This window comes from Pseudomonas sp. M5A4_2d (assembly GCF_053345295.1).
Genome location: NZ_JBKEZW010000003.1, coordinates 517,602 through 562,983 on the forward strand (window position 1 = coordinate 517,602; position 45,382 = coordinate 562,983).

42 protein-coding genes and 1 tRNA gene are annotated in these 45,382 nt (G+C 59.3%); 12 read left to right on the forward strand and 31 right to left on the reverse strand.

The genetic code is table 11. The annotated features are described in order from the left end of the window. Positions 1-110: 110 nt before the first annotated feature. The 6 genes from ACLBW8_RS12830 to ACLBW8_RS12855 all read right to left on the reverse strand — a co-directional run bounded on the left by ACLBW8_RS12830 (position 111) and on the right by ACLBW8_RS12855 (position 5,001). Positions 111-1,034 (reverse strand): sigma 54-interacting transcriptional regulator, encoded by a 924-nt coding sequence (locus ACLBW8_RS12830; protein WP_407015964.1) that lies wholly within the window; start codon positions 1,032-1,034, stop codon positions 111-113. Positions 1,035-1,083: 49 nt separating this feature from the next. Next, entirely contained in the window at positions 1,084-1,665 is a 582-nt protein-coding gene (locus ACLBW8_RS12835) for an alpha/beta hydrolase (RefSeq protein WP_447805500.1), read from the reverse strand. 254 nt (positions 1,666-1,919) lie between these two features. Continuing rightward, the gene (locus tag ACLBW8_RS12840) at positions 1,920-2,321 is read right to left on the reverse strand and encodes an ExbD/TolR family protein (protein WP_060755558.1); all 402 of its coding nucleotides are present in this window, start codon (positions 2,319-2,321) and stop codon (positions 1,920-1,922) included. 1 nt (position 2,322) lies between these two features. Beyond that, on the reverse strand, positions 2,323-3,045 hold the full coding sequence (locus ACLBW8_RS12845) for a MotA/TolQ/ExbB proton channel family protein (protein WP_447805528.1): 723 nt from the start codon (positions 3,043-3,045) through the stop codon (positions 2,323-2,325). A 51-nt stretch (positions 3,046-3,096) separates the two neighbouring features. Then, on the reverse strand, positions 3,097-3,909 hold the full coding sequence (locus ACLBW8_RS12850; RefSeq protein WP_447805501.1) for an energy transducer TonB: 813 nt from the start codon (positions 3,907-3,909) through the stop codon (positions 3,097-3,099). 240 nt (positions 3,910-4,149) lie between these two features. Further along, positions 4,150-5,001, reverse strand: a complete 852-nt coding sequence (locus ACLBW8_RS12855) for a LysR family transcriptional regulator (RefSeq protein ID WP_262666751.1) — start codon at positions 4,999-5,001, stop codon at positions 4,150-4,152. Positions 5,002-5,108: 107 nt separating this feature from the next. Between ACLBW8_RS12855 and ACLBW8_RS12860 the strand changes: the two genes are divergently transcribed. From ACLBW8_RS12860 to ACLBW8_RS12870, 3 genes are all read left to right on the forward strand, one after another. Further along, positions 5,109-5,570, forward strand: a complete 462-nt coding sequence (locus ACLBW8_RS12860; RefSeq protein WP_447805502.1) for a nucleoside deaminase — start codon at positions 5,109-5,111, stop codon at positions 5,568-5,570. Further along, positions 5,557-6,726, forward strand: coding sequence for a CynX/NimT family MFS transporter (locus ACLBW8_RS12865; RefSeq protein ID WP_447805503.1), 1,170 nt, complete (start codon positions 5,557-5,559; stop codon positions 6,724-6,726). Before ACLBW8_RS12860 ends, ACLBW8_RS12865 begins: the two co-directional genes overlap by 14 nt. Positions 6,727-6,822: 96 nt before the next feature. Then, the gene (locus ACLBW8_RS12870) at positions 6,823-7,758 is read left to right on the forward strand and encodes a LysR family transcriptional regulator (RefSeq protein WP_082895807.1); all 936 of its coding nucleotides are present in this window, start codon (positions 6,823-6,825) and stop codon (positions 7,756-7,758) included. Here the strand turns inward: ACLBW8_RS12870 and ACLBW8_RS12875 are convergent. Further along, complete coding sequence (locus ACLBW8_RS12875) at positions 7,649-8,743, reverse strand: fatty acid desaturase (protein ID WP_447805504.1); 1,095 nt, start codon at positions 8,741-8,743, stop codon at positions 7,649-7,651. The two genes, ACLBW8_RS12870 and ACLBW8_RS12875, sit on opposite strands and share 110 nt — an antisense overlap. 101 nt (positions 8,744-8,844) lie before the next feature. On the opposite strand from ACLBW8_RS12875, the gene ACLBW8_RS12880 reads away from it, so the two are divergent. Further along, the gene (locus tag ACLBW8_RS12880) at positions 8,845-9,849 is read left to right on the forward strand and encodes an AraC family transcriptional regulator (protein ID WP_064450151.1); all 1,005 of its coding nucleotides are present in this window, start codon (positions 8,845-8,847) and stop codon (positions 9,847-9,849) included. A 657-nt stretch (positions 9,850-10,506) separates the two neighbouring features. Here ACLBW8_RS12880 and ACLBW8_RS12885 read toward each other — a convergent pair. Both ACLBW8_RS12885 and ACLBW8_RS12890 read right to left on the reverse strand, forming a co-directional pair. Continuing rightward, the gene (locus ACLBW8_RS12885; protein WP_064450150.1) at positions 10,507-10,872 is read right to left on the reverse strand and encodes a response regulator; all 366 of its coding nucleotides are present in this window, start codon (positions 10,870-10,872) and stop codon (positions 10,507-10,509) included. 29 nt (positions 10,873-10,901) lie between these two features. Then, positions 10,902-11,597, reverse strand: a complete 696-nt coding sequence (locus ACLBW8_RS12890; RefSeq protein ID WP_447805505.1) for a Crp/Fnr family transcriptional regulator — start codon at positions 11,595-11,597, stop codon at positions 10,902-10,904. Positions 11,598-11,680: 83 nt separating this feature from the next. On the opposite strand from ACLBW8_RS12890, the gene ACLBW8_RS12895 reads away from it, so the two are divergent. Beyond that, on the forward strand, positions 11,681-12,208 hold the full coding sequence (locus ACLBW8_RS12895; protein WP_447805506.1) for an Mpo1 family 2-hydroxy fatty acid dioxygenase: 528 nt from the start codon (positions 11,681-11,683) through the stop codon (positions 12,206-12,208). A 108-nt stretch (positions 12,209-12,316) separates the two neighbouring features. Here ACLBW8_RS12895 and ACLBW8_RS12900 read toward each other — a convergent pair whose 3' ends face one another. From ACLBW8_RS12900 to dibA, 6 genes are all read right to left on the reverse strand, one after another. Continuing rightward, positions 12,317-13,297 (reverse strand): sulfate/molybdate ABC transporter ATP-binding protein, encoded by a 981-nt coding sequence (locus ACLBW8_RS12900; RefSeq protein ID WP_034101869.1) that lies wholly within the window; start codon positions 13,295-13,297, stop codon positions 12,317-12,319. Between the two features lie 3 nt (positions 13,298-13,300). Continuing rightward, positions 13,301-14,173, reverse strand: a complete 873-nt coding sequence (gene cysW / locus ACLBW8_RS12905; RefSeq protein WP_003218139.1) for a sulfate ABC transporter permease subunit CysW — start codon at positions 14,171-14,173, stop codon at positions 13,301-13,303. Positions 14,174-14,186: 13 nt separating this feature from the next. Next, positions 14,187-15,005, reverse strand: coding sequence for a sulfate ABC transporter permease subunit CysT (gene cysT / locus ACLBW8_RS12910; protein WP_064450147.1), 819 nt, complete (start codon positions 15,003-15,005; stop codon positions 14,187-14,189). A 198-nt stretch (positions 15,006-15,203) separates the two neighbouring features. Further along, on the reverse strand, positions 15,204-16,214 hold the full coding sequence (locus tag ACLBW8_RS12915; protein WP_128589380.1) for a sulfate ABC transporter substrate-binding protein: 1,011 nt from the start codon (positions 16,212-16,214) through the stop codon (positions 15,204-15,206). 65 nt (positions 16,215-16,279) lie between these two features. Then, entirely contained in the window at positions 16,280-16,462 is a 183-nt protein-coding gene (oscA, locus tag ACLBW8_RS12920; protein ID WP_003170956.1) for a sulfur starvation response protein OscA, read from the reverse strand. A gap of 301 nt (positions 16,463-16,763) precedes the next feature. Then, the gene (gene dibA, locus ACLBW8_RS12925) at positions 16,764-18,677 is read right to left on the reverse strand and encodes a phosphodiesterase DibA (protein WP_447805507.1); all 1,914 of its coding nucleotides are present in this window, start codon (positions 18,675-18,677) and stop codon (positions 16,764-16,766) included. Between the two features lie 166 nt (positions 18,678-18,843). On the opposite strand from dibA, the gene desA reads away from it, so the two are divergent. Both desA and ACLBW8_RS12935 read left to right on the forward strand, forming a co-directional pair. Continuing rightward, positions 18,844-20,028, forward strand: coding sequence for a delta-9 fatty acid desaturase DesA (gene desA, locus ACLBW8_RS12930; protein WP_064450144.1), 1,185 nt, complete (start codon positions 18,844-18,846; stop codon positions 20,026-20,028). Positions 20,029-20,215: 187 nt separating this feature from the next. Beyond that, positions 20,216-21,217 carry a sensor domain-containing diguanylate cyclase gene (locus ACLBW8_RS12935; RefSeq protein ID WP_221293630.1) on the forward strand — a complete coding sequence of 334 codons (1,002 nt, stop codon included), beginning with the start codon at positions 20,216-20,218 and terminating at the stop codon, positions 21,215-21,217. 34 nt (positions 21,218-21,251) lie between these two features. Here the strand turns inward: ACLBW8_RS12935 and ACLBW8_RS12940 are convergent, their stop codons facing one another. The 3 genes from ACLBW8_RS12940 to gabD form a co-directional block, all read right to left on the reverse strand. Next, positions 21,252-22,460: an HDOD domain-containing protein gene (locus ACLBW8_RS12940; protein ID WP_447805508.1), complete on the reverse strand. Its 1,209-nt coding sequence runs from the start codon at positions 22,458-22,460 to the stop codon at positions 21,252-21,254. Between the two features lie 139 nt (positions 22,461-22,599). Then, the gene (gene gabT / locus ACLBW8_RS12945) at positions 22,600-23,877 is read right to left on the reverse strand and encodes a 4-aminobutyrate--2-oxoglutarate transaminase (RefSeq protein WP_064450141.1); all 1,278 of its coding nucleotides are present in this window, start codon (positions 23,875-23,877) and stop codon (positions 22,600-22,602) included. Between the two features lie 197 nt (positions 23,878-24,074). Then, positions 24,075-25,517 carry an NADP-dependent succinate-semialdehyde dehydrogenase gene (gene gabD / locus ACLBW8_RS12950; protein WP_064450140.1) on the reverse strand — a complete coding sequence of 481 codons (1,443 nt, stop codon included), beginning with the start codon at positions 25,515-25,517 and terminating at the stop codon, positions 24,075-24,077. Positions 25,518-25,888: 371 nt separating this feature from the next. Here gabD and ACLBW8_RS12955 point away from each other — a divergent pair. Then, positions 25,889-25,965 (forward strand) — tRNA-Arg (locus ACLBW8_RS12955). A 57-nt stretch (positions 25,966-26,022) separates the two neighbouring features. Here the strand turns inward: ACLBW8_RS12955 and ACLBW8_RS12960 are convergent. The 3 genes from ACLBW8_RS12960 to ACLBW8_RS12970 all read right to left on the reverse strand — a co-directional run bounded on the left by ACLBW8_RS12960 (position 26,023) and on the right by ACLBW8_RS12970 (position 28,902). Beyond that, positions 26,023-26,619, reverse strand: coding sequence for a hypothetical protein (locus tag ACLBW8_RS12960; RefSeq protein ID WP_447805509.1), 597 nt, complete (start codon positions 26,617-26,619; stop codon positions 26,023-26,025). After that, positions 26,616-27,188, reverse strand: coding sequence for an RNA polymerase sigma factor (locus ACLBW8_RS12965; protein ID WP_064450138.1), 573 nt, complete (start codon positions 27,186-27,188; stop codon positions 26,616-26,618). The genes ACLBW8_RS12960 and ACLBW8_RS12965 overlap by 4 nt, the downstream gene beginning before the upstream one ends. 85 nt (positions 27,189-27,273) lie before the next feature. Further along, positions 27,274-28,902 (reverse strand): vWA domain-containing protein, encoded by a 1,629-nt coding sequence (locus ACLBW8_RS12970; protein ID WP_447805510.1) that lies wholly within the window; start codon positions 28,900-28,902, stop codon positions 27,274-27,276. Positions 28,903-29,458: 556 nt separating this feature from the next. On the opposite strand from ACLBW8_RS12970, the gene ACLBW8_RS12975 reads away from it, so the two are divergent. From ACLBW8_RS12975 to ACLBW8_RS12985, 3 genes are all read left to right on the forward strand, one after another. Beyond that, the gene (locus ACLBW8_RS12975; protein WP_447805511.1) at positions 29,459-31,363 is read left to right on the forward strand and encodes a M10 family metallopeptidase C-terminal domain-containing protein; all 1,905 of its coding nucleotides are present in this window, start codon (positions 29,459-29,461) and stop codon (positions 31,361-31,363) included. 182 nt (positions 31,364-31,545) lie between these two features. After that, positions 31,546-32,832 (forward strand): M10 family metallopeptidase C-terminal domain-containing protein, encoded by a 1,287-nt coding sequence (locus ACLBW8_RS12980; protein ID WP_447805512.1) that lies wholly within the window; start codon positions 31,546-31,548, stop codon positions 32,830-32,832. Between the two features lie 92 nt (positions 32,833-32,924). Then, positions 32,925-35,138 carry a M10 family metallopeptidase C-terminal domain-containing protein gene (locus ACLBW8_RS12985; protein WP_447805513.1) on the forward strand — a complete coding sequence of 738 codons (2,214 nt, stop codon included), beginning with the start codon at positions 32,925-32,927 and terminating at the stop codon, positions 35,136-35,138. A 47-nt stretch (positions 35,139-35,185) separates the two neighbouring features. Here the strand turns inward: ACLBW8_RS12985 and ACLBW8_RS12990 are convergent, their stop codons facing one another. From ACLBW8_RS12990 to ACLBW8_RS13015, 6 genes are all read right to left on the reverse strand, one after another. Continuing rightward, complete coding sequence (locus tag ACLBW8_RS12990) at positions 35,186-35,836, reverse strand: DUF799 domain-containing protein (RefSeq protein WP_447805514.1); 651 nt, start codon at positions 35,834-35,836, stop codon at positions 35,186-35,188. Continuing rightward, on the reverse strand, positions 35,833-36,195 hold the full coding sequence (locus tag ACLBW8_RS12995; protein ID WP_447805515.1) for a DUF4810 domain-containing protein: 363 nt from the start codon (positions 36,193-36,195) through the stop codon (positions 35,833-35,835). Before ACLBW8_RS12995 ends, ACLBW8_RS12990 begins: the two co-directional genes overlap by 4 nt. A 29-nt stretch (positions 36,196-36,224) precedes the next feature. After that, positions 36,225-36,905 carry a CsgG/HfaB family protein gene (locus ACLBW8_RS13000; RefSeq protein ID WP_064450131.1) on the reverse strand — a complete coding sequence of 227 codons (681 nt, stop codon included), beginning with the start codon at positions 36,903-36,905 and terminating at the stop codon, positions 36,225-36,227. 89 nt (positions 36,906-36,994) lie between these two features. Further along, positions 36,995-37,159: a hypothetical protein gene (locus ACLBW8_RS13005; protein ID WP_156526242.1), complete on the reverse strand. Its 165-nt coding sequence runs from the start codon at positions 37,157-37,159 to the stop codon at positions 36,995-36,997. 1,224 nt (positions 37,160-38,383) lie between these two features. Then, entirely contained in the window at positions 38,384-38,782 is a 399-nt protein-coding gene (locus ACLBW8_RS13010; protein WP_447805516.1) for an RDD family protein, read from the reverse strand. A 105-nt stretch (positions 38,783-38,887) separates the two neighbouring features. Then, positions 38,888-41,458, reverse strand: coding sequence for an autotransporter domain-containing protein (locus ACLBW8_RS13015; RefSeq protein WP_447805517.1), 2,571 nt, complete (start codon positions 41,456-41,458; stop codon positions 38,888-38,890). A 683-nt stretch (positions 41,459-42,141) separates the two neighbouring features. Here ACLBW8_RS13015 and ACLBW8_RS13020 point away from each other — a divergent pair. Further along, the gene (locus tag ACLBW8_RS13020; protein WP_017136667.1) at positions 42,142-42,396 is read left to right on the forward strand and encodes a hypothetical protein; all 255 of its coding nucleotides are present in this window, start codon (positions 42,142-42,144) and stop codon (positions 42,394-42,396) included. Between the two features lie 153 nt (positions 42,397-42,549). Here the strand turns inward: ACLBW8_RS13020 and ACLBW8_RS13025 are convergent, their stop codons facing one another. From ACLBW8_RS13025 to ACLBW8_RS13040, 4 genes are all read right to left on the reverse strand, one after another. Then, entirely contained in the window at positions 42,550-43,086 is a 537-nt protein-coding gene (locus ACLBW8_RS13025; protein ID WP_169986737.1) for a hypothetical protein, read from the reverse strand. Between the two features lie 483 nt (positions 43,087-43,569). Continuing rightward, positions 43,570-43,830: a hypothetical protein gene (locus ACLBW8_RS13030; protein WP_064450128.1), complete on the reverse strand. Its 261-nt coding sequence runs from the start codon at positions 43,828-43,830 to the stop codon at positions 43,570-43,572. Positions 43,831-44,167: 337 nt separating this feature from the next. After that, positions 44,168-44,593: a hypothetical protein gene (locus ACLBW8_RS13035; protein ID WP_169986739.1), complete on the reverse strand. Its 426-nt coding sequence runs from the start codon at positions 44,591-44,593 to the stop codon at positions 44,168-44,170. A 303-nt stretch (positions 44,594-44,896) separates the two neighbouring features. Further along, the gene (locus ACLBW8_RS13040; RefSeq protein WP_237140873.1) at positions 44,897-45,337 is read right to left on the reverse strand and encodes a transposase; all 441 of its coding nucleotides are present in this window, start codon (positions 45,335-45,337) and stop codon (positions 44,897-44,899) included. Positions 45,338-45,382 lie beyond the last annotated feature (45 nt).

Below are 45,382 nucleotides of genomic sequence, written 5' to 3' on the forward strand. Positions count from 1 at the left end.
AATTCCGGGGCGTCTCTGACGACCGTTTTTTTGTGGTGTGCCAGCGAAGTGCTATCGCGGCGTGGGATGGACAATACCTAGATTTTTTATTCCCGAACAATATCTTTTATTCACGTTGATATTCCATTTTGTTCATGTAGGAATTTGAGCAAGGTTTGTTGCTCAGCGGGGCTGGCGCTGGCGAAAATTCGTTGCAACTGCTCCAACGGAGAGCCCGCCACCGGCAAATTCAGATGCTCGGGCAAAATTTCATCGCCACTGCTCACCAGCAGCGCGAAGTGAATAACGTTTTCCAGCTCGCGGGTGTTGCCCGGCCAACTGTGGTGTTCCAGCACGCGTTGGGCGGCGTCGCTGATCAGCGGCACCGGCAGGTCAAGGCGCTGGCTGTAGATGCCGAGGAAGTATTCGGCCAAGGACAGAATGTCGCCAACACGCTCGCGCAAAGCCGGCAGGTCGAGTTGGCCCTCGCTCAAGTAGTGGAACAAACGCTCATGAAATTTCCCGGCGGCCACGGCCTGGGCCAGGTCGATGCTGGTAGCTGCGACCAGCCGCACATCCACCGGGCTGGGCTGGTGGGCGCCGACACGGGTGACCTCATGGTTCTCCAGGGCAGCGAGCAATTTCACCTGGATCGGCAGCGGTAAGTCGCCGATCTCGTCCAGATACAAGGTGCCGCCGTTGGCCGAACCAAACCACCCCGCCCGACTGCTGGCCGCGCCGCTGTGGCTGCCGGCGGCATAGCCGAACAGTTCGGCGTCGGCATAGGTAGGGCTGATCGCGCCGCAATTGACCGAAACAAACAGCCCGGCGCGGTCGCTGCCCCGGTGGATATGCCGCGCCAACAGCTCTTTACCGCTACCGGTCTCGCCACGAATCAGTACGGGCAAGGCACGCGGCGCGAGGCTTTCCAACTCTTCGCGCAGTTGCCGCGAACGGGGGTCGACGAACACCAATGCCTTGGCGCGAATGCTCAGCGGGCTCTTTTCGGCGTCGGGGAAGGTCAGCAGTGGCTGGCCGAAGGTTTCATGACTCATGGCAGGCTCCCGCCCCAAATCCACTCAGGGACGGGGCGTTGAAAAAAGATCAGGCAGTGCGCCGGGCGTGATGCTCGAGGCGGCTCTGGAGGCGATACAAATAGGCGAAACCCTGCTCCCAACGCTGGTGGCCGGACTTCACATTGATATGCCCGGCACCGGACAGAATGCCGGCTTCGGCGCCCCAGTGACGTGCCAGCTCCAGAGCCCTGGGGGCGCTGACGGCACTGTCGTTGTCGGAACTGACCACCTGGCTGGGAAACGGCAACAGGTCGGTCGGGATCGGCGCGAAGTTGCGCAAGGCCGGTGAACAGGCCGGACGTTCGACATCCGCCGGGGCCACCAACAAGGCGCCACGCACCTGACGCAAAAAATGCACCGGCGCAGTGGCCGCCCAATGGGCGACGGTGATGCAGCCCAGGCTATGGGCGATCAGGATTACGGGGGTGCTGTCGGCGGCAATGGCCTCGGCCAGCGCGGCCACCCAGTCTTCGCGACGCGGCGTCAGCCAATCGGCCTGCTCCACACGCGCACTGTTGGGCAGGCTGTTTTGCCAATGACTTTGCCAATGATCTTCTGGCGATCCTTGCCAGCCCGGCACGATCAGATAACGAATCAACTCGCTGTGCATGGGTGTGCCCTCCTGCAGCGTTTAACGTTGCTGACCAGTATAGGGACGCGGTTTATATTCGTTAAGGAATAAGAAGCTATTTATTAATAACCAAAATATCAAATTCAAAAAGGATCGAAATGTGGGAGCTGGCTTGCCAGCTCCCACATTGATCGGGTTACTCAGTGAGACTTTCGGTGTTGGGTAAATTCCAGGCAAAAAAAAGGCCGCACCCTGCCAAGGAGACGGCCCAAAAATTGTCGAGACTTTTGAAACTAACGGGCGGTAATCACCGACAGCTTGGTAATCCCCGCGCGTTCGATAGACGCCATGGCTCGCGCCACTTCGCCATAGTTCACGCCATCGTCCGCCTGCAGTTGCACCCGCACATCGGGGTCCTTGGCCTTGGCCGCCTGCAGGTTGAATTCCAGCAGGTCCGGCTGGATTTCGTCCTTGTTGATAAACAGTTTGCCGGCGCCGTCGATGCTCACCACCAGCGGGTCTTTCTGCTCCACCGGGGCCACGGCCTGGGTCTTGGGCAGGTTGATCGGAATCGCATTGGTCAGCAGCGGCGCAGTGACGATAAACACCACCAGCAGCACCAGCATCACGTCCACCAGCGGCGTTACGTTGATTTCGCTCAGCACCTCATCACTGTCTTGCGTGGAGAAGGCCATCTCAGGACGCCTCCTTCACTTTTTGCGGGTTACCGGCCGCGCTTTTGGTCAGCGCAGGGTGCAACAGCACGCGGAAGGAGTTCTTCTGCGCCAGGCTGTAAAAGTCGTGGGCAAAGTCATCCAGGTCGGCCGCCGTCAGCTTCAGGCGGCGCAGGAAGTAGTTGTAGACCAACACTGCCGGCACGGCGACGGCGATACCGACGCCGGTGGCAACCAGCGCCGCACCAATCGGGCCGGCCACGGTTTCCAGGCTGGCGGAACCGGCGGCGCTGATCCCCTTCAGCGCTTCCATGATCCCCCACACAGTGCCGAACAGACCGATAAACGGCGAGGTGCTGCCGATACTCGCGACCACGGCCAGGCCGGTTTCCAGGGAGCGACGCTCCCGTACGATTTGCTGGCGCAGAGCACGCTCGAGACGGTCCTGGTGGTTGATGGCCTGGCTCAAGTCCGCAGCGTGTGGCGCGTCACCGACCTGGATCGCGGCATAACCGGCCTGGGCCACACGGGCCGCGGCGCCGGGTTGGATTTCGGCCAGTTCGGCGGCAGAGTCGAGACTCGACGCCGCCCAGAACTGATTATGGAATTTGCGATCCTGCGCCTTGAGGCGACCGAACTGCACGCCCTTGAGCAGGGCAAAGCCCCAGGTGGCGACCGAAAAGGCCACCAGCAGCCAGATCACCGCGCTTTCGATGGATTCAACGGGAGATGCCAATGCCATGATGTTTTCCCTCTGTGCAGGTCGCGACGTGTCCAACACACCGCAGCCGAATAGTTAGTGAATCTTGAAATCGATCGGCACGCTGACCCAGCCGTCCTGAGCCACATCGCCTTGCTTGGCCGGCACGAAGCTCCAACGCTTCACCGCCGTCAGGGCGGCGTCGTCGAGTGGTTGGCGACCGCTGCTTTTCTGGATCTGGATCTCGCCCGGCTTACCGCTGGCCAACACGTGCACCCGCAACAACACCGTGCCTTCCCAACCGCGACGCTGGGCCAGCGACGGATACTCCGGCGCCGGGTTCTTCAGGTACGCGGCGTTGGCCGAAGCGGGTGTCACCGGTGCCGGCGCAGCAGCCGGTGCGGGAGGCGCTGGAGGCGCGGGCGTCGGTGGCACGGCCGGCGGCTCAACCGCTTTGGGTACGGGCTTGGGCTCAGGCTTTGGCACTGGCTTGGGTTTCGGTTTAAGCACCGGTTTGGGCGGCGCCGGCTTGGCGGCCAGCTCATCCACTAACGGCGGCGGTGGCTCGACTAAGGGCGGTGGCGGTGGCGGCACAGGCGGTGGCGGTTCAACCACCGGCGGCGCCGGCTGGGAAAATTCGATGGTCATCGGCGGGATTTCCGGCGGCACAATCGGCAATACCGGCGTGGGCTTCTGGCTGACCCAATAGATCACCGCACCGTGCAGGGCCAACACCAGCAACCCGAGTAGAACCCCTTCGCGACGACTCGAGAAGCGCCTGGGGGTTTTCTGCAAGCGCAATTGCCCCAACGGCGCGCGGTGCGGTCGGCCAAGGTCGACCAACTCACCACCCGGTGCCTGGCGCCATTGCGCCTCACGTGCACTGGCGGCGGTCTGGACATTGCCCATTGATTCACTCCCTACGGTTTTCACACCAAAAAACCGACGGGCCTGCCAAAGCGGCCGTCGAGGGCTGAATCATCGGGGTTAGACGCTTATCTCTTAAAGTAATCTTTAAAGTTATAGATAGATCTAAATTGCATAAAAGCATCGTTTGGAAATGCCAGAACCCCGCCCCTCGCGGGCTGGCGCGAAGGGGCTGTTTTCCCATGCTTTTAAGGCATGCAAAATATTCAGTGAAGGCATGGTTCAGTGCGGGTTATTTGTACACAAATCGAGCAATTGGTCCTGCAATGCCTGCCCGGCCGCCCCCAAACCACTGCGGCCATACAGCGCCAGACGCACACCCTGCACCTTCGGCAAACCACTTTCATTGCCAAGTATTAAATGGCCAGGCTGCACCACCCGTTGCGGCAACAGGCTGATACCCAACCCCGCTGCCACGGCCGAACACACACTGGCCAGGCTGGCGCTGGAATAGCCGATGCGCCAACGCCAGCCGCCGACTTCCAGGTGGTGGAGCATTTCATTGCGGTACAAACCGCCCACTGGAAACGCCACCAGGGGCAGCGGGTCGCGCCCCAAGGACGGCGCGGTGCGGCTGTCCACCCAGCACAACGGTTCCGGCCATGAAGCCAGGCAGTCATCGCTGTCACCCATCTGCTTGACCAGCAACACGTCGAATTCACCCGCGCGGTACTGCCGTTGCAACTCCGGGCCCAGACCACTGGTCACCTCCAGGCGCACTCGCGGGAAGGCCACCACGAACGCCGACAGCAACGGCATCAGGCGCTCGGCGGCAAAGTCCTCCGGCACCCCGAGGCGCAACACCCCGTCGCTTTGCTGGCTGATCAACACGTCGGCAGCCTCTTCATGCAGTGCCAGAATGCGCCGCGCATAGGCCAGCAGGCGCTCGCCCTCGGCGGTGGCCACCACGCGGCGTTGGTCGCGGTCCAGCAACTGGCACGCCACGGCATCTTCCAGGCGACGGATCTGCTGGCTCACGGTGGATTGGGTCAAGTGCAGGCGCTCGGCAGCGCGGGTGAAGTTGCCGCAGTCCACCACGGCAACAAAACTGCGTAACAACACGGGGTCGAACATGGCGCGTCACCATTCCATTTGCCACTGGTTGGCATGGTTATATTTAATTTCAGAATACTCCGGCAGCTCACCATACTTCACCTTCCATTCTGCCCAGAGGGACCGCAATGACCGACGATCATCAGCACCTGCAACGCGCCATAGCCCTGGCCAGCGCCAACGTGGCCGAAGGTGGCCGACCGTTTGGCGCCGTGCTGACACTCAATGGCGAGGTGCTGGTGGAAGCCGTGAATGAGATCCACCTGACCCAGGACCCCACCGCCCACGCCGAGCTGCTGGCGATTCGCGCGGCCAGTCAACGCGTGGGCGCGCACCTGGACGGCTGTGTGATATACGCGAGCGGCCAGCCATGCCCGATGTGCTTGAGCGCCATGTACCTGTGCGGCGTAGAGCGCGTGGTGTTTGCTGCCAGCAACGCAATGGCCGAACCGTTCGGCCTGTCGACGGCGGTGATTGGGCAACAGGTCGGCCTGCCGTTGAGCGAACAGCGCCTGCCGATCCAACACCTGCCCGACGCCGCCATGACCGCGCTCTATCAGCGATGGAAAGCCCTGCATGACCCTGAATAAATCCTTTGCCGGCTGGGGCCTGCTGGTGGTGCTCGGGCTTAACCTGCGGCCAATCCTCAGTTCCATCAGCCCCTTGCTCGGCGAGATTCGCCAGGCCACCGGCCTGAGTTTCCAGAGCAGTGCGTTGCTCACCAGCCTGCCGGTGGTGTGCATGGGCCTGGTGGCGCTGGTCGGCGTGCGTGTGGAGGCACGACTCGGCGAACGGCGTGGCATTGCCCTGGGTTTAATGATGATTCTGCTGGCATGCCTGGCGCGTTGGCTGATGGGCCAGGCGTCGGCGTTGCTGGTCACGGCATTGCTCGGTGGCGCCGGTGTGGCGCTGATCCAGGCGTTGGTGCCGGCGATGATCAAGCGCGAATTTCACCACCGCGTGCCGGTGGCGATGGGCGTGTATTCCGCTTCGCTGATGGCCGGTGGCGGCCTGGCAGCGTTGCTCAGCCCGGTAGTGGCCACACATTTCCAGCAATGGCAGGCGGGGTTGGGTGTGTGGCTGTTGCCGGCGCTGGGGGCGTTATTGCTATGGGCGTGGTTGCCGTTGGGCGCGGCGAGAAACCCGCAGGCAGCACCCGCGTTCAAGGGCCTGCGCAACCGGCGGGCCTGGCTGTTGGCGCTGTACTTCGGTTTGGTCAATTGCGGCTATATGAGCATGGTGGCGTGGTTGCCTGCGTACTATCAGCAACTGGGCTGGGGCGTATTGCCGAGTGGCTCGTTGCTGGCCTTCATGACCATCTTCCAGGTGATCGCCGCGCTGCTGATGCCGGTGCTGGCGCAACGCGGTATCGACCGTCGGCCCTTGTTGGGCATCAGCCTTTTGGCGCAAACCATCGGCTACCTCGGCCTGATCATCGCGCCGCAGGAGTATCCCCACCTGTGGGTGGCCTTGTGCGGTTTCGGCCTGGGCGCGTGTTTTGCCCTGAGCCTGCTGCTGACCCTGGACCACCACCGCGACCCGCGCCAAGCCGGGCAACTGGCGGCTTTCGTGCAAGGCGTAGGTTTTTTGATCAACGCGATTTCGCCGTGGCTGACCGGCTGGCTGCGTGAACTTACCGGCAATTTTGTCAGCGCCTGGGTGGTGCTGACAGTGACGGTGGTGGCGATGTTGCTGGTGACGCGGGTGTTCAGCCCAGCCACCTATCGCACGGTGCCTGCTCTATAGATATGCATTTAAGGTCTAGATAAAACAAACACACTTCGTTGACGGAATAAGCGCGCCCCTTAAAATCCGGGTTCTCCTTTCGGACGCCGGGCCCCTATGGATCTCCGCCAACTGCGCTACTTCATTGCGCTGAACAAGTACCGCAGTTTCGTGCGCGCCGCCGACGCCATGGGCATTACCCAGCCAGCCTTCAGCCGCAGCATCCAGGGTTTGGAGCAGGAGTTCGGCTGCGTACTGGTGGACCGCGCCAATAAGGACCTGCGCCCTACCCCCGAAGGCCAGGTGGTGCTGCAGCACGCCCTGGGCCTGGTGCAAGGTGCGGCGTTGCTGAGCCATGAAGTCACGCGCATGACCAAGCTCGACGCTGGCGAGGTACGATTTGGCAGTGACGCCGTGGCGGCGGTCAACCTGGTGCCCCTGGCGATAGCCCGTTTTATTACGACCTACCCCAAGGTCCACACCGCCTTGCAGGTGGATAACTGGGAAAAACTGGGGCGCAGCCTGAGCCGGGAAGAGATCGAATTCTTTATCGCCGATGTGCGTCACTTTGAAGCCGATCCGAATTTTCAGACCCAGGCCCTTACCCCACGGCGCACGGTATTTTTCTGCCGCGCCGGGCACCCGCTGCTGGCCAAGGACAGCCTCTCCACCAATGACCTGTTCGGCTACCCGCTGGCCGCGCCATTGATGCCGCCCGGCATTCGAAAATTGCTGGCCAACCTCAGCGGGCGCATCGACTTTGCGCCCGCTGTCGAGCTTGAGCAGTTTCCCGCGCTGGCCACCATCGTGCGGCAGTCAGACGCCATTGGCTTGGGGGCTGAAGAAGCCTTCGTCGACGCGTTCCTCAGCGGTGAGCTAGTGGTGCTGCACTGGCGCAACCTACCTCACACCTTGGGCAGTTTGAACAACCACTGCGGCGTGGTCAGCCGCGCTGGGGTTCGTTTGTCGCCTGCGGCGAAGGCGCTGATCGAAACCCTGCTGGCGGTGGAAAGCCGAGCCGATTGGCCCGCAAAAACGTCCCAAAATCATTGAAGCGCACGCCCATGTCGGCCATGACCTTGTGCGCCACCTTGGCCGTCATCTGGCGGATGTAGAACGGTTCCTTCACCACAAAATGATGGATGCCATGGGTGCTGCCGAAGTTGAAACAAAACGCCTGCAGCGGCCACATCCACCACGGGTTCAATACCTGGGTCTGCTGGATCACATTGCCCAGCTCCACATCGCCGTAGTAGTGCATGTTGGAGCTGACAAAATGCAGGCAAAAGGTGCGCAGCACGTTGGGGCCGATGATCACCACGGCGGCGATGTCGATCACCTGCATCATCTGCAAGGTGTTGGCTGACCACTCGACCGGCACGCCCATCAGGCTGGTAACGCCATTGGCGGCATGGAAGCCGAGGAACACATACCACGCGCCCCAATGCAGCAGCGCCAATGGCGCGTACACCAGCAGCGAGCGCTTGAGGATCTTGAGTTTGTGGCTCCAGGTTTTCGCACGCAGCATGCGGATAAACGCCGACATCACGTTATCCCCCACCATCAGCAACCGCGCAAAACCCCACGGCTCGCCATTGGTGATGGCGCGCTCCTCCATATCGGTTTCGGTCCCGGAAACCTTGTGGTGATTAAGGTGCAGGTGGCGGCGTATCCACGGGTTGATCGTACTCGGCCGCGCCAGCCACACCAGGCCCATCATCAGGTTGTGCGGCAGGCGTTGCTTGCGAAAGTACATGCTGTGGATCAGGTCGTGTTCCAGTTCGTGGGTCAGCGAGGCGAGGAAGGCATTGAGCAGCAGGCATACCCACCAGGCCATATGCCCAGTGATATAGAGCGCCGCCGAGCCGAGCATGCCGAGCAAGGCGAAGGCCAGGATGCCCGCGCCCAGCGCGTCCTGATGCTGCAGCCAGGGGTGCTGCTGGCGCAATCTGGCGCCTTCGGCGAGCACCACTTCGCGAATATGCGCTGAACGCTGTTGCGCATTCATCTGCTGGGGACTTGCAGAAGTACCGTCCATGCTTCCATCCTCTTGTTTATTGATAGATGCATCCTGGCCCAAGCGGTGCGCCAGGGCATCAGCCCCACACGCCAACCTGTTGACCGCAAGCGCCAATCGCCATGACCGAACCCACTTCGCTCGCCAGCTGGACCCGCGCCCTGCGCAAACAGCTCGATGCCCTGGACCTCGACAGCGCCGCGCTGTGCGCCCAGGCCGGGCTCGACCCACAGCAGATGGACGACCCCAACGCGCGTTATCCGCTGTCGGCGACCACGCGCTTGTGGGAACTGGCAGTGCAGGCCAGCGGCGATCCCGCGATCGGGTTGCGGGTGTCGCGGTTTGTCAGCCCCACGACCTTTCATGCGCTGGGTTATGCCTTGGTGGCCAGCGGCAGCTTGCGCGAGGTGTTCGAGCGGATCGTGCGTTATCACCAGGTGGTCAGTGATGCCCTGACGCTGGAGCTTAGCCGAGAGGGCGAACGCTACCACTTTCGCCTGCTGCAGCCACCGGGCAGCCCGGCGCCGGCACTGGAAGCGATTGATGCATTTGCGGCGATCTATGTGCGCACCTGCCGTAATCGACTGGGCCGGGAGTATGCGCCGCTGGCGGTGCACCTGCGACGGCCGGAGCCGGCTGACGCCAAGCCGTGGCACACGGTCTTTCGCGCGCCGGTGTTTTTTGGCGCTGAGGAAGACCGCCTGGAGTTTGCCGCAAGGGACTTCGACAGCCATCTGGATGACGCCAACCCCGAGTTGGCCGAACACAATGAAACGGTGCTCAAACGCACGCTTGCCCAGTTACAACCGCTGACCTGGGAGCGCAAGGTGCGCGCGGCCATTGAGGCGCAATTGCCGGAGGGCGAGCCAAGTGCCGAGCGGATCGCCCAGGCGCTGCACCTGAGCCTGCGCAGTTTGCAGCGGCATCTGGCGGATGAAGGCTGTCGGTTTGATGCGCTGCTCAATGAGTGCCGCGAGAACCTGGCGCTGCTGCACCTGCGGGACCCGCAGTGTTCGTTGGCCGAGATCAGCCATTTGCTGGGTTTTGCCGATACCAGCAGTTTCAATCGGGCGTTCAAGCGCTGGACGGGGATGACACCGGGGCAGTTTCGCGATGGGTTGCGGTAGCGGAATGTGTAGCGGTTGTGAGGGCCTCATCGCGGGCAAGCCCGGCTCCCACAGGTTGACTGTGTTCACGCTGGCTTGCCTGCGATGGCGGCAGGGAGATTTTTGGTGACTGTGAGGGCCTCTTCGGGAGCAAGCCCCCTCCCACATTTTGATGTGTGAACCCAGTCAAATGTGTGAGCTGGCTTGCCTGCGATGGCGGCAGGGAGATTTTGGTGACTGTGAGGGCCCCTTCGGGAGCAAGCCCCCTCCCACATTTTGATGTGTGAACCCCGTCAAATGTGGGAGCTGGCTTGCCTGCGATGGCGGCAGGGAGATTTTGGTGACTGTGAGGGCCCCTTCGGGAGCAAGCCCCCTCCCACATTTTGATGTGTGAACCCAGTCAAATGTGGGAGCTGGCTTGCCTGTGATGGCGGTAGGGAGATTTTGGGTGACTGTGAGGGCCCCTTCGGGAGCAAGCCCCCTCCCACACTTTGATGTGTGAACCCAGTCAAATGTGGGAGCTGGCTTGCCTGCGATGGCGGCAGGGAGATTTTGGTGACTGTGAGGGCCCCTTCGGGAGCAAGCCCCCTCCCACATTTTGATGTGTGAACCCAGCCAAATGTGGGAGCGGGCTTGCCCGCGATGGCGATAGCCCCGGCAACCCATTAACTGGATCAGTCAGCGCCCACGATCACGGCGCAATAACTTCCTTACCCGCGCCACCAACGCCTTGGCATCGAACGGTTTGAGCAAATAATCATCTTCATGCAGTTCCAGGCCACGCAGTCGGTCTTCAATCCCGCCCGGCGTGGTCAAGAACAACATCGGCGTCTCGCCCTTCAACCGAATCGCCTGCTGCAACTTCCAGGCATTCAGGCCCGGCAGCATCACATCCAGAATGACCAGGTCGTACTCGGTGCTTTCCACGAAACGCAACGCCGCCATGCCATTGGCTGCGACCTCCACGGTGTAGCCCGCTTCGTTCAAGCCCTGGGCCATCCGCTGTGCTTCTTCGGATTCATGTTCCACTAACAGCACACGCATAACACACCTCGATTAATCAGGCTTGCAGGCTAACACCCTGGCGTGTGCGCCGCCTCACGCAGTCGCTGGGCATCAAGGATTTCGATCTCGCCATAGCCCAGGCGCACGATGCCCTGGGCTTGCAGGTCCTTGAGCAAAGCGTTGGTGGTCTGGCGCGACAGGCTCAACATCGCCGCCAGGTCTTCCTGGGGCAGTTGCACACTGCGTCTGGAGGGTTGGATATCACCGTAACCCTCAACAATCATCAATAAGCGGTGGGCCAATCGAACGGAAGCAGGCATCAGGCTGAGGTGTTCGAGGCCAATGAAACTCAGGCGCAGTTTCTGGCTCATCAGCAAGGCGAGGTCGCGCCAGTATTGCGGGGTTTCATCCAGGATGTTCAGCAGCGCCCGTTGCGGCACCTGCAACAGCGTGCACGGCCCGACCGCGCAGGCGTCATGGGTACGCGGCAGGCCGTCGAACAGGCAGATTTCGCCGAACCAGTAAGGCAGCTCGACCTGGCTCAATACCGCTTCCTTGCCGTGCTCATTCACGGCGCTGATGCGCAGCGTGCCGTCGAGCACCGCGTACAGGCCACACGGCGGGTCGCCGCGTTTGAACAGGTATTGCCCCGCCGCCAGCTGCCGCTGCCGGGCATGGGCTAGCAGGCTATGCTGAAAAGAACCCGGCAGGTGGCTGAACCAATGGCCCGTGGCCAACTGCGCGTGCCATTTCTCTGTGTCCATGACAACTCCGAAGATTGTCGCCCAGCTGACAGTCAGTCGCCGGCTGACAGGGCATGATCAAACATCCTACAGGAGGAACAATAATGAAAAGCCTCGTCGACCATCTCAGTCAATACGCCGCCTACCATCGCGACCCCCGCAATATCGCCAGCCACTTCATCGGCATTCCACTGATTGTCGTGGCGGTCGCCGTGCTGCTGTCACGCCCCGAAGGGTCAGTGGGCGGGCTCTGGCTCTCGCCTGCCGTCATGCTTGCGCTGTTTTCAGCGTGGTTTTACCTGCGTCTGGAGCTCGCGCTGGGCGTGCTGATGACGGTGTTGATGGGCTTGTCGGTGTGGGCCGGGCACGTGCTGGCCGCACAGAGCACGATGGTCTGGCTCAGCAGCGGCATCGGGATGTTTGTGGTGGGCTGGGTGATTCAGTTTGTCGGCCACTATTACGAAGGCAAGAAGCCGGCGTTTGTGGATGACGTGTCGGGGCTGATCGTCGGGCCATTGTTTGTGGTGGCGGAGCTGGCGTTTATGGTGGGGTTGCGGGATGAGCTGAAGCAGCAGATAGAGCAGCGGTCTGGGCCGGTGGAACGCCGTGATCTAAAGCCGAGCAAGGTCTAAATGTGGGAGCGGGCTTGCTCGCGAAAGCGGCGTATCAGTCGGTATATCTGTTGACTGACACTCTGCATTCGCGAGCAAGCCCGCTCCCACATGGGTATTGCAGTAGGCTTAGGCTTTTTGCCAGACCTTGGGTTTGAAGAACAGCGTCTCGCCACGGGCCAGGCCGGTGAGGCTGTCGTGGTCTTTCACCACTTCAGCTTCAATCAGCTCGCTCTGGCCTTCCACCTTCAACGTCACCCGTGTAGTCGCACCCAGCGGACGAATATCGCGCACTTCAGCCGCATGGTGGTCTTCCAGCTCATGGCGCGACAGCGACACTTCGTGCGGGCGGAACAGCACGTGCTTGTCCTCACCCAGGTGCAGGCGGTTGGAGTCGCCGAGGAAGTGGTACACAAAATCGCTGGCCGGGTTTTCGTAGACGTCGCCCGGTGAGCCGATCTGCTCGATCACGCCCTTGTTCATCACCACGATACGGTCGGCGACTTCCATCGCCTCTTCCTGGTCGTGCGTCACAAACACCGACGTCAGGTTGATGTCTTCGTGCAGGCGCGCCAGCCAGCGGCGCAGTTCTTTACGGACCTTGGCGTCGAGGGCGCCGAACGGTTCGTCCAGCAGCAAGACTTTGGGCTCCACCGCCAGCGCACGGGCCAGGGCGATACGCTGGCGCTGGCCACCGGAGAGTTGCTCCGGATAGCGATCAGACAACCAATCGAGCTGCACCATGTTCAGCAGTTCGTGAACCTTGACCGCGATCTGGCTTTCGCTCGGGCGCTGGTTTTTCGGCTTCATGCGCAGGCCGAAGGCGACGTTGTCGAACACTGTCATGTGGCGGAACAACGCGTAGTGCTGGAACACAAAACCGACGTTGCGATCCCGCACGTCATGGCCGGACACGTCTTCACCGTGGAACACAATGCTGCCGTCATCCGGGGTTTCCAGCCCGGCGATGATGCGCAGCAAGGTGGTCTTGCCGCAGCCGGACGGGCCCAGCAACGCCACCAGCTCGCCACTCTGGATGTCCAGATTGATGCTGTTCAGGGCCTTGAAGGCGTTGAAATTCTTGCTGACATTACGGACTTCAATCGACATGACTTATTCCTCACCGGCGCTTTTGCGCAGGCGGTTGATACGGTTCTCGCTCCACTGCTTGAGCAGCAGGATGAAGAGCGCCAGGATCAGCAACAGGCTCGCGACGGCAAACGCGGCGACATGGTTGTATTCGTTGTAGAGGATCTCGACGTGCAGCGGCAGGGTGTTGGTGACGCCGCGAATGTGGCCGGACACCACCGACACCGCGCCGAACTCACCCATGGCCCGCGCAGTACACAGCACCACGCCGTAGATCAGGCCCCATTTGATGTTCGGTACGGTCACATGCCAGAACATCTGCCAGCCATTCGCACCGAGCAGGCGCGCGGCCTCTTCTTCCTGGGTGCCCTGCTCCTGCATCAGCGGGATCAGTTCACGGGCCACGAACGGCACCGTCACGAAAATGGTCGCCAGCACAATGCCCGGCAAGGCGAACACGATCTGGATGTCATGATCCTGCAGCCACGGGCCGAAGAAGCCCTGGGCGCCGAACATCAGCACATAGACCAGGCCCGCAATCACCGGCGACACCGAGAACGGCAGGTCGATCAGCGTGACCAGGATGCTCTTGCCACGGAACGAGTACTTGCTCACGCACCAGGCGGCGCTGACCCCGAATACAACGTTGAGCGGCACCGAAATTACCACGGCGATCACCGTGAGCTTCAGCGCCGACAGCGCGTCGGGTTCAAGGATTGCGGTGAAGAATGCGCCGAGGCCGTTCTTCAAGCCCTGGGACACCACGATAAACAGCGGCAGCAGCAGGAACAGGAAGAACACCAGCCAGCCCAGGCTGATCAGGATGCGCCGGGACACCGCGCTGCCACGACGGGCAGCGTTGGCCGAGGACGCGGCGGAAATAGACGATTGGGACATGTTCCGCGCCTCCTTATGGACGTTCGATGCGCCGCTGCAACAAGTTGATCAGCAGCAGCAGGACAAAGGAAACCACCAGCATCAGCACGCCAATGGAGGTGGCGCCGCGGTAGTCGTATTGGTCGAGCTTGACCATGATCAGCAGCGGCAGGATCTCGGTTTTCATCGGCATGTTGCCGGCGATGAAGATCACCGAGCCGTACTCACCCACGCCACGGGCAAACGCCAGCGCGAAGCCGGTCAGCCAGGCGGGCAGCAATGCGGGCACGAGAATGTAGCGGAACACCTGCAATGGCTTGGCGCCCAGGCAGGCAGCGGCTTCTTCGATTTCCCGGGGGATATCGGCGAGCACCGGCTGCACCGTACGCACCACGAAGGGCAGCGTGACAAAGGTCAGCGCCAGGGTGATGCCCAAGGGGCTGTAGGCAATCTTGAAGCCCAGGTCGGCCGCGAACTGACCGACCAGGCCGGTCGGCGTGTACAGCGCGGTCAGCGCGATACCGGCCACGGCGGTGGGCAGGGCAAACGGCAGATCGATCATCGCATCGATGATCTTGCGGCCGGGGAAGGTGTAACGCACCAGCACCCAGGCCAGCAGCGTACCGATTACGCCGTTGATCAGCGCGGCGTACAACGCGGTGCTGAAGCTCAGTTTCAACGCCGCCAGCACGCGTGGTGCGGAAATAATGGCCCAGAACTGATCCCAGGTGAGTTGAGCGGCGTGCACAAACATCGCCGCAAGGGGGATGAGTACGATCAGGCTGAGGTACACCACGGTGTAGCCCAGCGTCAGCCCGAAGCCGGGTATGACGGGGGAAATACGACGCGACATAAGAGTCCTTGGTTAAAAGGTAGAAACCACTGTAGGAGCGCGCTCCTCTGTGGGAGCTGGTTTATGTGGGAGCCGGGCTTGCCCGCGATGCAGCCACCTCGGTGTGTCAGCCACACTGCGGTGATGCTATCGCGGGCAAGCCCGGCTCCCACACAAGCCAGCTCACAGAGAGAAGCGGGCTCCTACAGGTACTTTGGCTTACTGCGCCGTGTAAATCTGGTCGAACACGCCACCGTCATTGAAGAATTTCGGTTGGGCAGTTTTCCAGCCGCCGAAGTCTTTGTCGATAGTCACCAGGTCCAGTTTCGGGAACTGCTGGGCGTATTTGGCGGCGACTTTCTCATCGCGTGGGCGGTAGAAGTTCTTCGCCGCAATCTCCTGGCCAGCCGGGCTGTACAGGTGCTTGAGGTATTCAGTGGCAATCTCGGTATTGCCCTTTTTCTCGGCGTTCTTGTCAACCACGGCCACCGGCGGCTCCGCAAGAATCGACAGGGATGGCACGACGATGTCGAACTTGTCGGCGCCACCGTCTTCTTTCAGGGCCAGGAATGCCTCATTTTCCCAGGCCAGCAACACGTCGCCCTGACCGTTGTTGACGAAGGTAATGGTCGAGCCACGAGCGCCGGTGTCGAGGATCGGCACATGCTTGAACAGCGCTTGAACGTATTCCTGGGCCTTGGCTTCGCTACCGCCGGCTTTGAGGCCATAGGCCCAGGCGGCGAGGAAGTTCCAGCGGGCACCGCCGGAGGTTTTCGGGTTCGGGGTAATGACCGAAACGTCTTTCTTGATCAGGTCGCCCCAGTCCTTGATGCCTTTAGGGTTGCCCTTGCGCACCAGGAACACGATGGTCGAGGTGTACGGGGTGCTGGCGTCCGGCAAACGGGTTTGCCAGTTTTCCGGCAGGGTCTTGCCCAGCTTTGCGATTTCGTCGATGTCGCCGGCCAGGGCCAGGGTCACGACGTCGGCGCGCAGGCCGTCGATCACCGCACGGCCTTGTTTGCCGGAACCACCGTGGGATTGCTGGATCTTGACGTTGTCACCCGGGTGCTCTTTCTTCCAGAAGCTGGTGAATTCAGCGTTGTAGTCCTGGTACAGCTCACGGGTAGGGTCATACGAGACGTTCAGCAACTCGTAGTCCTTGGCAACAGCGGAACCGGCAAACACGGCACTGGCCAGTGCGGCCAGGGCATAACGGCGAATCGACGACATAGAAGGCTCCTGAAATTCTGGGTGTTGGCTTTTTCTTATAATTGCGGGTCTATCGCCGTTTTTGCTTAGCTCGGTTTGTTACCCGGGTTCTGCAAACGGAATTTTTCTTTGCGTTCGATCTGTACCACTTGGGCGTTATGCACAGTGATTTCCACCGCGCCAAACCGCAGGTCGCGCAAAGCGCTCTGGATCTCGCGCAAAATGGCTGCTTCGTCCTGGCCGTCGACGCTACGTAGAGATGCGCTCATGGTCTCGCTCCTGAAAAGAATAGTGCCTGGCAGTGGCGGCACTGCTTGCGGCGTGAGGGCGATAGTAGATAAGCGCGGATATTCTTAAAAATACTATTTAAGAATGTTTATATAACCAGAAAGAATTTTCTGGCAGGACGTGGGGTTGCGAGGTTTTTTATGCGTGCGACACTGAAAATAAGCCATGCCGAAATCCAAAGGTGGGAGCGGGCTTGCTCGCGAATGCGGAGAATCAGTTAATACACCTGTTTCTGACAGACCGCTTTCGCGAGCAAGCCCGCTCCCACATTTTGACTGTATTTCAAGTCCTGATAGCTGGCGCACGCTCCCAATCAATTTCATTTGCCGGCATCGGCCGCCCGAACCAATAACCCTGCCCCATATCGCACTCCTGCTCCGACAGAAACCGCGCCTGCTCAACCTGCTCGATGCCTTCGGCCTGCACCTGCATGCCCATGCTTTTCGCCAGGGCGATCACCACGCGCACGATGGCGGCGTCGTCTTCATCCCACGGCACACCGGCGACAAAACCCTGGTCGATCTTGAGCTTCTGCACCGGCAAGCGCTTGAGGCGCAGCAGCGATGAATAGCCGGTGCCGAAGTCATCAATGGCCAGGCGCAAGCCCAGTTCACGCAGGCGATGCAGTTGCTCAAGGGCCACTTCGGGGTCATCCATCACCGCGCTTTCGGTGACTTCCAGCTCCAGGAACGCCGGATCAAGGCCAGTGGCATGCAGCACTTGCGCGACCTGCTCGTACAGCTCGCGTCGGGCGAACAGACGGCTGGAAACATTCACCGCAATAAAGCTCAGCGGCGCGCCATTGGCCAACCACTGGCACATCTGGCGGCAGGCCTGGTCCATCACCCATGCGTCGATGTCGGCAATCAGCCCGGTGCGCTCGGCGATGGGGATAAATTCGCCCGGCGGCACCAGGCCGCGCTCCGGGTGTTGCCAGCGCACCAGCGCTTCAACGCCGATCAGGCGGCTGTCTTGCAGGTTATGCACAGGCTGGTAATACACACGCAGCTCTTGCTGCTCGAGGGCGCGGCGCAGTTCGCTGGCGACTTCCACGCGATTCTGCGCGTGGGCGGTCAGCTCTTCGGTGTACAACGCATACCCTTCCCGGCCGGCACTCTTGGCCTTGAACAGCGCCGAGTCGGCATTGCGCAGCAACTGTTGGGCGCTCAGGGCATCGCTGGGGAACAGGCTGATGCCGACGCTGGCGCTGATAAACAACGAGTTGCCATCGAACACGAACGGTTCTTTCATCGCATCGAGCATGCGCTGCGCCATCGCGGCAGCCTGAATCACCTGTGGACAACTTTCGGCCAGCACGGCGAACTCGTCCCCACCCAGGCGCGCCAGCGTCACGCCGGGGCCAAACAGGCCTTTTAGCCGCTCGCCCACCGCCTTGAGCAACTGATCACCGACGTTATGGCCGAGGCTGTCGTTGATGATCTTGAAGTGGTCCAGGTCCATCAACAGCAACGCGCAGCCGCGCTTGTGCACTTGCGCCGAGGCCAGCGCCTGTTCGGCGCGGTCGGTAAACAGCAGGCGGTTGGGCAGGTCGGTCAGCGGGTCGTGATGGGCGAGGTGCGCCAGTTCGTGCTCGGAGTCCTTGATGGCGCTGATATCGGAAAACACCGCGACGTGATGGCTGACCTGGCCTTGGTCATCGTGGATCACACGGATGGTTTGCCACTGGGGATAAATCTCACCGCTTTTACGCCGGTTCCAGATTTCACCGCTCCACTCACCCTCGTGCTCCAGGACCTGGAACATCTGCTGATAAAAATTCGACGAATGGCGCCCGGATTTGAACAGGCTGGGCCGCTCGCCCATGACGTCTTCGCGGCGGTAGCCGGTGATCTCCATGAACGCTCGGTTGACGTGCACAATCAGCCCTTGGGCGTCGGTGACCAGCACCCCTTCGCGCGTGCAATCGAACACGGCGGCCGCCTGGCGCAGGCGCTCGCGGTTTTCCTGCAGGGGTTGCTGAAACTGGTGGGCGCGGGCAAAACGGGCGCAAATCAGGTAAATAACCAACGCACTGAGGGCCACCCACACATAGCCGCGCAGCTGAAGCCAGCGGACCAACTCCCGCGGGTCATCGAGAAAGTCGATCAATAGATGATGGCTGAGCTGGAGCCACACAATCGAAACCAGCAGATATACCAGCCCCACACGCAGGGCACCTCGGTATGAAAACAGCATAGGGTCAGTAATCCTTACCAAAAAAACAAAATCGCCCCACAAAGGCTGCGGATTATAGAATAAGAAACATCCAGTCACTTCTATCTGAAAGGGCGGCTGGTTTTCTCTGTAGGCTTAGTGATAATGCGTGAGCTGTTTTTTACTTTATCTGAGGGCCATACAGCCTATGTGGTACAACGGTTTTCTTGACCTGTCAGCCTGGCAACTGGTGGCAGTCACTCTGTTGATGACCCACGTGACCATCGTTGGGGTCACGGTTTATCTGCACCGCTATTCAGCCCATCGCTCCCTGGAGCTCAATGCCGGCCTGAAACACTTCTTCCGCTTCTGGCTGTGGTTGACCACGGCACAGAACACCCGCGAGTGGACCGCTATCCACCGCAAACACCACGCCAAATGTGAAACCGTCGACGACCCGCACAGCCCGGTCATCAAAGGCCTGTCCACCGTGCTGCGCAAGGGGGCCGAGCTGTACCGCGCCGAGGCGGAAAACCCCGAGACCCTGCGCATCTATGGCAAGAACTGCCCGGACGACTGGATCGAGCGCAAAATCTACACGCCTTACCCACTGCTGGGCGTGGCGATCATGGGCGTGATCGACCTGCTGCTGTTCGGCACCATCGGCATCACCATCTGGGCGATCCAGATGATGTGGATTCCGTTCTGGGCCGCCGGCGTCATCAACGGCCTGGGGCATGCCATCGGCTACCGCAACTTCGAATGCCGCGACGCGGCGACCAACCTGGTGCCATGGGGCATCATCGTCGGTGGCGAAGAACTGCACAACAACCACCATACCTACCCGAACTCGGCCAAGCTGTCGGTCAAGAAGTGGGAGTTCGACCTGGGCTGGGCGTGGATCAAAGTGTTCAGCTTCCTGCGCCTGGCCAAGGTGCAGCGCGTCGCGCCAATCGCGCACCGCGTGGAGGGCAAAGGCAACCTGGACATGGACACCGCCATGGCGATCCTCAACAACCGCTTCCAGATCATGGCCCAATACCGCAAGTTGGTGATCGGCCCGCTGGTCAAGCAGGAGCTGGAGAAGGTCGATCATTCGGTCCGCCACCAATTCCACCGTGCCAAGCGCCTGCTGTCGCGTGAGACCAGCCTGCTGGATGACCGCCACCACGTGCGTATCCAGAGCATGCTGGAACACAGCCATGCATTGACGGTGATCTACGAAAAGCGCCTGGCGTTGCAGCAGATCTGGCTGAAGACCAGTTCCAATGGCCACGATATGCTGGCGGCGATCAAGGAATGGGTGCACGAGGCCGAAGCCAGTGGCATCCAGTCCCTGCGTGACTTCGCCCACCAACTGAAGACCTATTCGCTGCGCCCTGCAGCGGTCTGACGGCACTGTGGGAGGGCCAGCCCTCCCACATACCCTCTTTCTGGCGCCATTTTCCGGGCACCACGAATCCGTCACGATCACGGAACTTCACTGCAATTACCCTCTCTCAAAGAACACTTCGCCATCATGGTGAACCTTGTAGTGACCGCTGTTCCATCCTGCGGCGCGCCCAGAGAGAGTTGCACCGATGGTCCACGAAAAGCCCTGCCTGCCCGACGCCCCCACTGCTGAGCCCCCTCGCCCAGCCGCGGCGGCAACCCTGTTGGCGCTGATGCACGCCCAGGGTGAAGTCGAGCGGTTGAGCGAGCGCGAGCAATTGCTGAGCTCACTGCTGGTCAGTGTGAATGCCGTGCTGTGGGCCATTGATTGGGAAACACGTCGCGTGCTGTACGTGAGCCCGGCCTACGAACGGGTGTTCGGCCGCTCGGCAGGTTTGCTGTTGGCCGATTACCGGGAATGGCGCAACAGCATTCACCCTGAAGACCTCGAATATGCCGAATACAGTCTCGCTCGCGTGCTGGAGCACGGTGCCGTGGAGGACCGTGAGTACCGCATCATCACTGCCGACGGGCAAATTCGTTGGCTGAGCGACAAATGTTATATCAACCAGCAGGTCGAGCCCGGAGAGCCGAAGATCGTGGTCGGCATGGCCGAGGACATCACCGAAAAGAAGCAGATGGCGTTAGAGCTGCACCGCCTGGCCACCACCGACGTGCTGACCCAGAGCAGCAACCGCAGGCATTTTTTCGAGTGTGCCAATCAAGCCTTCGACAACGCCTGCGCCCAGGGCGCGCCGCTGGCATTCCTGTTGCTGGACATCGATGACTTCAAAGACGTCAACGACAGCTACGGCCACCTGGAGGGCGATCAGGTCTTGCGGCGTATCGCCGAGAGCGGTCGAGGTGTATTGCGCCGTGGCGATCTGTTCGGGCGTATTGGCGGCGAAGAATTCGCCGCGGTGTTGCCCGGTTGCGCACCGGAGATGGCGATGCAGGTGGCTGAACGCCTGGGCAAGGAAATCCAGGCATTGGGTTTCAGCTATGAGGGCCGGGCGTTTACCGTGACCGTCAGCCAGGGCCTGGCCAACCTGCGCGAAGGCGACTCAACCCTGGACAGCCTGTTCGCGCGGGCCGATGCCGCCATGTACGAGGCAAAGCGCCAGGGCAAAAACCGCGTGATAGCGGGCTAGCACTGAACAAAATGCGGGGGTCAGTGTATTTTTGTCAGGCTTTACGCACCCGCATCAGCTCCGACAATCCCACTTTCAGCAACCGCGCAGTCTTGCCTTTGGCAAGTTCTTCGAGCCCCTCATGCTCGGTCAGGCGCGCCATTTGCGCGGCCAGGTTCACCACCAGCGCCTCCCGCGAATACACCCCGCCTTCGAGTGAATAGGTCGCCGCGATCAACTGACGCAGCTCCAACGGCAAGCGCCAACGCGTGCGCAACGCCGACCCATAGGCCGCGCCAAAGGTGAACAGGGATTCGCCAATCACTTCATCATCCAATGCACCACCGCCCAGGCGCCAATCTTCCAGGCAGCGCAACAGCGCCAAGTCCCCCAGCCGATGCAGGATAGCGGCGCTGTAACAGCGCTCGTGGTCCAGATCCAGCATGCGCGCGAGGCGGCGGGCATAGTCGGCAGTGGCCTGGGACAATTGCCAGTGGCGCTCGGCGTAGTCCATTAGCGCCGGATCGCCCAATACCACGTTGTGCTTGAGGGTCAGGCCCAGGATCAGGTTCATGCTCTGCCCGGGCACCAGCTTGTGCAGCGCGCCCGGCAGGTGTTGTACCGGCGAGCCATGATGCCCGGCGCTGTTGGCCGCGGCGATGAGCACGGCGGTGATTTGCGGGTCCAGGCGCACCCGGTCTTCCAGGCGCTGGAGGTCCAGGCCATCCGGCCCGAGGCTCTGTTGCACGGCAGCCTTCACGTCGACCCGCAACGGCGCGCCATCGCAGGCGTCGCGGCGACGCTCCAGGAACACCGGCAAAGTCACGCCCGGCGCCAGCGGTGGAATTTCGCAATACACGCTTTCGCCTTCATTAAGCAGCAGGTCTTGCAGCCGCTGGGTCAGGCCTTCCATATTCAGGGGTTTGGTCAGGTACGCCGTCGGCGCCAGGGGCAAGGCTTCACGCACGCTGGCACTGTCATTGCGACTGCTCAGCAGAATAAACGGCAGCGCGGGCGAGCGGCGCTTCTGGCGCACGTTGCGCAGCAGGCTCAGGCCATCGATGCCCGGCAGCTCCCAATCCGCCAGGATCAGGTCGTAGGCTTTTTCTTGCAGCAGCGTGGCGGCTTGCTGCCCATCGGCACACACATCCAGCCGTGCGTCGCAGCGCACATTCAACAACACTTGCTTGAGCAGATCCCGCGACCAAGGGTCCGCCTCGGCAATCAACACTCGGGGTACAGCCGGTAAATCAACAGCAGTCATCCAGCACGCTCCATCGGCAATGCCTGCACCTTAGACAATCACGCTGCCTACGTACAATGAACAAGGCCTGAATGTGCTGCACCCGGCACAAAAAAACCCGCCGAGGCGGGTTTTTTCTGTCGATCAGGTCAGGGTCCGCTTACAGCTCGGAGAAGCACTCTTCGATGATCGCCAAGCCTTTGTCCAACTGCTCGTCCGGCGAGGTCAGCGGGACCAGTACGCGCAACACGTTGCCGTAGGTACCGCAGGACAGCAGGATCAGGCCCTTGTCGCGCGCCTTGGCGACCACGGAGGCAACAGCAGCGGCGTTCGGCTTGTGGCTGTCGCCGTCTACGAACAGCTCCACCGCGATCATCGCGCCGAGGGCACGCACTTCACCGATCACCGGGTACTTGGCTTGAATGGCTTTGAGGCCGGTCACCAAGCGCTCGCCGACAGCCTTGCAGCGGTCCAGCAGGTGCTCTTCTTCGAACACTTCCATCACCGCCAAAGCAGCAGCGCAAGCGATCGGGCTACCGGCATAAGTGCCGCCCAGGCCACCTGGGGCGATGGCGTCCATGTATTCAGCCTTGCCGCACACACCGGCCAGCGGGAAGCCACCGGCGATGGATTTGGCGAAGGTGGTCAGGTCGGCAGCAACGCCCATCTGTTCCATGGCGAAGAACGTACCGGTACGGCCGGCACCGGTTTGCACTTCGTCGGCGATCAGCAGGATGCCGTGCTTGTCGCACAGTTCGCGCAGGCGCTTCATGAACGACTTAGGCGCGACGTAGAAACCGCCTTCGCCCTGCACCGGCTCGATGATGATGGCCGCGATATCACGCGGCTCGGCATCGTTTTTGAAGATGCGTTCGATGCTGGCGATGGAATCATCGTCGCTCACACCGTGCAGTTCGTTCGGGAACAGCGCACGGAACACACCGCCGGGCATCAAGCCCATGCCGGCCGAGTAAGGCACGACTTTACCGGTCAGGCCCAGGGTCATCATGGTGCGGCCGTGGTAGGCGCCGGTGAAGGCGATCACGCCGGCACGGCCAGTGGCGGCACGGGCGATTTTCACGGCGTTTTCAACGGCTTCGGAACCGGTGGTGACCAGCAGGGTTTTCTTGGCGAAATCGCCAGGCACCTTGGCGTTGACTTTTTCGCACAGTTCCACGTAAGGCTCGTAGGCCAGTACCTGGAAGCAGGTGTGAGTCAGTTTGTTCAACTGCGCGGTCACGGCGGCGATGATTTTCGGGTGCACGTGGCCGGTGTTCAGCACGGCGATACCGCCGGCGAAGTCGATGAACTCGCGACCTTCAACGTCGGTCACGGTGGCGTTCTTTGCCGACTCGGCGAAGATCGGGTGAATCTGGCCAACACCGCGTGGTACAGCGGCTTCGCGGCGTTTCATCAGGGAGGCGTTGGTCTTGCTCATAAAGTCCTCATTCGCCACTCATCGGGTGGCGGGGTCCAAGGAATACGTGGCGGGGAGGCAACTACGGCAGCATGCGATGATCGACTGCCACAGCTTTCCCGGCCACTACGAATAACGTCTTGAAACACGCAAAGGGTCAGCGCTCTCGTGCCCTCTGCGTTTACTGCAATCTCTTGCCGGGCTATCCCTTACAGCGCTTAGATGCCCAGGCAGAGGTATTTGATTTCCAGGTAATCCTCGATCCCGTACTTGGAGCCTTCACGGCCCAGGCCCGAAGCCTTGATGCCGCCGAACGGCGCCACTTCGTTGGAGATCAACCCGGTGTTGACGCCGACCATGCCGTATTCCAGGGCTTCAGCCACACGGAACACACGGCCCAGGTCGCGAGCATAGAAGTAGGACGCCAGGCCGAACTCGGTGTCGTTGGACATCGCGATCACTTCAGCTTCGTCTTTGAAGCGGAACAGCGGTGCCAGTGGACCGAAGGTTTCTTCCTTGGCCACAGCCGCGTCTTTCGGCACATTCACCAGAATAGTCGGTTCGAAGAAGTTGCCTTCCATCACCTTGCCACCGGCCAGCAGCTTGGCGCCTTTGCTCAGGGCATCAGCAATGTGCTCCTGAACCTTGGCCACGGCTTTTTCGTCGATCAGCGGGCCAGTGGTGGTGCCTTCTTCCAGACCGTTGCCGATCTTGAGTTTGGCCACGGCCACCTTGAGTTTTTCGGCGAACGCGTCGTACACCGAATCCTGGATGTACAGGCGGTTGGCGCAGACGCACGTCTGGCCGTTGTTGCGGTACTTGGAAATGATCGCGCCTTCGACGGCCTTATCCAGGTCCGCGTCGTCGAACACGATGAACGGCGCGTTACCGCCCAGTTCCAGGGAGACTTTCTTGATGTCCTTGGCGCACTCGGCCATCAGCTGGCGACCGATTTCGGTGGAGCCAGTGAAGGACAATTTACGCACGATCGGGTTGCTGGTCAGCTCGCTGCCGATATCGCCGGCGCTGCCGGAGACCACGCTGAACACGCCTTTAGGGATGCCGGCACGCTGGGCCAGTTCAGCCAGGGCGAACGCCGAAAACGGGGTTTGCGACGCAGGCTTGAGCACCATGGTGCAACCGGCGGCCAGGGCCGGGCCGGCTTTGCGGGTGATCATCGCGGCCGGGAAGTTCCACGGCGTGATGGCGGCGGTAACGCCGATCGGCTGCTTGATTACGATCAGGCGCTTATCCGGCTGGTGGCCGGGAATGACATCACCGTAGACGCGCTTGGCTTCTTCGGCGAACCACTCGATGAACGAGGCCGCGTAGACGATTTCGCCTTTGGCTTCGGCCAGCGGCTTACCCTGTTCCAGGGTCATGAGGCGGGCCAGGTCTTCCTGGTTCTCGATGATCAGCTCAAACCAACGACGCAGCTTGTTGGCGCGGTCTTTGGCGGTGAGTGCACGCCAGGCCGGCAGGGCCTTGTCGGCGGCTTCGATGGCGCGGCGAGTTTCGGCGGCGCCCATCTTCGGCACGGTGCCGAGAATTTCGCCCGTGGCAGGGTTGTTAACCTTGATGGTTTGACCGTTGTCCGCATCGACCCAAGCGCCATCGATAAAGGCTTGTTGGCGGAACAACTGGGTATCTTTGAGCTGCATGTCGGCTTTCCTTAACAGCACCGCGCGCACGCGGAGCGAATTAGAGTTGTTGAAAGGCGCCTTGTGGGCTGCCGTCAGGGAAATCAGCCCCAGCGCGCGGGAATAATGAAAAAGCGCACGGGAGACAGAGCGTTTGAAATCTCAAACGAATCCTAGGATCAATGGGGGTACAGGGCAATAGTCTGTTCGAAAAAAAGAACGAAAACGGCGCATTTGCCGAATCTTTCTGATCAGCGTCATTCAGCCAGGTTCCAACGCATTGATCACTGGTTCCCGGCGCAGGGCCTCGGTGCAGCAAATTCCTACCCATAAACGGCCAAAGACCGGCATGGACGCCCAAGGTCGACATGGGTATGATGTCGCCCGCACAAGCATCCGTAGCTCAGCTGGATAGAGTACTGCCCTCCGAAGGCAGGGGTCGTGGGTTCGAATCCCGCCGGGTGCACCAGATACGCATGAAAAAGCCCCAGGTCGAAAGACCTGGGGCTTTTTTGTGAGCGGCGATTTAATGTTTCTGCAACGCCTCCAACCGCGCCGGCAAGTCTTCCTCGGGGAAGCGTTCATGCAGCGCCAGCAGCTTCTCATCCGCCGCTCTGGTTGCTCCGGCCAGGCGCAGGTTCACAATCTCCTGCAACCCCTCCTCCAACGAAGGCAACGCTACCGGCGCGCGTTTGCTCAGTTTCACTGCCGGCGCATCGGCCATCGAGCCGGCGACCTCAGCCTGAACCGGCGGTGCGGCGGCCATGCGGGCCATAGGCGCGGGCGCGGGGGCCGAAAACGCTTGCGGCGCCGGGCGCGCTGCTTCTGGGTGGGGCGCGGAGAACGTCGTTGTGGCCACCTCCTGTTGTGGCACGGGCGAGCGCATCACCACGCCGATCATCAGTGCCACACCGGCGACGGTCGCAAATGCCATTTGCCAGCGCGGGCGTTGGCAGGCGTGCAGCCAGCGTTGCCACAGGCTCGGCTGCGGTGCCGGGGCTTCACGGCGGGCGGCGTTGAGGATGAAGGCGTCGAGGGACGCAGGCGGTTCGCCGGCGGTGTGTTGACGAAAGTGCTGGAGCAACACGTCGTCGCAATCCTCGGGGTGTCGGGAGTCAGTCATGCGGGTATCTCCTCGGCCAGCAGGCGGCGCAGTTTCTGCTGGGCGTAACGCAGGCGGCTTTTTACGGTTTCCAGCGGGGCGCCGGTGAGCGCGGCGATTTGCGGCACTTCGAGGTCGCCGTGCAGGCGCAGCAGGAAGACTTCGCGCTGGTCTTCGGGCAAGTCTTGCAACGCGGCGTCGAGGCGCGCCTGATCGCGGCTCAGGCTCAGTTGCTGCTCAGGGCCGGCGCTGTCGTCGGCCTGGGCGTGCAGTTGCTCATCGTAGCTGTCGTGCAACGGGTTGTGCACGCCGTGCTTGCGCCAATGATCAATCAGGCGGTTGCGGGCAATCTGGAACAGCCATGTACGAAAGCTCGCTCGGCCTTGTGGCTGGGTGCTGCTGCGGATCAGGCTGAGCCAGGTTTCCTGGTACACCTCTTCAGCCAGTTCGGCCTTGTTGCTCAGTGATACAAGGAACCGGTACAAACCTTGGCGGTGCCGCGCGTACAAGACCTCGAACGCAGCAGCGTCACCGGTTCGGTAACGGGCCAGCAGCGATTCGTCGCTGGGTGAATCGTCTGAAACGACCATGTTAAGTGGCGAACTCCTTTTGAGACGTTAAAACCTTCAATGGTGGGAGTCGGGCTCCCACACTGGCGCTTCATTGGGCCCAAGATCAGTGTTTGAGACTCTGCGCCAACTCCACCAGTTGCACGAACTCGTTGCGCAGCCCGAACGGGTCATCCCCTCGCGCCGAGCGGGCCAGTGCGGCGGTGTCCTCCAAACGCATGCTGCCAGTGTAGCGGCCATCACCCTTGAGCTGTTGGGCGAAGGCGGCCACGGCGGCGGCGAAGCGCAAATCGTCGCTGGCCTGGGTGGTTTGGTTGCGGATGGGCCGCTCAATCAACTGGCTGGCACCGCCTGCCGCAGGCTTGTAGCGCACGCGCAACAGCGCCAACTCAGCGGACGTGTTTTCAACCGCAGGGGCCGTGGCGTAACGCAATGGCTCCAACCAGCCCTGCTCGCCCTTCGGCACAATTTCGTACAACGCAGTCACCGTATGCCCTGCGCCGATCTCACCAGCGTCGACCTTGTCGTTGTTAAAATCCTCGCGCTTCAAGGCACGGTTTTCGTAGCCCAGCAGCCGGTACTCACTGATTTGGGACGGGTTGAATTCCACCTGTAGTTTCACATCCCGCGCCACCACCGCCAGGGTCGAGCCGAGTTGATCCACCAGCACCTTGCGCGCTTCGCGCAGGTTGTCGATGTAGGCATAGTTGCCATCGCCTGCGTCAGCCAATTGCTCCATCAGGTGCTCGTTGTAGTTATCCACACCAAAGCCCAGGGTGGTCAGGGAGACACCACTTTTGCGCTGTTCGACGGCCATTTGCTTAAGGCTGTCGAAGTCGCTGATGCCCACATTGAAGTCACCGTCGGTGGCCAGCAGGATGCGGTTGATGCCCTTGTCGATAAAACCTGCGCGCGCCATCTGGTAGGCCAGTTCGATGCCGGATGCGCCCGCCGTGGAACCACCCGCCGAGAGTTGGTCGATGGCGTTGCGGATCGTGGTTTTTTCGCGGCCGGAGGTCGGTTCGAGGACCACACGGGATTCACCGGCATAGACCACCAGCGACACACGGTCCTGATCACGCAGCTGATCCACCAGCAGCTTCAGCGTGCTTTTCACCAGTGGCAAACCTTCGCGGCGATCCATGGAGCCGGAGACATCCACCAGAAACACCAGGTTGGCCGGCGCCAGATCCGCCACCGCGCGATCAGACGCCTTGATGCCGACGCGCAACAATCGGGTGTGCGGGTTCCACGGCGTCGTGGCGACTTCGGTGGTTACGCCAAAGGGCGAGCCGTCGGTGGGCAGTGCATAGTTGTAAGGGAAGTAGTTGACCATTTCCTCCAGACGCACAGCGCCGTCAGGCGGCAGGCTACCTTGGTTGAGGAAGCGCCTCACGTTGGCGTAACTGCCGGTGTCGACGTCTGCACTGAACGTCGACACCGGGGTTTGTGCAACGCTGTAGACCGGGTTATCGGGCAGGTTCTGGTATTGCTCTCGAGGCGCGTCCCGGTACGCCAACACCACCGAGTCATGCATGACCCTTTGCGCGGCCATCAACACAGGGGCCGCCGCCCGCTTGGCCAAGGCCCCCTCAGGGCTAGGCGCTGCGGGCGTTTCTGCGACAGGCTTGGCAGCCTCTCGAGACGATGACAGCCCGCAGCCGACGAGCGCCGCCAGCACGGTAACGACAATGCTGCAGCCGATGGGACGCAGTAATAAAGGAGCCTGTGACATGGCGCTGAACCTCAACAGTGAATAGTCCGTTCATAGGTTCAGACGCAAAGCACCCTGGGTTCGGGTTAAGGCTCGAAGTTTCTTCGCCAAGCACTCTCCCCCAGTGCACGCTAAGCCCGTTGTCAGATCACAGCACAGAGAGCTGTCATTTATTCAGCAAGGCTAAGTCCAAAAAAACATCCAGCCTGTGGGAAACTTCGAGAATAGAAGCACTTAAATAAGATGTTCTACTGGCTGACCGCTAAATGCTTTAACAAAAACGTTCACACTGTAAAAATTTCTGTATTACCAAAGAAGACATATTAAACATAATTGAAATGTACGCTTTCACACCCATGAGCAACGCTTTCAAAATCAGCGCCACACACACAGAGTTTAAAAAATAATAAACACAACCCCCATTACAAAGCATGACGCACTGAACAGCCAACACACTCAAGAAACATATACCCCATTGGCAATTCATTTATAGAGTGCGAAGGTATTTCCAGCAAACGGACATGCACTTTCCATATAAAAAAGGAATCCATCTCACAACAAAAAATGGATTGTTCTCATGCGAATCGACTTCAGGCCACCTCTACTGCAACAACCGAATTACGCTGAAAACTTCTTGGGGCCGATCCTTCGACCCTTTACTCAACAGATTTTCAACCACCCGATCTTCCGTCCACTCGTGCAGCCCTTCCTTCGGCATCCTTTCGTAAGGCCATTTATTCAACCCGTCATACGACGCCCGTTGGATCCAACTCCTACAACCAACCCCACGACACCCGACACACCCACCACGCGCAATTGGGACGGCAAAGACCCAACATTGCGGCCCGACGACCCGTATGTGGCCAGCTTGAATAAACGCTCTTTCGATGCACGCCAGGCCAGCGACAACCTCACGCGGGAAAACACCCAGTGGGTTGACCGAAATGGTGACGGCAAAACCTCTGTTTCCTACTCGTTCAATACGGGTTTCGGACAGTTCGATGAGCGCCAGAAAGCGCAGGCGCGGCGTGCCATGCAGTCGTGGAGCGATGTGTCCAATCTTGTCTTCGAGGAAAACGGGCCTCGAACAGAGGGGAGAATGTCATTTGGTATATCAAATAGCGTGTCCACCGCTGTCGGCTATTACCCAAGCAACCATCCCGATGGAGGCTCGACCCTTTACAACCCCAGGCGGGTAAACCCCAACGACTTGATTCACGAAACAGGTCACGCCCTGGGGCTGTCACATGGCGGCAACTACAATGGCAGCATGACCGCAAGCCAATGGAATCACGCGCAGGATTCGAAAGCCCATACCGTCATGAGCTATTTCGGCGCGGAAAAAAGTGGCAAAAACCACGGCAGGACCTCGCCTGCGGCTCCGATGATGGATGACATTTCCGCGATCCAGAAACTGTATGGCGCCAATCGTCAAATCCGTCAGGACAACACCACCTACGGCTTCAATTCCAACAGCCAGCGGGACTACTACACCCTGAACTCCAACCGGGACGCTGCGGTGTTCTGCATCTGGGACGGCGGTGGCATCGACACCCTGGACGTCTCTGGCTACGCGGCAAACCAGACCATCAATCTGAAGGCCGGCTCGTTCTCGGATGTCGGCGGGCTCAAGGGCAACGTTTCCATCGCCCGGGGCGTCACCCTGGAAAATGCCATCGGCGGTTCAGGCAACGACGCTCTGATCGGTAACGACGCCGGCAATCGGCTCACCGGCGGCGCAGGCGGTGACCGGCTGCGGGGTGGTGGCGGCGCAGACACCTTCGTTTACAACAGGGCCAGCGATTCCACGCCGGATAACCCGGACGTCCTCATGGATTTCATCAGTGGCACCGACAGAATCGATGTGTCCGCGGCTATGAAACACGCCAATGTCGCCAGCCTGGCATTTGTCAGCGAAATGACCGGCAAAGCGGGTGAGACCGTACTCACCTATAACGAGCAAAGTGGCAGCGCCAGCGTGGCTATCGATATGACAGGCGACGGCAAACCCGACCTGCTGATCCGAGCCCACGGGCAAGTCAAACCGGGGGACATCATCGCGTCCACAAGTACCATAACCCTGGATAAGCAGCCGGCGACACCAAGCAATCGTTCCACATTGACTCCCCCCACGCACCACCGTTCGAGTACACACACATACGAAAAAGCCAGCGACTCGACCTATCACAATGCTGATCTGATCAACGATTTTGTCAGTGGCAAAGACAAGATCAATCTCACCGGTTTGATAAAGAACATCGGCACACCCCTTCAACTTGTCGAGCACTACACAGGGCGAATTGGCGACACCCTGGTCAGGTTTAACGCGCACAGCGGTCGATACTTCGTGGGCGTGGACGTGACGGGTAATCGTCGAACAGACTTTCTAGTCAAAAGCACTCAAATAATAAAACCTGAAGACATCATCGGTTTAACTACACGCACCACAGTTCGGGCCAACGCATTTTCACGCGCCTGGTAAACCAGCCCCCTTTAAATACATTAACCCCTGAACAACTCCACTCACCCATGAGCCTTAAAGCTCACGCTTCACTTTGCCTATTAAAAGGATTCAAGTAGATGTTGCCAGTTAGTCAACCGTCTTACCCGGTACGTGCAGTTGTACACGCCAATCAACCACCCGATGTCATAAAGGCCCCCGCCTTGGCGTCCTACACCACCGATCAAGCCGCCCGGCAACTGCTGCGTACCAGTCATGAAAGAGGGTTTAAATGGCAAGACCGCAACCGCGACGGCGTCGTTGATATTGCCTACGCGTTTTTCACGCCCGGCAATCCGCGCGCGGTCAGCAATGTCCCCAAGGAGGCCAGTGAATTAAGTGAGGCACAAAAGAAACTGGCGCGTATGTCCATGCAAGCCTGGGCCGACGTTGCTCGCATCACGTTTTCGGAAAACGGCTCCAGTACCGAAGGCCGACTGACCCTGGGTCTTTACGCAGGTGACGGCGAGTCCTATGCGTCCCTGCCGCTTCCCAGGAACGTCAAGAAAGGTGGCGAGGCATGGCTGGACAAAGGGCACGCTCAACCCAGCACTGATCGCTACGACCGGCAGGTCATGGCACATGAAATTGGTCATACGCTGGGCCTGGATCATCCAGGGGACTACAGCCAACAACCCGCCGCGCGCCATTATCTTGAAGACACTCAAGCCTACAGCCTGATGAGTTACAACCCCGAGATCAGGAGCGGTCAAAACTTCTCGAAAAACGGCGAATGGACCCACTATCCGGCTGCACCGATGCTGCATGGTATTGCGGCAGTGCAGGCGCTCTACGGCCCCAACTACAAGACCCGGAGCGATAATACCGTTTACGGCTTCAACTCCAATACCGATCGCGACTATTACAGCCTCACGTCGTCACGGGACGCGCCGGTCTTTTGCATATGGGACGGTGGTGGCAACGATACGCTGGACTGTTCCGGCTTCGACCAGAAGCAGACCCTCAACTTGAGCGCCGAAGCGCTCTCTGATGTGGGCGGAATGACAGGCAATGTCTCCATCGCCAAAGGCGTGACCATCGAAAATGCCATTGGCGGTGCCCATGACGACACGTTGATCGGCAACAACACGAACAACCGGCTAAAGGGCGGTGGCGGCGCAGACACTCTGAAAGGCGGCGGTGGCGCGGACGTTTTTGTCTACGACAAGGCGAGCGACTCAACCGTGGCCAAGGCCGACCTGATTCTCGATTTTGTCAGTGGCAGAGACAAGATCGACCTCACGGGCTTGAGCAAAGAAACCCGCACTCAGTTGCGACTGGTAAACGCCTACACAGGGCGCGCGGGCGACACCTTGGTGAGGTTCAACCCGTATAGCCAGCGGTACTTTGTGGCCATTGATCTTACCGGAAATGGCCAAACCGACTTTCTGGTGAAGAGTACCCAGTTGATCAGGCCTCACGATATCACCGGCCTTATTACCCCCAGATAACCTTTCAGGTAAAGGCGCTGCTTGAGCGTTCACGTCTGAAGCAGTGCCTGACTTCGTAGATAGCGTCAGCGACTGACAGAAGGTAAAAATCCATGGTCAGAATAAACCCGCCCCTTATCACGTCTGCTTTTTCGAATGCGCAGGCCGCCGAGCCGAACAGCCAACCGGCCAGCACTCTTTCAAGCCCGGGCAATAAAAAGAAATCCTACAACACAGACCAGGCCGCAGCACAAATCACCCGAATGGGCTACCGCTGGAAGGACCTCAATCGTGACGGTATTACGCACATTTCCTACCAGTTTTTTACCCCGTCGACAGCAACGTTCAATTCGCCCAAGGGGGCCAATGCATTTACCGCCGACCAGAAAAACGACGCCAGCCGTGCGATGCAGCATTGGTCAGATGTGGCCAATGTCACCTTTGCGCAAAACGCCTCCAACGCCGAAGGGAAGATGTTATTAGGCAACGATCCCCAACTCAGTTTTTCCGGAGAAGCCACCTACCCCGGCATCTACAGCGACGGCACGCAGGTCTGGATCGCTTCCGATGGCAAGGAAAGGCCACCCAGCCAGGACCATTTCGGGCAATGGCTCATGAACCATGAAATCGGGCATACCCTGGGCCTGCTGCATCCCGGTAATTACAATGGCGCCGGTGCCAGTTACGCCACCCATGCCAAGTATGCCGAAGACACCCGCGCCTACAGCATCATGAGCTACTGGTGGGAAGGCAATCTCGGCCATGACTTCGCCAAGCACCAGCGCACCTACTACCCCAGCACCCCAATGATGGACGACATCACGGCCGTGCAAAAACTGTATGGCGCCAATTACAAAACCCGCAACACCGACACAACCTACGGCTTCAACGCCAACGCCGGGCGCGAAGCGTTCAGCCTCCGGTCCTCAAATGATGCCCCCGTATTCTGCGTGTGGGACGGCGGCGGCAATGACACCCTGGACTTTTCCGGCTTCCACCAAAACCAGCGCATCAACCTCAACGCCCAGCACTTTTCTGATGTCGGCGGCATGCAAGGCAACGTCTCCATCGCCAATGGCGTGACCATCGAGAACGCCATCGGCGGCTCGGGAGATGACCAGTTGACGGGTAACGCTGCGAACAATCGCCTGAAAGGTGGCGCAGGAGCCGACCGCCTGACCGGCGGAGCCGGGGCAGATACGTTTGTCTACGACAAGGCCAGCGACTCGACCCAGGATCGTTCCGACCTGCTTACCGACTTCAGCAGCGGGCTGGACAAGATCGATGTGTCCGGGGCATTGCGCGGGGCACGTGTCGATAGCCTGCGCTTCGTGGCACGCTTTAGCGGCCGGGCGGGCGAAGCGGTGTTGGGCTACAACCCCAGCACCCGGGAAAGCAGCCTGTCCATCGACTTGAACGGCAACGGCAACGCCGACCTGTTCATCAGGAGCAGCGGTAAAATCAAAGCCAGCGATGTGATCGTCAACGGCTCAACAGTCCACCGCTCGGTGCCACCAGCACCGCCAGCCACCTCAACATTGCCCACTCTCCCTGGGCCCACAGGCAAAACCAACGCCCCGCAGCGCGCACCCTTTTCCCTGCAGAACTGGTCCAGTGAGTCGCTCAAGAACTCCCCCATGTATACCTCTGCCAAAGCGGTGGGCAGCATTCGCGAGGTGACCGTGGTGCGCGACTCATGGGGCTACGACCGGGTTCATTACAACACCTTGGGCACCGGCTCACTGATCGACACAGGCGCCAGCGTATTGACCAACAAACATGTGCACGACGCACTCGCCAAAGGCAGCAAGCTCGAACTGTGGTTGGGTTACACCGAAGATGAGAGCGGCCGCATGCGCGTTGAACGCAAGGTGCCGCTGGACAGCCGCGCTATCAGCAGCGACGCACACTTGGATTACGCCGAGTTGCGGGTCGACCTGCCCCAGGCGCAGATCAACACGCTGGCCAAGCAATTCCCGCCACTCAAACTGGCCGATAACCCGCAGGCCCAAGCCGGACAAAAAATCTTTATGCCCAACCACGGCCAACAAGGGCTCGGTATTTCTTTCCTGAACGCCGAAGGCAAGCCCACCACGCTTTTGGGGCGGAGCACCGACAGCGGCGCCCAAAGCGCCTTCTATCATGACGCCTACAAAATACCGGGCACGTCCGGTTCCCCGCTGATTTCCGCCGACACCGGCGAAATCATCGCGCTGCACTACGGTTCGATCATCGGCCAGGTGGGCAATAGCCACACCTCAAGAGGTGCCGCGACACGCGCAGAGCTGATCCAGCAGCACCGCAAAGAGCCGCAGAAACAGGCATAAAAAAACCCGGCCATCCGTAATGGCCGGGTTTTTCTCACACCGGTGACTCAGTCGGTACCGTACTTGGGATTACGCGGACCATACAAAATCCCCGTACGCTGCCCGGCCGACAGCAAACGCACACTGGCGATACCGGCAATCGGGTGCGCGGCATCGGTAGAGCTGTTGATCACCTGCTTGACCGCCGCCGAGATCAGCATGCCCACCAGGCCGCCGCCGTTGTTGTTGCCTTCCTCGCTGGAAGCACGTGCCGAACCGGTCCACAAGGTGGTGCCGGTGCGCAGGTCTACCAGCTTGGCCGAGGCCGTCACGGAGGTGTCGCTGGAGATCAGCATGTACTTGGTGCCGTACTCGCTGACGGTGATGTACAACGCCGCATCCGCACCAAAAATGTCATGCAGCTTGGCCGGTGCCACGCCCTGGATATCGTTGGCGGTGGTCAGGCCGTTCTGGCGGAAGGTTTCGTCCACCAGGGCAATCGGCAACACGTAGTAGCCCGCTTCGGCCAACGGATAGGTAACCTGCGAAACCAGGCTGTAGGACGCCTGCACTTCCGGCGATTCATTGATCGGCGGCAGTACCAGGATCGACTTCGGCCGGGCCTGTTTATACGCCGTGTAATCAATGGTCTTGGGCGCCGCGCAGCCGCCGAGCAAAGCCAGGGCGAGCAAGGCGCCGGTGAGTTTTAACAGGCTCATTTGGCAGCGACTCCGGTTTTGGCGTTTTTCAGCAGAAAGTCCATGTACGAAGCCGACTCGGGGAACAGTGCCTTCTCGGTGCGAAACTCCTGCACCATCTGGTCATCCTTGCCCATGCTCAGGTACAGCATGCCCAGGTGCGCGTGGTAACCCGGCGGCGCCTTGCGGCCACTGGCGTTGATCTTTTGCAGATCGCGCTCCAATGCTTCCACCTGTGCTTCCTTGGGCTCGCCCTTGAAGTACTCGTAAACCTCTGCCTGGTAGCTTTCCCATTGATACAGGGGTTGGGGGGCCGTCTGGCACCCGGCGACCGTTGCGGTTGCTGTCAGCATCAGCGCCAACTTAACTGCCTTGCTCATCCTTGTACTGCTCCTTGAGGTGCTGCTGATCAGTTGCGCGGGTTCCAGGCGCCGGCATTGATGCCGTCGACGAGGCGGTTGATTGCTTCGCGCATGGCCAGGTCCAGGACCTTGCCATTGAGGGTGGAGTCGTAGCTGGCGGTGCCGCCGAAGCCGACGATTTCACGGTTGGACAGGGCGTACTCACCGGCACCCTGGGTGGAATACACCACTTCGGACGTGCTGATGTTGACGATATTCAGCGCGACCTTGGCGTAAGCCACCTGGGTTTTGCCACGGCCGAGAATGCCGAACAGCTGGCGGTCGCCGGTCTCTTTGCGGCCGAACTCGGTCACGTCGCCGGTCACCACATAGTCAGCGCCCTTCAGCTTCTGGATGGTGCCTTTGATCGCGGCTTCCTGGGAAATTTCGCCCATGTTGTCGCGGTCCAGCACGCTGAAGCGGTTGGTCTGCTGCAAGTGGGTGATCAGGATGGTCTTGGCCTGGCCACCGAGGCGGTCAACGCCGTCGGAGAAGATGCCGCGCATGTAGCTGGAACGGTTATCGAACTTGCCCACGGCAATCGGTACACGTACGCCGGAATAGGCCACGCTGGCGCTGGCGACTTGTTCCACCGGCATCGCGCGATTGCTCTCCGTGGCGCAACCGGCCACGGTCAGCAGCGCTGCGGCGGCAACGCCCGACAGCAGGATTTTGGACAGTGTTTTCACAGGGTGCTCCTAGGGTGAGAGGTCCGTGGTTGCAGCAGATGAACCAGCGGGAGGGACTGTTATGTACGTTGACTACGATATGTCGGCGATCAGAATTTTCTGAAAAAACGCGCGATCTTGCCCAGCGCCTCACCATCAAACGTGTCGGGCCAGCAGGTAGGTGTTTTGGCAAGGATGACCGGCGCAGAGCGGTCCGGCTGGAAAGTGCAGCCCGCCATCAGGCAGGTGACTGGGAGAAAAGCAGAAATGCGCATTGCTTGATTCGTCCTTGAAAAATGCCATGTTGCTAATGCCGCAACATTTTACGGGGTTGCCCTGTGTACTCAAGCGGTTTTGCTGCCAAGAAGACATTCACCGCCCAACGGCAACGCCCACCCCAACGACAGCTCAAGCCAGGTGCACCGACATTTTGCGGCGGGCAACGGGTCGAACAACATGCAGCGCCCCCGCGGCCGAGCCCAGTAAAGTGCGGCCAATCTGACAGACGCAGATCCAAAGGTGGGAGCGGGCTTGCTCGCGAAGGCGGTGTGTCAGTCGCTGAAAAAATCGACTGGTCTACCGCTTTCGCGAGCAAGCCCGCTCCCACAGGGGTTTGGCGGTGCTAGCTGTTCTTGTGGTACTGGCTTATGTAGCGGGCAAAGTGCGGCCATCTGACAGACGCAGATCCAAAGGTGGGAGCGGGCTTGCTCGCGAAGGCGGTGTGTCAGTCACTTGAGGTATCGACTGGTCTACCGCTATCGCGGGCAAGCCCGCTCCCACAGGGGTTTGGCGGCGCTAGGTGGTCTTGTGGTACTGGCTTATGTAGCGGGCAAAGCGCGGCCATCTGACAGACTCAGATCCAAAAGTGGGAGCGGGCTTGCTCGCGAAGGCGGTGTGTCAGTCACTTGAGGTATCGACTGGTCTACCGCTTTCGCGAGCAAGCCCGCTCCCACAGGGGTTTGGCGGCGCTAGGTGGTCTTGTGGTACTGGCTTATGTAGCGGGCAAAGTGCGGCCATCTGACAGACTCAGATCCAAAGGTGGGAGCGGGCTTGCTCGCGAAGGCGGTGTGTCAGTCACTTGAGGTATCGACTGGTCTACCGCTTTCGCGAGCAAGCCCGTTCCCACAGGGGTTTGGCGGCGCTAGCTGTTCTTGTGGTACTGGCTTATGTAGCGGGCAGAGCGCGGCCAATCTGATAGACGCAGATCCAAAGGTGGGAGCGGGCTTGCTCGCGAAGGCGGTGTGTCAGTCGCTGGAAAAATCGACTGGTCTACCGCTTTCGCGAGCAAGCCCGCTCCCACAGGGGTTTGGCGGCGCTAGGTGGTCTTGTGGTATTGGCTTATGTAGCGGGCAGAGTGCGGCCAATCTGATAGACGCAGATCCAAATGTGGGAGCGGGCTTGCTCGCGAAGGCGGTGTGTCAGTCACTTGAGGTATCGACTGGGCTACCGCTATCGCGGGCAAGCCCGCTCCCACAGGGGTTTGGCGATAACGCGTGTGCTCAGGCGTTGATCACGATTGTCTTGGCCAACATGTCACCCAAACGACGACGCAGCCCAAACAGCACCAAAAAGCCATCCAGTGGGCTGAACAACATTTTGCACGCGTTGCGCAGGAACGACTGGAACGGCGTGCAGTTCGTCGCGTAGGGGTATCCCACCACCGACATGCTGAACAGCCGTTTGCCAAGACTTTGACCTTTGGGCAAAGCATCGCAAAACAAAAAATAGCCGAAGGCCAACAGCGTTAACACGGCGTCGATAACCTGAAAAAACATGTGCCCGAACGTCGAATAGAAACGCATGGCCAGCGACACCATTAGATATTTGAGCAGCAAAATGAAAAAAACCACGGCCATGTCGACCATGAAACCCATGAGTCGGTTGCTGCGGCTGGCCAAGTTGAACGTGCCGGTAGCCGCGAGTGAATCACTCATAATGTTTTTGCTCCGTAATGGGAGAAAGGGACATGAAGCGCCCGGCCCATTGGCCAGGCGCTCAGTTTTTTAAAACGCGTAACGCGCTTTTAGCATCACCCCATCGGCATCAAACCCGCTGCGCGCCTGACGCGTGTAGCTGGCGCCCACGGTGAAATCCGAGACCTGGTAATTCACCCCGACACTGGCTTCATAGCTGTCACGTGCCACCGAAGCGCCGGTGGTGGTGAACGCCGTACCGCCTGCCACGAAGCTTGAAGTTTGCGCCACGCGATCACCCATCAGGTCGTGGTACGCCATCAAGGTCGCTTCCGGTTGCAGGCTACCCGCGCCCATCGGCACGTTGCCGGCCAGGCGAAGACCGGCACCCAATTCGCCCACTTCATAACGCTGCGAACGGGTGCTCAGTGCAGCCGCCGAACCTTTCTCGTCGAAGCCATCCATGCGCACGTTGGCATAACGCGCCGCCACGCGCGGCTCGATCACCACCGCCTGCGACGGCTTGAAGCTGTAGCCGCCGATCACGCTGGCTGCCAACACATTGCTGTCGTAACTGCCCTTGGCCGTGGTGCCTGCCACATGGCGTTTGCTGTCGTTGTCGTTGTGGCCGTAGCTGAGGCTGCCGTCGACAAACCAGTTTTGCAGCGCCCAGTTGCCATACAGCGACAGCGCGTGGCCCTCGACGTCGGTCTTGTTACCGAGGTCGGAGTGGATGTTGGAATTGAGGTAGCTGTAGGCCACGCCCAAGGTGGTGGTGTCGTTCAAGCGACCGTCCACACCCACCGCCATGCCGCTGCTGTTGGCCGAGTAACCGTTATCGCCGCCGCGCCCGTCCTGGTCCATGTTGCTGCTCAGGCCCTGCACCCACACGCCGCCGGTTTGACGGCTTTCGCGCTGGTCGGTAAGGCGGTTGAAGATCGCGCCGTTGACCACGCTTTGCCCCGACAACGCCACATCCAAAGCGCCACGGTTGGCATCCGGCTTGAGCTGTTCGCCAACCTGCGCCAACGCTTGCACCGAGGGCGCATTGGCCACCGACTGGAAGACCGCGTCCTGGGTGTCCAACTGGCCGAGCACGCGGTTTTTAAGGGTGTTGACCGCCGCCACGGTCGGCTCGGCAGTGCCCACACTGGCGAGCATGGTTTGCACTTGCTGATCGCTCTTCACGCCCACCACGGCCTTGACCGTCTGCGCATCAGCCGAGTAGCTGAGCACATTGAGCAACGACGACGCGCTGGCCACCGTCAGGCCGTTATTCTGCAAGCTACCGGCCTGCAACAGCGTGTATTGCGTGGCGGCAGGCGTGCTGGTGAAGTCACCGGGTTTGGCGCTGACCGTGATGTTCGAGCCCGGGGCAAAGGTGGCAGCGCCGTTGACCGTCAGGTAAGGCGTGGTCGGCACCACGTTGCTGCCCAGGCGCATATCCACGCCCGCACCGCTGCCCACATACAACTCGCGGCTCACCACCGTGCCGGGCGCCGACAGGTTCAGGGAACCGGCGTTAACCGACACCGGCGCGTTGATACGGCGGCCGGTGAAATCCGCTTGCCCGCCGATGTTCACCGAGCTGACATCCAGCACGTCACCCTGGATGCGGCCACCGGTCCAGATCAGCGAGGCCATGTTGCCGCCGTCAATCGCAATGCCGGAATGGCTGCGAATTTCCCCGGCTTGCTGGTTGATCTCGAAGGGCGAGGTCTGCTCGGCAGGGTTCACCAGGATCGCCGTGCTGTCGGCACTGATCACACCCCGGTTGATGATGCCCCGCGCACCGACCGGCGAGCCGGTGGTGAAGGTCGCCCCGCGCAGGTTGATAGCAGTCGCGCTGCTGCCCTTGGCTTCGATGGTGCCGGTGTTTTGCAGGTAATCGACAGTGCCTTCGTATATTGCCACCGCCCGTGACTGATTACCGGTAACCGAGAGCAGGCCCGTGTTCTCAATGCGCAGGTCATTGGTCTTGGTCTCAATCACCATGCCCAGCGCTTCTTCACCCGTGACGCGAATAATCCCGGCGTTGATAATCTTGCCGCCGACCGTCACCGGGATATTGTTGTGGGTATCCAGAATCAACCCATACCCGTAGTACGAGGTGATATCCACCAGGCCCGAGTTGATCACATCACCGGCAACCGTGGTGCCATTGAGGTAGATGCCTTCCGCGTCGCTTTCCGGCCCGGAGCCCGGTACATCGACAGCGATGATCGTGCCGGTGTTGACCACATTACCGCCGACCATGGCCGCGCCCACTTCAAAACCTTCGGCCCAGATCTGGTTGTACATATTGATGGTGCCGGCCTGAACGATACCGCCGGTGATGAAACCGCCACGGTTCCTGAGGTCTGAATCCAGCGCGCCATCCACCACAAACCCGCGCACATTGCGGCCGCTGCCATCCAGGTTGAAATTGGCATAGTTGATCAACGCGCCCTGGATGTTGGTATCGGCCACGCTGGCGCCGTCGGTCTTGCGCTCAGTGGCGACGATATTGCGTGTCCCCACCAGCGTCACGGTCTCGTTGAAGTTCTGGTACGACCATGCGTTCTGGCCGGTACTCACATCAAATTCCACAGCACTGGCCTGTGCGGCGCCTGCGCTGACCATCAGGGCCAGCAGGGTTTTCTGGAACGGCTTACGCTTCATTTCAAACTCCATGAACTACAGTAAAAGCCGCCAATAAGCCCGGCGGCCGTAGGTGTGCTGAGCGAAGGATCAGATGATCCGAATGCACTCCCTCAAGGCGCTTTGCTGAACCACAGGCGCGAGCAATCGCACCGCAGCCAGTGATGGCAGAAAAGGGAATGGGGAGGCGAGGTTCACATTAGTCCTTAATGTATTTTGAAAACGCTGCAGTCCATGCAGCCCGACCGGTTGCGGGTGGGCGGGGTAAAGACCCGGGCTTGAGGGAAATGGTTCCTTTTGCGGTAGGACGCTTCCCGAAACGACTGGGGATTTGCGTAATACCCGTGAGCAGACGGCGGGAAGCGTTGGCGTCGGTGGGGGTTGGGGATAGGACGCAGGGGTTTGAGTCAGGGCGTTGATGCCTTGCGTGGGTTTGGGTGCGGGGCTTATAGTCCGGCCCGTCGCCCATATGGCGATCAGGTTTGGCGACCTGACAACAGAGTGCAAAAGCAACCCGCTTCCATGCAGGTGTTTTTGCACCCGCAAAGCTGTGCATGTTATGGCGGCTGTGCGCGGGAGACCTTCGGGTCTGCCGGTTACTCTGTTCCGGTTCGCCAACCTGCGTACAGCTGCCACCCATTCGTTTGGCGACGAATGCGTGGTGGCTTAATCCACCAACAGAGTACTGAAAAATGAACCAATACATGCCCCTAACGGGCCACGACTGCACCGTCCCCGCTCTGCTTATCGACACCAGCGCGCCCCTCGACGTGCTCCACGACGCCGCCGCGTACCGGATTCGCGCCGTCACGCAACTGCTGGAAAACCTGGCCTTCCGCGAACAACTCAGCAGTGATGCTGTGGTGCTTCAAGACTTCGCTCAACTACTGGCTATACCGCTGCGCGATGGGTGTGATTTGCTGGATGTCATCATTCGCAGACTTAACAGCGTCAACTGACCGCGACAGGGCGGCTGACGAGTTGCCCTGTTAACGGTGAGGCAGTGAGTAGGTGCGGGCCACGCCTGGGCAGTAAAAGTGGCCTGTCGCCTATGCAACCTTGGCGCTGCGCGAAAAGCATGAACAGCTGCCGGCCCAGCCCGCCAGTTACCTTTATTTTCTCCCGCAACTATTCGACGGAACGTGTGCGATAGCACCAGGCGTCTCCAGATCAGAGAGCAGTCGAATCACGCCACCGCACTGCCAGTCTTGCCTGTATAGGTACGCCTCATAATCTTTACCCGCCTCAGGAACAAATACACGTGGATCAGGCACACAAGACGCCTCGGCGGCAACCATCTTCATCACAACCACAGACGGCACACCCGCAGGGATCACAAACTCGGCATAAGACTCGCCATAGCTCAGGTGCTCGCTCCTCCAGGAGGCGGGCATTCCGACACTTCGCTTGGTGTGTTGCCCCAAGGTGGAATTGACCTTATCCGCAACGGTATAACCGTAGGCAAAAAGAGGTTCTTTACTCGACGCGCAGTCTTGTCCGGGGTTGATGGCGACAGGCAAGCCGTTATTCCCAAAAAGACGGATACGTGCGGTGGTGGCCTGGTCGTAGGGGATAGGCTTCTCATAGCGCGCAGAGCCGCAGCCACTCAGCAATAGAGCAGAAAAAAGGGTCAACAAAAGTATTTTCAAGACGACTCCTAGGCTCACATATCAAGCGGTTATAGGCGAAAAGGGGACAGATTTATTTAAGCAACAAAGGGCTCGGAAAATTAAATAAATCCTTCCCCTTTCTCTACTGATTGTTTCCCCGCTGTATAATATGCAACGGGATATCCGGCAGTAAAACCCTAGGACGGCGAGCCATATAAACCCCTAACTGAAAAAGAGCTTACAGCTTAGCCGCCCTTCAACAGGCCAACAGATTGGAATAATTACAAAAAATAAATCATGTTTTTAAAGAGCAACTCCGCCGAACTATAAAAAGCAAAAACCGTGGTCTGACCCCTATTGCCTTGATAGACAGTCCTATCTAGAACTGTTGTTTTATTCCAAAAAACACCAGCTTTAGGCGTTGTACTTGCAACATCACTACCCGCGGTCGTGCCCGTACCAGCAGAACCCGGCCCTTTTGCACCATTTTACAGCAGGACAATATCGGACTGACCCTATTGCCTACCTCGCTTCTAAAAGTGCTGAAACAACCCTTACACAAAACAGTTTCATTTCGAACTCATCTATAAGATGCTCGCCGCCTCCAGGCCGATAAAGCGAGAGCTTTTCCTGCAGCTCATCAAAGAGATTTTCAAACTTACCAAAACCTTCATTTTCTTCAATTTCATCCAGAAGGGTTTCCGTATCTTTTGCCCATTGAACCGAAATATTAGAACCACTCACAAATCTATCAAGATGCTCAATCAAATTATCTATCGTCATTTTTTCTTTACCGGATTAACAACCGTGATAATACGATCCCCATCCACAGCAATTTGAGCTTTAGGATATTTAGAGTTCATGAGCGTAACTGAGGTACCACGATAAAATAGGCATAAAATAGCATAAGATAGGGGTCAGACCACTATTAATACTTGATTTAAAAAATATGGCCTGCTCCCTATTCCCTCTTAAATTAAAAAGCCGTAGCTTGAACCCGATTTTTTCCTTCAAATCACCAGGCTAACAAAATAGAATAATTACAAAAAATAAATCATATTTTTAAAGAGCAACTCCGCCGAACTATAAAAAGCAAAAACCGTGGTCTGACCCCTATTCTCTAATCGTTCTCTGTCCACATTTCGATAAATTCTTGATCGTGCCTCTTATTTGTTAGCCAGATGAAGAAATCATCGAATTTCTCCTCTGACCATGGATCTACTGGATCAAGTTCCACAGCTGAATATTCGAATACAAGGCTGCTTTGACCTAAACCGACGAAACTAACTTCATTTACACCTAAATTTCTTTGAACCCGAATATTCCATGAGGGATCAGCAAATAAATACTTGCAATCATTTATAAATAAAACCGGCCCTTCAACTGAGGAATAAACCCCGATAAACCCGTCGCAAAACCCAACATAAAAAGCCTTGCTTCTTGGTTCGTTTTTACCAATATATTCCTCTGAAATGGGATTGTAATTTTTATCGCATAACAGAACCAAGCGTCTATCGTTTTTATGTCGCATATAAACGTGATTCATGATCATTTTCGCTCTATTAAATGCGGGAAAATAGGGGTCAGACCACTATTCTTTTAACTCATACTTTTTTGGGCGTCCTGACACGCCCTGCGAAACTCTTTTACCTAATGCCTGCGCGATCTCGGACGCAAACTTCTGATCGCCCAAAACGTAATTACCGTTTATAGAAGATCGAATTTGTTCTATCAGCCCAAGTGAAAGTCGATCATTGAATATAGACCGGTAAGCTTCGGCTCGTTGCGCGGTGCCGCTACAGAATTCGTTATAAACAGCATGCGGACTTATAAAGCCTGATAGCTCGCCCTATGCGTTTGCCCTATAGCTGGTCCAGCGATAGTCGCCCGGATGAGCAACCATACCGGCTCTGACCGGGTTCATTTCGATATATCGATAGCAAGCTAAAACATAGTTGTCTTGTTGAACCAAACAGGAGCGGAAACGGCCTTCCCACAACGTGCCCGTTCGTTGATATGTTCGATTGACATATTGAACGTAGCGCTGCCCCAGTCCCTTCATAAGCAAGCCAGCCCCTGCGCAGCAGCTGGGAGTCAACAACAAATGAACATGATTTGTCATCAAGCACAATGCGTGAACTTTACAGCCATACAATTCAGCAAGCACGGCTAATGTATCAATGTAAAAAATGTAGTCTTCGTCTGAGTAAGAACACGCAGACCGATTGTTTCCCCGCTGAATAATATGCAACGGGATATCCGGCAGTAAAACCCTAGGACGGCGAGCCATATAAACCCCTAACTGGATAAGAGCTTACAGCTTAGCCGCCCTTCA

Bases quoted from the DNA above. Each gene is read 5' to 3' on its own strand.
- ACLBW8_RS12830 (WP_407015964.1), bottom strand. From the start codon at position 1,034: ATGAGTCATGAAACCTTCGGCCAGCCACTGCTGACCTTCCCCGACGCC.
- ACLBW8_RS12835 (WP_447805500.1), bottom strand. From the start codon at position 1,665: ATGCACAGCGAGTTGATTCGTTATCTGATCGTGCCGGGCTGGCAAGGA.
- ACLBW8_RS12840 (WP_060755558.1), bottom strand. From the start codon at position 2,321: ATGGCCTTCTCCACGCAAGACAGTGATGAGGTGCTGAGCGAAATCAAC.
- ACLBW8_RS12850 (WP_447805501.1), bottom strand. From the start codon at position 3,909: ATGGGCAATGTCCAGACCGCCGCCAGTGCACGTGAGGCGCAATGGCGC.
- ACLBW8_RS12855 (WP_262666751.1), bottom strand. From the start codon at position 5,001: ATGTTCGACCCCGTGTTGTTACGCAGTTTTGTTGCCGTGGTGGACTGC.
- ACLBW8_RS12860 (WP_447805502.1), top strand. From the start codon at position 5,109: ATGACCGACGATCATCAGCACCTGCAACGCGCCATAGCCCTGGCCAGC.
- ACLBW8_RS12865 (WP_447805503.1), top strand. From the start codon at position 5,557: ATGACCCTGAATAAATCCTTTGCCGGCTGGGGCCTGCTGGTGGTGCTC.
- ACLBW8_RS12870 (WP_082895807.1), top strand. From the start codon at position 6,823: ATGGATCTCCGCCAACTGCGCTACTTCATTGCGCTGAACAAGTACCGC.
- ACLBW8_RS12875 (WP_447805504.1), bottom strand. From the start codon at position 8,743: ATGGACGGTACTTCTGCAAGTCCCCAGCAGATGAATGCGCAACAGCGT.
- ACLBW8_RS12880 (WP_064450151.1), top strand. From the start codon at position 8,845: ATGACCGAACCCACTTCGCTCGCCAGCTGGACCCGCGCCCTGCGCAAA.
- ACLBW8_RS12885 (WP_064450150.1), bottom strand. From the start codon at position 10,872: ATGCGTGTGCTGTTAGTGGAACATGAATCCGAAGAAGCACAGCGGATG.
- ACLBW8_RS12890 (WP_447805505.1), bottom strand. From the start codon at position 11,597: ATGGACACAGAGAAATGGCACGCGCAGTTGGCCACGGGCCATTGGTTC.
- ACLBW8_RS12895 (WP_447805506.1), top strand. From the start codon at position 11,681: ATGAAAAGCCTCGTCGACCATCTCAGTCAATACGCCGCCTACCATCGC.
- ACLBW8_RS12900 (WP_034101869.1), bottom strand. From the start codon at position 13,297: ATGTCGATTGAAGTCCGTAATGTCAGCAAGAATTTCAACGCCTTCAAG.
- cysW (WP_003218139.1), bottom strand. From the start codon at position 14,173: ATGTCCCAATCGTCTATTTCCGCCGCGTCCTCGGCCAACGCTGCCCGT.
- cysT (WP_064450147.1), bottom strand. From the start codon at position 15,005: ATGTCGCGTCGTATTTCCCCCGTCATACCCGGCTTCGGGCTGACGCTG.
- ACLBW8_RS12915 (WP_128589380.1), bottom strand. From the start codon at position 16,214: ATGTCGTCGATTCGCCGTTATGCCCTGGCCGCACTGGCCAGTGCCGTG.
- oscA (WP_003170956.1), bottom strand. From the start codon at position 16,462: ATGAGCGCATCTCTACGTAGCGTCGACGGCCAGGACGAAGCAGCCATT.
- dibA (WP_447805507.1), bottom strand. From the start codon at position 18,677: ATGCTGTTTTCATACCGAGGTGCCCTGCGTGTGGGGCTGGTATATCTG.
- desA (WP_064450144.1), top strand. From the start codon at position 18,844: ATGTGGTACAACGGTTTTCTTGACCTGTCAGCCTGGCAACTGGTGGCA.
- ACLBW8_RS12935 (WP_221293630.1), top strand. From the start codon at position 20,216: ATGGTCCACGAAAAGCCCTGCCTGCCCGACGCCCCCACTGCTGAGCCC.
- ACLBW8_RS12940 (WP_447805508.1), bottom strand. From the start codon at position 22,460: ATGACTGCTGTTGATTTACCGGCTGTACCCCGAGTGTTGATTGCCGAG.
- gabT (WP_064450141.1), bottom strand. From the start codon at position 23,877: ATGAGCAAGACCAACGCCTCCCTGATGAAACGCCGCGAAGCCGCTGTA.
- gabD (WP_064450140.1), bottom strand. From the start codon at position 25,517: ATGCAGCTCAAAGATACCCAGTTGTTCCGCCAACAAGCCTTTATCGAT.
- ACLBW8_RS12960 (WP_447805509.1), bottom strand. From the start codon at position 26,619: ATGACTGACTCCCGACACCCCGAGGATTGCGACGACGTGTTGCTCCAG.
- ACLBW8_RS12965 (WP_064450138.1), bottom strand. From the start codon at position 27,188: ATGGTCGTTTCAGACGATTCACCCAGCGACGAATCGCTGCTGGCCCGT.
- ACLBW8_RS12970 (WP_447805510.1), bottom strand. From the start codon at position 28,902: ATGTCACAGGCTCCTTTATTACTGCGTCCCATCGGCTGCAGCATTGTC.
- ACLBW8_RS12975 (WP_447805511.1), top strand. From the start codon at position 29,459: ATGCGAATCGACTTCAGGCCACCTCTACTGCAACAACCGAATTACGCT.
- ACLBW8_RS12985 (WP_447805513.1), top strand. From the start codon at position 32,925: ATGGTCAGAATAAACCCGCCCCTTATCACGTCTGCTTTTTCGAATGCG.
- ACLBW8_RS12990 (WP_447805514.1), bottom strand. From the start codon at position 35,836: ATGAGCCTGTTAAAACTCACCGGCGCCTTGCTCGCCCTGGCTTTGCTC.
- ACLBW8_RS12995 (WP_447805515.1), bottom strand. From the start codon at position 36,195: ATGAGCAAGGCAGTTAAGTTGGCGCTGATGCTGACAGCAACCGCAACG.
- ACLBW8_RS13005 (WP_156526242.1), bottom strand. From the start codon at position 37,159: ATGCGCATTTCTGCTTTTCTCCCAGTCACCTGCCTGATGGCGGGCTGC.
- ACLBW8_RS13015 (WP_447805517.1), bottom strand. From the start codon at position 41,458: ATGAAGCGTAAGCCGTTCCAGAAAACCCTGCTGGCCCTGATGGTCAGC.
- ACLBW8_RS13020 (WP_017136667.1), top strand. From the start codon at position 42,142: ATGCCCCTAACGGGCCACGACTGCACCGTCCCCGCTCTGCTTATCGAC.
- ACLBW8_RS13030 (WP_064450128.1), bottom strand. From the start codon at position 43,830: ATGACGATAGATAATTTGATTGAGCATCTTGATAGATTTGTGAGTGGT.
- ACLBW8_RS13035 (WP_169986739.1), bottom strand. From the start codon at position 44,593: ATGAATCACGTTTATATGCGACATAAAAACGATAGACGCTTGGTTCTG.
- ACLBW8_RS13040 (WP_237140873.1), bottom strand. From the start codon at position 45,337: ATGGCTCGCCGTCCTAGGGTTTTACTGCCGGATATCCCGTTGCATATT.